Origin of the sequence: Nocardia abscessus, assembly GCF_015477775.1 — a bacterium.
In the GTDB taxonomy this organism is placed as follows: Bacteria; Actinomycetota; Actinomycetes; order Mycobacteriales; family Mycobacteriaceae; genus Nocardia; species Nocardia abscessus_A.
Genome location: NZ_JADLQO010000031.1, coordinates 1 through 41703 on the forward strand (window position 1 = coordinate 1; position 41703 = coordinate 41703).

Genomic DNA, 41703 nt, shown 5'->3' on the forward strand with positions numbered 1-41703 from the left:
CAACGCACCCACGCGCTCAGCGTCTGGAACATCCACTACAACTACCATCGACCACACTCCACCGCCGGAAACCAGCCACCAGCCAGCCGCCTCCACACCGGCGTCACCAACGTCCAGGCCTCATACATCTAGTGCTTACCCGACGCTTCAGTCGATTCGCGGAAAGTGGCGATCGAGGCGCCGTTTGCTCGCGCCCACGTCGTCAGGGCTTCGATCGGCCCCCGAAGCGTGTCCCCGAGTTCGGTCAAGCCGTACTCGACGCGTGGCGGCGCTTCTGCATACACTCGCCGCTCCACGAGGCCGTGTTCTTGAAGTCGGCGCAACGTCTGTGTCAGCACCTTGCGCGAGACCCCACCGATCAGTTCGACGAGCTCGCTGTGCCGCTGCGGGCCTTCGCTCAGCGCAAACAGTGTCACCACAGTCCATTTGCCGGAGATGAGCTCAATGGCCGACCTGGCGGGGCAGTCGGCAAGGAAGACGGTTCCGGCGCGGAGACTCATGGCCCGAAGGGTACCTTTTGGTACCTGACAGCTCCCTAGCGTCGACGGCATGCAGTGCACCGCACTGCCCGTCAACCAGTGGAGGATCGCAATGTTCATCACCTACGTCGTCATCACCATGGTCATGTCGGTAGTGCTCGTGGTCTCGGCCGGCGCAAAATTCACACGGCCACCACGGATGGTCCAGCAGATGTCGACTCTCGAATTGTCGTTCACCCTGCTGCCATTTTTGGGCGTCGCTCAGATCGCCGGAGCGGGTGGCCTCATCATCGGAGTTTGGTGGGGACCGTTGGGTATCGCTGCTGCCATATGCTTGACGCTCTACTTCATCGGCGCGGTTGCCGCGCATGTGCGCGTCGGCGACATCAAGGGCGCTCCCCCCGCCGCAGCCCTCGCGATCGTGGCCGCTGTTCTCATCGGCTTGCGTGTCGGTGCCCTTTGACCACCTGTCTGCTCAGGGCGTCGACGTAACTGACGGGCCTTCGGCGCGCCGTAGATACCCGCGGCATCGCTGTGAACGGCGGAACCCGTGGTCGGCGCATCTGGTGGCGGCTATTGCGGGCGCTTTGCCGGGTGATATCGACGTCGCGCACGATCTCGGCGATCGTGCGACGGCGTCCCGCTCGGTGCCGAGTTCGGTTGTCGAGTTCGGTTGTCGCAGCGCGACGCTCAGCTGTTTGCTGGCAGCTTCGGTCAGAACTTGCCAGTGTGGTGTTCGATTCGGTGCCCGAGTCGGGCGGCGAATTCGATGATGAAGTCCTCGGTGAGAGGCGGCCAACCCCAGAAGTCGAACGCGAGGGCGCCGAGGGCGAAGCCGTCTGCCCATTCCCAGCTGGTGATGGGGCTCGGTGCTGTGCAGGAGGGGCAGATTGCTGCGCCGGTGCCTGTTTGTTTCCAAGCGTCGATCGCGTCCGAGAACGGCTGCCATACGTCGAGATCGGCTTCCCATTGTTGCGGGTAGTCGATGATCACGGTGGTGGCCCGGCAGCGTGGGCATACGGCGGAGGCCGGTTCTATGCCGCCCTGTCCGGGATAGTGGTCGTGGCGGCCGACGATGACGGCGACGGGACCCGGGATCCAGTCGGCGCCCCATTCCTGGGTGATCTGCGGCCAGTCCGGGCCTGGCACATAACCTTCGTCGACCTGGAGGCTGTACATCGCGTCGCGCGAAGTCTCCCGAAGCAGCCATCGCCGCGACACCATCCAGTCCACCATGCGCTCGGCCGGCATGCTCGCGTCGGCCGAGGCTACATCGAGGTCGATGATTCGTTCGAAATAGTCACCCACACCCGCATCCTGCCACCAAGGACCGACGCCCGTACCCGAGCCAGCGGGACGCCGAGTGGCCCTCATCTGATCGGCAATCAAAAACGTTCCACGGCAAAAGGATTGGAATGACGTCGCCGCTGCCGCAAGGAGTGGTGGCGAGATCCGCGGAGCTGAACTCAGCGGTCCAGCAGCGCCGACAGCGTTGCGGCGACTGCCGGAATCGAAGGGCGAAAGGGACGATTACTGCTTGCGTACGACCAATTCCAGCGCGATGTTGTCCGGGTCGCGGAATTCCAGAATGTACATGGGACCGAGGTCTTTCACCCCCGCGTGCGCGATGCCGAGTTCGTCGAGCAAGGCAGCCGCCGAATCGAGATCCGACCGAGTGGCGAGGGCGAAGGCGAGGTGGTCGAGTCCTACTCGATCTTCGTCGAACTCGTCACTGGCGACAGGTCGAAGTCCGAGCAGCGCGTCCCCCATCTGGTAGATCACACCGCCGAAGAGGAACCCGAATCGCGCACGGGTGGCTTCGTCCGCGTCCGCGGGACACTCCCAAGCGATCGGCCATCCGAAGACGGCGTCATAGAAAGCCCGGGATCTGGCGATATCGGTCACTGTCAAGCGGGCATGGTCGAACGAACTGGTGGAGATCGGCATGATCGAGATCCTGTCATGATCACCCGGCTTCGTTGAGGTGACCCGGTCACTCGGCCGCGGGGAATCTCGCGCATCTACTGCGACGCTGGAGCGCCGATGCCCATGCCAGGACCGCGCCGATGCGTAGGCGAGTCGTCCGAGTTCGCCGGTGGTCAGGTCGCGGCGTGGCGATCGCGTCTTGTATCCGACCAGTTCGCGGAGGTGCGGAGTCCCGTGGACCAACTGCGCCACGGATGGAAGGGCTCGGACAGCGGAGTCGGAATCGCGGTGGCCTGCGCAGTGTTCAGCTGTCGTGGTGCACAATCCTCCTCATGGCACGGTCTCTGCCCGAGGGCGAATCACTTCTGCTGCGTACCGACTTCACCGACGACGCGGCGTGGGCCCAGACCCTCGCGGCGGTATTCGCGTCCTACGGCGAAGACACAATGACGGAACTGACGCCCATCGATGATGCGGCCTTCGACAGGCTGACACTCGATGAACTGGTCGAGCTGGTCGACGGCCAGACCTACGTGTTCCTCGCCGACGCCACCACGATGACCGACTCCGAGCACCCGATCCTGGCGGTCGACACCAGCGACGAGGACGGCCGCGGCGGCTACCCGGTGTTCCGGATCGCGCCGAGCGCGATAGCCGAGGTCGAGGTCAACTTCCTCCTCTCCAACATGGACTTCGGCGACTTCGCTGACAACGTCGACGATGACGGGGTATTCCGCGGCTTCAACCGGTAGGCACGGACACCACTCTCGATAGCGCCCTGACCACCGAATCCGGCTCGGATGACGGGGTAGCCGACCGGCGGCGAAAGAAATGATCGCGGAAAATCAACCGGATATGGCTTTACGCCTGGTGAGGTCCGGTGAGCACCGATGAGTTTCGAGCGCGTGGGAGGTCTACACCGTCATGAGGAAACTGATCTACGGGTTCAGCGTGTCCCTGGACGGCTACATCAACGACCGCGACGGCGGCATCGACTGGACCAACCCGGACGATGAGCTGCACCAGTTCCACAACGACCGCTACCGCGAGATCGAGGTCTCGCTGCACGGCCGCCGGCTGTACGAGTTGATGGCCGAGTACTGGCCGCACGTGCCCGAGGACGCGCCGCGCATCGAGCGTGAGTTCGGCAGGCTCTGGACGGAGAAGCCCAAGGTCGTCTTCTCCCGGACGCTCACCGAGGTCCACTGGAACAGCACCCTGGTCAGTGAGAACGCGGTCGAGGAAGTCCGCAAGCTCAAGTCTGGAGGCGATGGCGTCATGGAGGTCGGTGGCGCGAACCTCGCGGCCTCGCTGATGCCGCACGGGCTTATCGATGAGTACCAGCTGTTCTTCTTGCCCGTGGTGCTCGGTGGCGGCACACCGCTCTTTCCGTCGCTGGACAAGCGCGTCCAGCTTCGATTGGCCGAGACGAGGCACTTCAACACCGCGGTGATGCTGCGCTATCGCGCCGACTGAGCGTCCGTTCAACCCCAGCAGCCTCGGCCGAGCGCGACCGTCGCGCGGCAGCCGAATCATGCCCCACCACCCGCCGAGTCGATCCACCCCGTGTACACGATCTCGGCTGCAGCGATGAATCTCGGGTGGATCCGTCGTCGGTACCTCTGGATACACCGAGGGACAGGAGTCCAGACATGACGAGACCGTTTCGATTCGGGGTCGTTGCCCCGCTCAGAACCGACCTGCCGACCTGGCGAGATCGCGTGCGCCGCATCGCCGACAGCGGCTACTCGACGCTGCTGGTGCCCGACTTCCCGCAGATGCAACCAGCGCCCGGTCCCATGCTGGCCACCGTCGCGGCCCTGACCGACCTGCGCGTGGGCACGTGGGTGTACGCCTCTCCGCTACGCCCGGCCTGGCTGACTGCGTGGGAAGCGCACTCGCTGTCGCTCCTGACCGACGGTCGCTTCGAGATGGGGATCGGCACCGGCAGACCGGGAATCGAGGACGAGATCCGTGACAAGGGACTGCCCGGCGTACCGCCGCCGAACGAGCGGCTGGCACAGGTACGCGAGACCGTCAGGACGCTGCGAGATCTCGACGGACCCGACCGTCACACGCCCGTGGCCATGGCCGTACTCGGTCCGAAGGCCCGGGCGTTGGCGGCCGAGGTCGCGGACACGGTCACCTTCGCGCTGGGGGATCAGCCTAGGGGCGAAGTCGAGCGGCTGGCACGCGACTTCCGCACCATCGGAAACGTCGAGCTCGCGCTCGCCGTGCCGGTTATCGGTGACACCGTCGCGCCGCACATGGCGCACCCCGCCACCGACCCTGCTGCGCTTCGCGCGGCGGACGCACTGACCGTACTTCCGGATGATCCGGCGGCCGCCGCCGAGGAAATCCAGCGGCGACGGGAAGAGATCGGCTTCTCCTATTTCGTCTTCGGCGCCGACTTCGCCGAAAGGTTCGCTCCGGTCGTCGCCGAGCTCGCCGGACGGTAGTAGACAGCGAGGATCCGTGAATGTTCCGGACGGGGCCGGTGCACGACCGCTACCGGCCGCTGATCACCCAGCGTGCGCCGTCGCGGGCGACCGACGCTGCCCGCAGCATTTCCGAACAGATCGCCGCTGCACCTACCGCCCCTTGTCCACACTTCGTGCGCTCGTGGTGCGCGTGATCGAAGGAGAACCTTCGGGTTCACCGGAGGTTGAAGCCGGGGCGGTCTGGGGTGCGTGGCCGCCATCTCCGAGTGGTCACAGCAGTCGGTATTCCGCAGCGGGGTTTGGCCCCCTCCGCGTATCGTTCCTCCCGCAGTGTGCACGTTCTCTCCTGAGGAACCACGCAGTTTCTACTCGCTACCACTCGGGCGGCTCGTCCGAGACGGTTACCGATTCAGACCGCACGGAACCAGGACAAGGAGATCGTCATGAAAGCCACACGCCTCGTACGTATGGGTCTTCCCCCGTTCTTCGCCGCCGCGGCGGCACTGTTGTTCTGTCCCCCGAGTGCCTCCGCGCAGGAGATGTGGACCTACAACTGCTCATCTCATTCACCAGTGTGGGAGGGCAGGGTGACCGCCATTGAATGCACCGCGGAGAATGGTGCACCGATGAGCGGAGAGATCACGCAGCCGTTTCGGGTGAACGGTGGCGAGATCGTGAGCTGCTCGTCGGGATGGGCTGACCTTCCCGACGTGATGGGCAGGGAGTGCGAAGCGGCGCCGATGTGATAGGTGATCGGCTGGTGGGCGAATGAGCCTTGTCGATTGCGGCGAGGCCCGCTCGCTCGCCCGAGGCTAGGGAAGTCTGGCCTTGCGAGATTGCCGCAGCATGCTCGTAGCGTCGCCCTGTCATGATTCGCGAATGGCGTGAATCGCCTGGGTTCGGGTTGTGTCGCGGGGCGGTGACCAGACATCAGTGCGGCCCCGCCAAGTGTGGCGGGGCCGCACGCCGGCACCGTGGTCATGAGACGGACCTACTAGTCGTTCAGCCTGGAGTGAGGCCGGTGGGGGCCGCCAGGGGTGAGGTTGGTCTGGCCACCCGGGGTCAAATTGGTCTGGCCACCGGGGGTCAGATTGGTCTGCGGACCGCACACCAGATTGGGCCAGCGACAAGTCGGCAGGTTGGGGTCCTGTTCGGCTTGGGCGACGCCGGCCGTTACCAGGCCCACGCCCAGCAGGGCGGGTGCCGCGGCGATCGCCACGGCGCGTGCGAACCGGTGGGCGCGGCGGGTCGAGCGCTGGTTGCTCGTCATGTGAAGTGCTCCTTCGTGTCGTGTGACGGGGCGGTCCCGCTGTCGTGGTGACGCGGTCAAGCCTCATCGACGCCGGACCACATCGAAAGGACACCCAGGGTGCGCGACAACCCACCCTCAACGTGGTTCGATCCCACCAAGGTGGGCTGCGGTTCCGGTCACCCCGACGGTTGGAAGCCATCGACAAATACGACCTCGCCGGTGCGTGGGCACGGCGAGTCCCGCTCGTGCGGTGTTTGCTGCCGGGTGACAAGACCGGAGTGGCGAGGATCGGTTATCGGCATGCAGGTGAAATCGGGCATTCAACTGATCGAACTGAGTGTCGCCGAGCTGCCATCGGCATAGATGTTGTTTCGTGGGCCGGTGACGGTTCCGCTCATGCGTCGGTGACGGTGAGGACGATCTTTCCGGTGGTTCGGTGTAGTTCGATCGAGCGGTGCGCGTCGGCTGCGCGTTCCAACGGAAATACCGTTTCGATGTGTGCCGCGAGTTCGTGCTTTGCGGCTAGGTCTGCGATCGCTTCCAAGTTCGCGCGGTCCGGTTCCACCAGGAATCCGCTGGCGCGTACGCCGAGCTGTGTTGCTCGCTTGTGCATGCCGGGTGTCCACGCGGCTTGGCTGTTGACGAGGATGCCGCCGGGCACCAAGGTTTCGAGGGTTCGCAGAGCGGGCTCGCCGCCGAACATTTGAATGACAATGTCGATGTCGCGGACCGTCGCCGGAACGTCGGTGGTGGTGTAATCGATGACCTCGTCGGCGCCCTGGGCGCGCACGAACTCGTGCTTGGACCGCTGGGCGGTGCCGATGACGTAGGCGCCGAACGATTTCGCGATCTGTACCGCGAGATGCCCGACGCCACCGGCGGCCGCCGAGACCAGCACTCGGTGACCGGCCCTCACCGCACCGACCTCGACCAGCATTTGCCACGCTGACAGGGCCGCTAGCGGAAGTGCGGCCGCATGGATGAAATCGATCCCGTCGGGGATTCGCGCGAACTGGCGCGACGGTGCCGTGACGTACTCTGCGTACGCTCCGGCCGCACGCGGGAAGTGCAGCATTCCGAAGACGCGGTCCCCCGGCCGGAAGCGGGTGACGCCATACCCCACCTGCTCGACTACGCCGGCCACGTCCCATCCGTTGATGAACGGGAGTGCGAGTACGCGGTTGTAGGCGTCGCCTCGGCGGGTGTAGGCGTCCACGGGATTGACGCCCGCGGCGACGACTCGCACAAGGACTTCGGTGAACTGGGGTTCTGGTTCAGCCGTGTCGACCAGTTCCATGACTTCCGGGCCGCCCCAGTGGCGCTGTTGGATAGCACGCATTGTCTTGCCTTCTCGATCGGATCAGCTGTCGGTGGATTCGGCAGCGGCCAAAAGCTCGCCTACGAGTTCTGTTGGGGCGGTGGTCATCACGTCGTGACCTGAAGCAATATGGGTTACTGGCCAACCGAATGCGCGCGCCCACTCGGTGAACGGCATGCCGTTGCCCGGTGTCATGGTGATCGCGTGGGTGTCGATGTGATCGACGCTTCCGGTGAGGCGGGTCGGTTCCACGAAGCTGCGCAGGGGCTGGGCAGACAGTCGGGCGCGCAGCCAGGCGACTTCGTCCGGATCATGGACGCCGAACTGTTCGGGAGCCGGCGGCGGGATGCGCCGGCCGTCGCGTCGCGCGAATGTCGACATGGCCTCGGTGAACCATTGCGGCGCACGATCGAACATCGATTCGCCGTCGGCGCCGACCCACGCGTCGACCAGGATCAGTTGTCGAATCCGTTGCGGCTCGGCATCGGCCGCGGCGCGAGCGACGAATCCGGCATAACTGTGTCCCACCAGAACCACCTCGGCGAGGTCGCGTTCGCGCAGCAGTTCGACGACGTCGGCCACATGGGTGGACAGCCCGACGTCGGGAGTGAGCTGTTCGGCGCGGTCACCGAGGCCGGTCAGTGTGGGGGCGTACACGGTATGCCCGGTGTGCCGCAGGGGCTCGGCGACCTTGTCCCAAGCCCATGCGCCGTACCAGGCACCGTGGGCCAAGACGAAGGTCAGTGATGTTCCGGTCATCGAATCCTCCATATAAGTGGACGACTGTACTATTACTTTGCTGGGGATTCAGTGTCAACACTCTTCCTATTCGCGAGAAGGTGCTGTTAGCAGCGTGGACTAAAATAGGACGCACGTCCATGTAGTATGCTTGCGCCTATCGAAAGGTGGTGCGCGTGGCGAGTGACGGAAGGGTCGACGGCCGGGTGCGTCGCGGTGAGCTTTCGCGCCGTGCGATCTTGGATCGGGCGATGGACATCGCCTCGGTCGAAGGACTGGAGAGCCTGTCGGTGCGGCGGCTGTCCACCGAGCTCGATCTGAGCAAGAGTGGGGTGTTCGCGCAGTTCGGCTCGAAAGAGGAACTGCAGGTCGCGACAGTGCGCGCTGCGGTGGAGGTGTTCACCTCGCATGTCGTGAAGCCCGCACGGCGCGCACCGGCCGGAATACGGCGAGTGCGGGCACTGGCGGAGTCGTGGCTCGATTATGCGGCGAAGCCGGTTTTCAGCGGCGGCTGCTTCTTCCTGTCGACGGTCTCGGAGTTCGATGCACGGCCAGGGCGGGTGCGCGATGCCATCGCCGCGGCCCGACGGGACTGGCTGCGGCTCTACCAGACCGCCGCCTCCGAAGCTGTCGCACTCGGAGAAATCGACGCCCGCGTCGATCCCGCAGACCTCGCGTTCGAGCTGGATGCCATCGCACGCACGGCCGGCCAGGACGCACTACTGTTCGACGATCCGTCTCACTACGAGCAGGCTCGCCGCATGATCGCAACGCGATTGGTCGCCATAGCAACCAGCCCGACCTTCTTGGAATAACCGAACATCGCAGGCGGCGAGCCGAATCGGTGCCGCCAGGGATCTCGACCTTTCCGGCCTCCTCGACGCGGAGGCGTGCAGACGATGTGTTCCACAACACAGTCACGCGGCGTCCTGCTGTCTCGTCTCCGATACGTAATCCGATCCCTACAAATGTGGTGAGCCAGGAGGCCGCTGTGTTCGAATTCCCGGAGCCGGTGTGGCCGGTTGTCATACTCGCTTTCATCCAGTTCGGCGACGCGCTGATGTGCATCAAGCCGGCGAAATTCATCGCCGAATGCTTCGAGGACGTCCAATGGCCACGGCGGTACTGGTGGATGATGTCCCCGATCAAGTTCAGTGCCGCAGCCGGACTGATCGGAGGACTATGGATCCCCTACCTGACGGCACTGACGTGCGCTGCCCTGATCGCCTACTTCGTGATCGCCATAGGCATGCATGTCGTAGCCGAAGACTTCGGACGTAATCTTTTTCTCAACGCCACCATCATGCTGCTCATCTGCATCGGCGCCGCAGTTCTGTCGTACGGTACCTGAGCGCGTCGACGCCGCAACGGGATTCACAGTCACTCAGCAGGCTATCGAACCGAGTGTCGTTGCAGTATCGCGCCGTCGCGCGTGCTCTGCACCCTCTGTACTGCCTGCTCGTCGATCATGAGTTCCCCTTGCCGGTGACAGCCGATGACGGGAGCAATGGCGATGGCTTTGTCGTCACGCGAGATAGAGAGGATCCGGCACTTCAACCCGTCAACTGTGCTCTAGATCATAGTTGTAGTTGACCTTAGGTCAGGGTGGAGGCTCGTCGCAGCGGCACGACGCCGACCGGACACAACAGATTCGATGGAGCGAAACCACCATGTCGATCACCCTTTCCGACCAGGACAAGAGCGCTCTGCGGACTGCCGCGTACGGCGCCGTGTCGCTGATCGCCGCCGCCGGTGCCGCCGGCAAGCCCCACAAGATCGCCACCGACGGCTCCACCGCCCTGTACACCGCGACCGGGCCCGTCGGGCACGTACTCGCCGCGAAATCAAGAGACATCGACCTGACAGGCAAGTCGGTGGCCGAACTCGCCGACCAGGTGCTGCCGGCCCTGGCCGCAGCCATGAGCCTGCTCGAGCAGCAGGATCCGGCCGAGGCCGGCCACTTCCGCAACACCGTCCTCGTCGCCATCGAAGCAGCCCAGGCCCAACCGGGTCAGTCCAGCCCCGCGACAGCCGAGATGGCCCGCAAGATCACCGCCGCCCTCGACGCCACCAGGGCGGGCACCTCAGGCGAGGCCGTTGTACCGAATGTCGCTGCCGGACAAGATCGACCGGAACTGCAGAAGGCGATCGATGAGATCGCCGATTCCGGTTTCGTCGGGGTGTCGCTGCGCGTGCGCGACGAGCGGGGCGAGTGGGTCGGCAGTGCCGGGGTGGCCGAGTTGGGCGGGACGGCGAAGCCGCCGATCGATGGGCACGTCCGGATCGCCAGCAATACCAAGACATTCACTGCGGCCCTGGTGCTGCAGCTGGTGGCCGAGGGCAAGATCGGGCTGGACACCCCGGCGGCCGAGTATCTGTCCGAGTTCGGGCTGGACGAGCGGATCACGGTGCGGATGCTGTTGCAGCACACGAGCGGGGTGTTCAACTTCACCGGCGAGCTTTACGAGGACGGGACGGTGGTGCCGGGGATCCCCGCGCCGGGTACCCCCTTGGGTAAGGAGTGGGTGGAGGACCGGTTCAAGACCTACCGGCCGCAGGAGTTGGTGGAGCTGGCGCTGTCCAAGCCGGCGCGGTTCGAGCCGGGGACGAAGTGGAGTTATTCCAACACCAACTATGTGCTGGCCCGGCTGCTGATCGAGAAGGTCACCGGCCGCTCGTTCGCCGAGGAGATGCAGCGACTGATCCTGGGACCGCTCGGGCTTTCGGGCACCGTGGTGCCGGAAACCTCGCCGGAGATCCCCGAGCCGCACGCCCACGCCTACTACCGGTACGAGGAGGACGGCGAGGAGAGGACCGTCGATGTGACCCGCCACAACCCATCCTGGAATCCCTGCGGCGGTGACATGATCTCGACCACCCGGGACCTGGCCACGTTCATCTCGGCGCTGCTGAGTGGCAAAGTCCTTCCGGCCGAGCTGCTGGCCGAGATGTGCACGCCGCATCCGACGGGCATCCCGACCATGGACTACGGCCTGGGGGTATTCGTGCGGGATCTGGGTTCGGACGGCGGCATCGTCATCACTCATAACGGCGGCCATGCGGGCTACGCGACGCTGATGTACAGCACCCCCGACGGCGGTAAGACCATGACCGCCTCGCTGACCTGCGTGGACGACTCCGCAATGTCTGTGGCGGTGCCATTCCAGAACGCCCAGCAACGGCTCCTCGCCGAGGTATTCGGCGGCGCGCAGGCCGATCCGCGTCAGTAGCAGGCGAATCGGGCCACGAGGAACACTTGTCATGCACGCCTTCGAAGACACACCACAGAACGGGATAGTCGAGCGGCTGCTGGGCAGGCACTCCCTGCCGCTGTCGGTCGTGTTACATCTTGTCCCCGGCGCTCTGATCGTCGTCGTCTACCTGTTGATCGGCGAACCAGTCGTCGAGGACATCGGTTATCCGGCCTTCGCGGGCTGGGCGATCGCTCTGTGCCTGGTTCTGATACCGGTCCTGTGGGGGCTGCTGTGGCTGGGCCGCAAGCACAACGGCTGCTTCTCGCTGCGCGGCGTGCTGCAATACACCGACAAGCCGGTCCCGCGCGGAAAGCTGGTGGCGATGGTCATCGCGCTCATCGTGTGGATGATGGTGCTGGGGTTCGCACTGGCACCGGTGAACAACTTCTCCTTCGAAAACTTCTTCACATGGCTCCCGTACGCGGACACCGGCGGCAGCGGCAACAACACCTATCTCGACCTCGATGAATACCCGCACTCGATCGTGCTCACCACGATGGTCGTCTGCCTGCCGCTGACCGGAATCTCCCTGCCGCTCATCGAGGAGCTGTACTTCCGCGGTTTCCTGCTGCCCCGCATCGACCACCTGGGCGGATGGGCGCCGGTGGTCAGCACGGTCTTGTTCGCGCTGTACCACTTCTGGTCGCCGTGGGTGTTCGTGTCGCGAGTGATCTTCACGTTCCCGGGGTACTGGTTCGCTTGGCGGAACAAGGACATTCGGCTGTCGATCGGGATGCACGTCGGCGTGACCTCGATCGTGGCGACGATCGGCACCATTGCCGTTGCGCTAGAACTCATCTAGTGGCGCGTGTTGGCTGCGGTGTGTGCGGCGCCGTCGTATCGGATGGCCGTTGAGGTGGGAGTCCCGTCAGGCCGGGGTGTGCACGGTCGCCGGGCTCGAGGACAAGGCAGGCTGAGCAGATGAGGAACGGAGTCACGATCGGGCAGGCGGCGGCATTCGTCGGCGTCACGGTGAAGACGGTGCGGCACTACCACAAGCTCGGCCTGGTCGCAGAGCCGGTACGTGACAGCTCCGGTTTCCGGCGGTACGGATCGGGCGATCTGTTGCGGCTGGTGCAGGTCCGGACACTGGCCGCCGCCGGGGTGCCGCTGGCCGAGATCGGGCCCCTGCTCGACGCCGACGCCACGCAGTTCGCTGCCGCGCTCGCCGACGTCGGACGGCAGCTCACCGAACGGATCGAGGATTTGATCGCGCGGCGTGACACGCTGGACCGGCTGGCCGATGGCGACCGCGCGCTCCTGGGCGACCGCGCGGTAGCACTGCTGGAGCGGATGGCCGGCCTCGGCTTCCCCGCGGACGAGGTGGCGACCGCCCGGGAGGGCTGGGTGCTGGCCAAGGCCTTGGTCCCGGAAGGCTTCGACGACTACATCACTCATGTCGAGCACGCACTCGACGACTCCCGGTACGTCGCCTTGATCAAACGCGCCGCCGAGGCTGCGGCCTGGGAACCGGACGACCCGCGCATCGCCGAGCTCGCCACCGCCATGGCCGACCACTACCTCGCCAACCCCGCCCACCTGAAAATCGTGACCGCCCTACAAGCCCGCACCGAGGCCGCGACCCGGTACACACTGATCGCCCACCACGGCGAAGAGCAGACATCGGCCACGACGCGGGCGGCCGCGGTTCTCGAGACCAAGCTCCGCGCTGCCGGCATTCATATCCCCAGACCGGACTCCCACTGACCGCGCCGTGCTCCGTTCCTTCGACTCGGCGACCGGTCGGGGCCTTGCACCTCGAGACACCGCTGGAGCGACTGCACGGCGTCACACCGGCGAGCCGTCCACGATCAGCACCATGTCCGGGTCGGGGCGCGGATCAGAACACTGTCTCGCGAACCCGCAGCGGCCGGTAACCGGTGGGACCGAGCTGGGTGAGTTCGGCGTCGATGTCGACCCGCGAATGTCCGGGAAGATCTCCTGATTCCCTTGGGCTGGAACGCCGAAGTTCAGGACTGCCTGCAGCGACTCGTCCGCTCCGTGCCCCGCCAACTGGACCCGGACGCGCGAGTGAGAGTGGTCGCCGCCGAAGGCGTGGGGGACGATCCAGCATCGACGAGCCGCTCCACATCCAACGAGGAGGCGGCCGACTCGACCGGTGACTTCGTGCGGCCCCTGCCGACATCCAACGCCGACGTGTGGCCGCGCCTGTTGGACCTCACCTTTCAGTTTCTGGGCAGCCAGGAAGCGCGCTACCGAACGGGGATTTACGAAGAGGAGGTCAACGACGCGCTGGCGGCGATTCGAAACATCGCAGAATAAGCAGCGGTAGGTTGATCGGCGCACGTCTCGGCGCCCTGCCGGATTTACCGGTCGTCCGCTGCTTCGTCGTTGGCTTCCTGCTCGTCTCGCCTACTCACTCGGGAGATCGGTATGCGTCGTACACGGTTTTTGTCGGCTTGTGTGGCTGTGCTGATGGCCGCCGCCCTCGGCGGGGCGGGTGAGGCCACCGCCGGAGTGGACTCCTCGTGTGGCGGGGCGTCGTTCGCCGGGGACATGCTCAACGCCCACAACCAGTACCGCGCAAAACACGGCTCGCCGAGAATGGTGCTCGATCCGGCGGTGTCGGCTTCGGCCCAGAAGTGGGCCGAAAACCTCGCCGCCACGCAGAATTTCGAGCATTCGAAGGGCTCGGGCAACGGCGAGAACCTCGCTGCCATGTGGGGTGGCCGGCACACCGGCTTCTCGGCGACGAAAGCGTGGTACGACGAGATCAAGGACTACAATTTCGACACACCGACCGGGTTCTCCATGCAGACAGGGCATTTCACGCAGGTGGTCTGGAAGGCCAGCACCAAGCTCGGGGTCGGGGTCGCCTGCAACACCGGCGGAAGAGGCGGGCAGTACGTCGTCGCCCAGTACAACCCGCCCGGCAACATGATGGGCAACAACAACCAGTACTTCCGGGAGAACGTGCAGCGCGGATAGCCGTCCGGCCCAGGGCGGGGCGCGGCAGCGTTTTCGGCCCAGCCGCCGGCGACGCCAGTTCTCGGCGGTCATGGCCTCGGACTACCGTGCCGCCGGGAGGGCCTGTCTCTGACCAACTCCCCGCGTCCAACTCGCCGCTGCCGGTGACCACCAGTGCAGCTGGTGCGCGCGCCGCCCCACGGCGCCGACGTCGATCGCGCGATCGCATCAAAATTAGCCGATACCAACATCTTCCGCGTGATTGTGGTGTCAAATTGCGGTTGTTCGTTGGTGTAGTAGGCGACCGGTGTAACAGTCAGGAGTGCGCGCGTGCAACGTGAAATTGATTCGGCTGTCTTCCCACATCTGGAGGGGGACCTGGACCGCGTCCGTGACGTTCTCGGACCCGTGCAGATGCAGGGCAGGCCCGAGCTGACCGCGCTCACCGACGACGGGGCCGACACCTCCCGTCGCCTGGTGCGCCCCACTTTGACGTTGTTGTCGTACTACCTGCTCACCGATCCCGCGGTCCCGGCCGACGACCGGGTTGTGCGCGCAGCCGCTGCCGTCGAGTTGCTGCATCTGGGCTCGCTTTACCACGACGACGTCGTCGATCACGCGTACGAGCGGCGAGGCCGTCCCAGTGCCAACGCGGTGTGGGGTTCCCATATGGCTGTATTGGGTGGTGACTCCGTGATACTCACGAGCGTGCGCACGCTGGCCGAACTCGGTCAGCGTGAAGTTCTCGCGGGGGCGATCGCGGGCGAGCAGATGTGCGCGGGGATGGTGATCGAGGCCGCCGACCTCTACGTAGCCTCTCGCAGCGAGCAGTCCTACCTGGACGCGATCGACGGCAAAACCGCGGCGGTGCTGTCGCTGGCCTGCCGGGTGGGGGCGATGCAGGCCGGCCGTTCCGAGGATGAGGAAGAGGCGTTGGCGTCGTTCGGCCGACACTTCGGGCTGGCATACCAGCTGTATGACGACATCCTCGATCTCACCTCGACCGCCGAGGAAACCGGCAAGCCCGTCAACACGGATCTGCCCGAGGGCATCTACACCCTTCCCGTGATCCGCGCCGTTGCCCGCGACGACGACCTCGCCCGCCTGCTGCGCAGAGCGATGACGCGTGAGCAAGCTGCACATGCGCGCGAGCTCGTCATCGCCTCCGGCGCCGTGGACGAAGCACGAGCGAAAGCCGATGAGTTCCTCGACCAGGCCGCCGGTCAGCTCGCCGCCCTGCCCGTGGACCCGCGCACCCGCGCCGCGATGACCGCCTACGCCGGGTCCGTACTCGACCGGCGAACTCCTGGCCCCGCGGTTCATCAGCAGTCGACACAGCCACCTGAGGCGCACAGCGATGCGCTCCCGCCGCAGGTCGCGCAATCATTGCGGAGCTGGATGGTGGACACCGGGTTCGTCGTCTCCCCGGACGAGGCCGACTACCACCGGTGGATAGGAGCGATCCGGATCCCGCGGCGCTGGGCCCCAGCAGTGAATCCGGCCGTTGAACAGACCGCCTACCGCATGGCCGTGCTGCTCCTCGCGTGGGACGACCTGTTCGAGGATCCGCAGCTGACCGATCCCGCGGCCATCACCGCACTGAGGCGGGGCATGGTGGCAACACTGCGCCAGGACCCGGAGAAACCGTGGAGGCCAGGTGCGATCCCGACGGCGTGGGCGAGTTTGTGGCCGCGCCTGCGCGAGGGCCGCAGCGCCCGCTGGCAGGAGCAGTTCCTCGACGGCCTCGAGGACTGGTGCGAAGCCTGCGAACGCGAAGCGCACCATCGCATCAACGGCTACATCCCGCCCACGGCCGACTACCTGCCGCTGCGGATGTCGACCAGTGGGATCGACACCGCCCTCGCCTGCATGGAGGTGCACCAAGGCCGGGAACTGCCGTCGCAGCTGCGCAACCACCCCGTGATCCGCCGTCTCGAGGAGCTCGCATTCTGGGTGACCTTCGTGGAGAACGACCTGGCGGGGTTGGATCAGGACGAGGCCGACCAAGTCCCCTACAACCTGGTACGGGCGGTCCATCACGAGACCGGCTGCACCCGCAGCGAAGCCGTGGAGCAGGTGCAGCGCCAGGTGGCGGATCAGCGCGCCCAGCTCGAGGCGCTGATCCGCTACGTCCCCGCCCTCCTGCGCGTGCTTCCAGGACTGTCGGGCAAGGGTAAGGACTACGCGGAGATATACATGAACATGACCCGCGTCGGGCTCTGGGCGCGGGAGAGCGAGCGGTACGAGCAGAATTCCGGTCCCGCGGTTTCCGCGGCGCCGGACTTGGAACACTTGCGACGTGAGGTCTACTACTACCCGGCTACCGAACCGGCTCCCGCCACGCCGTAAGTCGCGCAGTCGGCAAGGCGAGACGTGGCCCGCGCGATTCACCGTGGTGAACGCGCGGGACACTCCCTCAGTTCTTCGCCGACTGCCGGGGCCTCGTCGGTCCAGGGACGCGGATCCACATCATGGGTCGAAGAGACGAGCGGGTGCGCAGATGGAAAGCGACCAGTCCGACGAGCGCGCTCGCGGTGAACCAGGCTAGTTGCACGGCAAAGCCTCCGAGCGGCGTGGTGTCGGAGAAACCGGCCGCGGTCGAAGCCTGCATCGCCCCGTAGGAGGGCAGCCAGCGCACGAGTTCGCTGTCCGCCCCGGCGCTGGCGATGGGGTTCTGTACGGCCATGTCGAAGCAGCTGATCATCGCGATGGCGAACATCCCCTCCACCTCGCGGCGCAGCAGCGCGCCGAGGGCGACACCCAGGGCCCCGTAGGTCAGCGCCGCGCAGAAGAGCGCCGCAGCGAGCAGGACAGGCTGCCGCGGCGACCAGTAGCAGCAGATAACCGCGGTGGCGTACACGCAGACCACCATGGAGGCCACCACCAGGCAGGCGATCTTCGCCAGAGCCAGCGCAACTCGGGGAAAACCGGCCATCGACAGACGCCGGTCGAATGCTCCGCTGCTGAAAGTCGCCGCGAACATCATGAACCCGATGATCAGTGAGGCCGCCATCAGGGCGGCGCTGATCTGGGCCAGTTCATTGCCATTGGCGCGCAGAACCAGACCGGTGTCCCGGAGCCGGAACGGTACCTCGACGTCGGTGACGGCCACGCGCACCAGAGTGATCAATATGGGGACGAAGACAGCCACCAACAGCATGGCGAACCGGTTACGAGCATGCTCGATGAGGCCGTAACGGGTGGCGATCACGAACAGCCGCGCACCGCCGCTCATCGGGCCTTCTCCTGTCCGACTTGTAGGACGCCGTCGTGCAACCGCCACACCTGATCCAGCTTGTCGGTGTCGTGGGCCAGATGCGAGACGACCAGAACCGACCGACCGGTGTCACGGAACTCCGCGACCAGATCCCAGAAACGCAGATACGTCTCCCAGTCGAAACCCTGGTACGGCTCGTCCAGCAGCAGAACCTGCGGATCGTGCATCACCGCCAGCGTCAGGTTGAGCTTCTGCCGCGTGCCGCCGCTCAGCGTCGAGACCCGCTCACCGGCATACTCGGAAAAACGTAAGATTTCCATGGTCTCCTCGGCCTGCCGCAAGTCCGGGATCGCATAGGCCGCGGCGAAGAACTCCAGGTGCTGACGAACCGTGAACGCGTCGTTGAGGACCACCTGTTGCGGACAGTAGCCGAATCTCCCACGGTGGCGGACCACCCCCCGGTCCGGTCGCAGCCCTCCGGAAAGAACCTTCAACAACGTGGACTTGCCAACCCCGTTCTCACCGACGATTCCCACCAGCGCCCCCGCAGGCAACACGAAGTCGATGCCACGAAGCACCGACCGCCTGCCATACGAGTGGTGAACGTCCTCCACATCCATGCTCGCCCCTGCCTGCCTGCCGCCGACGTGATGGCCCGGCAGCCGTTCGCATGCTACCGATCAACGACGAAAACCCGTGCCGGGAAGGCCGATTCGACCACGCACTGACTCCGGCAGAGCCACCGAGGGCGCCTTCGCGCGCCACAGCGGCAGCGCACCACCGCCGGTCTGGTCGTCCAACCGCCTGTCGCGCAGCGGGAACGGGCCGCGGCGTCTTCATCGAAGCGTGCCCAGGTACAGGAACGGCACTCACTGACTGCCAGTGATGAAATGCTAAGGGTCCGACGCTTTCCGAGCCACGAACCCTGGCTATGGTTACCGGCGCCGACCAGCCTACGGGAGGGTGAACGTGGCCACCGACACTGCGCGCCTGCCGGCAATCGACGTCATGATCCCGGTAGCAGCTAAGGACCTACCCAGCCTCGACGCCTGTATCACCGGGCTGAGGGCACACTGCCGTAATCCGATCCGCTCGGTGAATATCGTCGGGTCCGCGCGACTGCTCGAACAGGTGCGCACCGAGCACGTGGTGCAGTGGATCGATGAGGAAGCGGTCTCGCCGACACCGGCCGCCATCGAGGCGACCCTGCGCACAGTGGGCGGCCATCACCACAATTCGTCCTGGTATTTCCAGCAGCTGGTCAAACTGAACTGCTTCCACATCCTGCCGAGTACGGTCCGCCACCTCCTGGTGCTCGATGCGGACTACGCGCTGGTCGATGACGTCGTGTTCGTCGAAAACGACGGTAGATCCTGTCTGGCACCCGGATACCCGCTGCAATGGCGCCTCGACACCCGCAAGCACGCGATCCCCGACCGCCACTCCGCGATCATCGCCGCGACCCGGCTACTTGCCGAGTGGCGGCCGGTCGACCCCTACAGCGGGATGCAGCATCACATGGTGTTCGACCGGCAAATCCTCGCGGATCTGAGGCGCCGAGTCGAGGAGCAGCACGAGCGACCGTTCTGGGAGGCGTTCCTGGCGACGATAGAACACGGGAAATGGACCGGCGCTTCGGAGTATGTGCTCTACCGCCACTTCGCAGCGAACTTCTTTGCTGAACAGATCCGGTCACGGCACCTCGATGCCATCGACATCATCCAGCCCGCCGAAAACGCTTTGTGGACACTGACCGACGCTGTCGCCGGCATCCGCCGACCGGGAGTAAAGGCGATCGGATGCCACAGTTTCCTCAATTACCGCGACCGAATCGCCACCATGGACTACATCCCCGACCAGCTACGTAGCAAGCTGCAAGCAATCCCTGGAGCGCTCATGCTCGACCTCAACCAAGGCGCCCTCCACATCACCCCCGCGACTCCATCCCTGGGCCGCGCCGAGCGTCTGGGGCGAACCCCAGGTCGTGGGTGAAGTGTGCCCCTCCCAGCACAGCGCAGCCCCGGGTTCGCGCCCGGGGCTGCCTGCGTATCTTGGAGAATCCTGCCAAGTCAGACCTTGTAGCCCAATTGCCGCAGAGCCGCCAGAAGGCCGCCATCCCGCTCGTTGGCATGGCCCCAGCAGAGGCCGAAGAGTCGGCCCAAAGTCCCCTTCCGGACCAGATCCATCAGAGCCGCCTGGACCTCCGGGTGGCCCTTCACGGCGGGATTGTTGGGAAACGGGCCGTCGTACCCTTCCGACCCCTCGGGCCCCTCGGACCCCTCCGCCGCCTGCGGCGAGAACGCGAAGGTCAAGATGTTCGTGGCGATCGCTTCCGCCTCGCGCCGTGCTGCCTGCTCAACTTCGGTGATCGCGCTGCTCTGCTCAGTCATTCGCGTCTCCCATGCGTTGTGCCAGTGGTTCCTTTCAGAGATCCAGTCTGCCCCACCACTCCTCTCGGCATGGCGAAATCGAGCTTGCTGCAACGGATTTGGCACGCAGTGCCAGTTGTGAACGGGCGTACCGGCGGTCAGTCGATCACGAGCTGGTGAGCTCGATGCCGGCACCTGTGGTGTCGTAGGACCGATCCTTTTTCGGCCCCACTGGCGGAGCAGCCGGGCAGTCCTTGGTGTCGGCCCGTCGGTGACGACTCGATCCGACGACGGGGGCACTCCATGGAGCCCGGCAAGGCCACGGTCTCGTCACCGTCGGCGCTGATCTCGATGATGCGAAACCCGCTCACCCCGCCGGACGGGCTACTTCTCTGAACTTGCGTGTGATGGTGTGGCGGACTCGAGGTTGCGCTCGGCGGTATCGCAGAATTTGTCCAGAACGAGTGAATCCACCGCCGGTAGGTGGTTTGCCGGACTGGTGTGGTCGGGATTCGACCTGCTGGACGCGTCTCGAACGGTTTGTTCGGGCAGGTGTCCGACTACGTCGTCCAGCTCGGGCGGGATCCTGTGGATCTCTGGCGCGAGTCTTTCTCCACATTCAGGGGTTTCTTCCAGCAGGTCGACGACGTCTCGGCCCACGGCAGGGGGTGGCTTCGCAGACCACCGCCGACCGCCTCAGGCGAACCCGGACCGATCGAGGATCGGTATCGGTTGTGCGGCGGATCGGTGGAGATGCTGGTCGTCAGTGTCTCGGCGGGGCGTAGCTGCCGCATGCTGACGGACGGAGGTCGGCCCAGCACCCGGGAGAAGGGAGATAGACGGTGGCATTGGGACGTCGTCGGCTGCTCGTCGGCTTCGCCGGTGCGGGTGGTCTCGCCCTGGCCGGATGGGGGTGGGCGCGAGAACCCGCGCCGCCACCCGCAGCCGCCACCATCCGATTCGATCCTTCACCCGGCGCCCACGATGTCGAAGCGCGCAGCCTCGGCACGATCACCGTCACCGACGGGACGCTGCGGTCGGTCGAATGGATCGATGAAACGGGCAGATCGCTGCCGGGCGCATCGGCGCCCGATCAGCGAAGCTGGACCAGCGCCGAACCACTCGGTTACGGGCACACCTACACCGCGAAAGCTGTGGCTCACGGCGAAACCGGCGATGTCACCGCGACGACAACCTGCACCACGCTGCGACCGCAACAGCTCATCGACGTCTCCCTGCGCTCCGCCAATCTCGTCGAGCTGGCCGAAAACGACACCTACGGAGTCGGTTTCGTGCTCGTCGCCCATTTCGACGAGCCCGTGGATCGAGCAGCCGTGGAACGCCACCTGAAGGTCACCACCCAGCCTGCCGTCGCCGGTGCCTGGTACTGGCTCGATGATCACAACGCACACTGGCGACCGGAGCACTATCACGCACCGGGAACCAAGATCACGATCGCGGCCGAACTCTTCGGCCGCGCGCTCGGCGGAGGCCGCTACGGCATGCGTGACCAACGGGTTTCGGTGATCATCGGTCCCGCGCACGTCGCGATCGCCGACGACGATTCCAAACAGATCGACGTCTTCGACAACGGAAATCTAGTGCGCACCATGCCTACATCAATGGGCATGGGCGGCACGGCGGTCGTCGGCGGCAGAGTCATGTCGTTCTGGACTCGGCCGGGAATCTACACCGTGCTGGACCGGCAAGACCCGGTGATCATGGACTCCGCCAGCTACGGCCTGCCCACCAACTCGGCGCTCGGCTACCGCACGAGCATCAACCATGCGGTCCGCATCAGCCACGACGGAATTTTCGTGCACGCATTGGCCGCAAGCATGTGGGCCCAAGGCAACACCAACGTCTCACACGGCTGCCTGAACCTCTCCCCCGCCGACGCCGCATGGTTCTACGACTTCGTCATCCCCGGTGACGTGGTCGAAGTCCGCAACACCGGCGGCGACACCCTCGATATCTGGCAGAACGGCGATTGGAGCATCCCGTGGACCGACTGGCTTCGCGGTGGCGCCCCCACATGACACGAACGGGGAGGAGAGGCTGATCTGATTCCAGAACCTGCCACTGCAATGACGATGGTGATGCGCATCCACTGGGCGTACCCGTCGCAATACTAGGCGAGCCCTGCGGTGGACAGGGCGGTCGCGAGGCCGGTGTTGTGGCAGCCGACCCAGGCCAAGTATCCGTCCGGTCGGACGAGCGCGGCTGTCGCTCCTGCCCACTCCGGCCGGTCCTGGATCGGTACTGCGCGCGCGAGCGGCAGATTCGCGACCGGCTGCAGGGCGCCGGTCAGATCGAGCAGTACGTGACGTGCGTCGGTGAGGGTGGTGAACAGCGTGCGACCGTCGGTGAGCGGCAGGTCGGGAGCATGGTGGCCGGTGAGGTGGTGCGTGCCGGGTGCGGACGGGTAGGCCACCGACAGTCCGGATAGTTGTTCGCCGAGCGCGCGCGCGAATTCCGGTCGGTCGGCGATCATCGCGGACATCAGGGCGCGCAACTGCCTGCCGTCCGGTGAGAAGGCGGTCATCAGTGCTGCCTGGGCTTGTGTGCTGAGCAGCGCTCGGGAACCGACGGGATGTCGCTCGCTGTGGTAGCTATCGAGCAAGCCTTCGGGCGCTCGCCCTGACGCGGTGGCGGCAAGCTTCCAGCCGAGGTTCATCGCGTCCGCGAGGCCGAGGTTCATTCCGACTCCACCGGCCGGCATGTGCTGGTGTGCCGCGTCACCGGCGAGCAACACCCTGCCGGTTCGGTAGCGTTCGGCTTGCCGGGCGGCATTGCCGAAGCGCGACAACCACTTCGGCGAGTGCATTGCCCAGTCCGTCCCGGCGAGTGCGATGGTCTTCGCGCGCAACTCGTCGAGTGTGAGGGCGCCGGGCCAGTCGGTCCGCAGATCCTGGGGAGTGATACCGATCAGCCGGTAAGAGCCGCTGGGTAGCCGCACGGTCATCAGCAGGCCCGACTCGGTCCATCCGGTGCGGACAGGCTCGGGCGGTGGGTCGGCGAGTTCGACGTCGCCGAGCCAACCCAGCATGGTCGACTCGTCGCCTGGATAGGCGATGCCCGCGGCCTGCCGGACGGTGCTGCGGACCCCGTCACATCCCACGACCCATTCGGCCTCGATGTCGGCCTTCTGATCGACATGCACGGTGATCGACTCGTCCCGCACGGTCAATCCGGATACGCGCTGCCCGCGCCTGATTTCGGCTCCGGCCGCACGCGCGTGCGCTTCCAAGAGTTGTTCGGTCCGTATCTGCGGCAGTGACAGCGTGAATTGGTACGAAGTGTCCAGTAGCCGGAAGTCCAGCCGAGTGTCCAACGCGGCGAAGTGTCCGCTCGGGATCCGGCTCCCTTCAGCGAGGAATCGGTGCACGAGGGCTCGGGACGCCAGCATCTCGAGGGTGCGCGGATGGATGGCCAGCGCTTTGGAATTCGGGTCCGGCTCTGTACGCGCCTCCAACACCAGCACTTCGACGCCGCCCAAGCGCAGTTCCGCGGCCAACCACAGCCCGACCGGGCCCGCGCCGACTACAACGACCTGGCGATGCCTCACGCCGGCCTCCTTCCTCACAAGTCAGCACAAGGTGGTAGAGGTTCAGGGCTCGTGGTGAAATCGGCTGCCGAGTTCGGTGCCGAGGCGTTCGGAATCGATGAGGTGGTGTATCGGTGCGACGAGCGCCGGGGCGATGCATCCGATCGTCGCCAGTAGGCGTGTTTCGATTGGGGCGACGACGATTTCGTCGATGTCGTCGCGAATTGCTCGGATGACAGCGTGGGAAACCTGCTGTGGTGTGGTCGTGCGCATTCCCGGTGGGACTCGGCTGCCGCTGTCGGCGAACATTCCGGCGTCACGGACGAATCCGGGTTCGACGATGGACACGCCGATCCCGGCGTCGCGAAGATCGTGCCGCAGGGCCAGCGCGAAGCCGCGCAGGCCGAATTTGGTCGCGTTGTACAAGCTGACCCGCGGTGCGGGCAGCAGGCCGGCGACCGACCCCATGAAGACGATGTGGCCTGCTCGCCGCGTAGTCATCTGCTCGGCCAGCGCGCGGGCGAGCAACATCGGCGCCCGCAGATTGACATCGAGGACACGGTCGAGATCAGCGGCGGAGAAATCGAGAATATGACCGCCTGCCGGTAGACCGGCGTTGGCGATGAGAACATCCACCGGTCCGGCCTGGCCCAGTAGTCGCGACACGTCCTCGGGATTCGAGAGATCGGCGGGAATCACGGCTGCGTCCAGTTCGGCGGCGAGCGCGCACAACGCATCGGCGCGGCGGCCGGTCAGCACGAGATCGGCACCGCGGGAGGCGAGCTCACGCGCCACCGCGTGGCCGAGACCACCGGTGGCGCCGGTGAGCAGCACTCTGGCGGAGGCCAGTTCCACAGGGGACATGATCGGTTCCTTTCGCACCGTCGGCGACGTCGACGATCGGCTCGATCGAGGTGGAAGGGACTTCGGCGCCACCCGGTGAGGGCATCCCGTCCTCGGCGCCTTGTGGGTGGTTCAGCTCGCGGGACCGGCTCGATAGGCGCGGAGGAAGGCACGGACGCCGGAGGTCACGCTGGCGTCTATGGCGCCGGGCTCGGCGTCGATAGCGCCCCAGAAGGTCCGATTGTTGGCCTCACCGGCGGCGAGGAGGACGAAGTGAGCGGCTGCACGTTCGGGGTCTTGGAGGTCGAGCAATCCCCGGACGGCGAGATCCGAAAACCTCTGCGCCAGAGCGGCGTGAACCGTGCGTGGGCCGGCGTCGAGCCATGCATCGAGTATCGCGCCCGGGATATGGTCTGCCTCGGCACGGATCTGGCGGACGAGGGTGAAGTGGTCCTCGTCGCCGCCGACGACGAAGGTGCGGCCCAGGGCAATGAGAGCGACCTCGATATCCACGACATCGCTCAAATGGTGTTCGATCGCAGCACATCGACTGGCCCGCGCACGCTCCGCGCTGTCGATGATCACCGCGGTGAACAGCTGCTTCTTATCTGTGAAGTGCTTGTAGATCGTGCGGGTCGACACCGCTGATTCGCGTGCGATGGCATCAATGGAGGCGCGGGTATAACCGTCGCGACAGAACACCGCGTGGGCGCCCCGCAAGATGGAAACCCGTTTCTCCGGCCGCAACTGGCGAACCACGGCCACGTCCGGACTCGTCATGATCGGTTCGCCGAACTGCACGAACATGCTGTCACGCCGATCGGCCATCGTTGTGCGAGCGGTTCTTCGGCGACGAACATCGGCATCCTCCTGCTGTCTGCGCCGCCGCATCAGCAGCAGAGCCGCCACAAAAGTACAACGATCACTTTACCCAACGGTCCGGTACACCGCCAGCCCTGCTGGATGGGAATTCTTGTTGGAGATGTCGATGACGCTCGGCGATGGCCCGCGCGGACTGCACCGAATGCCGCGCGCGCAGCGGCATGTTCCCCAGGCCCTCGAGCAACGTCCAGGCGTTGAACGCGCTCAGCGCCGGACCGGTGTGGCGCATCAGGGTCTTCACCGGACCGTCGGTGAAGTCGCGCGCGCCCAAGATCCCACCGCCGAGCACGCTGCCCTGGCGGTCGATGCTGCTCGATGTCACATCCGGGCGCGCTGCGTCGTCGTTGAGGTGAATCCATCCGGACCGTGACCCACCAGAGAGAAACCGAGAAGATACCCATGAACACTGCATATGTCGTCGTCAATATCGTCGCTGCCGCTTGGGTCGGCTTCTCGGCGTTCTCGCTGCTGCGCCGGGCCGCGTTCGTCGTGGACCCGTTGGTGGAATACGGCGTGCCGCAACCGTGGTGGACGCCACTGGGATTGGCCAAGGCTGCTGGAGCGCTCGGGCTGATCGTCGGTCTCTTTGTTCCCGCGATCGGAGTCGCCGCGGCCATCGGCCTGATCCTGTACTTCGCGGGCGCGGTGATCACCGTGCTGCGGGCCCGCTCGTACAAGACCGTGGCATTTCCGATGCTGTACCTGATTCCGGTCGCGGTCGCGCTGGGTCTGGGTCTCGCCGCGTAAGGAAGGCGACGGCCCCGCGAACCGGTCCTGGTGGACCCGCGCCGGGCCTGAGGTGTGACGTCCGCACGCAAGCCCGACCGGCTCAACCCGGTCACGCTGGGAGAACGCACCCGCGCTTCCCAAGGAGGAGTCACGCTCCGCCAGCCCCCGATTCGCGGACTACGGATCAGAAGTTCAGGAGCCCAGCCGAACAGCGTAAGGATGACGTGAAAGCCACTTCATCTTTACGCTGTTCTCGCCGTTCCCGAGCGTGGCGTTGGGGTTTTCCCCAACTCGACGGTTCCTCGAGCAGCCATGGAGGAGGTAGCTCGTCTCCCATACCGGGCGAGGTAGTGCCAGAGTTTCTTCCACTGCTGCGGGTCGGTCCGAGGGCGGGCAGCGCCGAGGAGGCGAGGGGTGAGCGGATGGTGGCCGTCGGCAACTGCTTCGCCCAGCTCGATCACCGACAGGCCGCGGTAGCCGGGGTTTGCCCGCAGCTGGTCGAGGTCGAGGGTGTAGCCGTCGTGCCAGCCGATGCGGCACGGCAGGCCGACGGCGATCTCGTGGATGAGGGTGTCGTGGTAGCTGGGGTCGAGGACCAATTCCTCGACATCGCGTTGCAGGGACAGCATGCCGTGCAGGTGCGCTTCGATGTAGTGGTCGAGCGGATCGGCCATGGTGGTCTGCTCTGCCAGGCCGATGAGGTTCATCCGCTCGGCCGTGCCGAAGCTGTGGGGTTCGAACACGCTGTCGGGGAAGCAGAACGTCGTGCGCTCCAGAGTGTGTTCGGCCAGACGCAGGTAGCAGGAGCCGAAGCGTGGTGATCCGCCGTAGCGGTCGCCGCGGTGGTTGAGCGACCCGTATTTCGGGCGGGCCGAGATCGGCGCGGAGTCGTAGTGGCGGCCGAACATCCGGCTTTCCCACAGCCGGCGTGCGCCGCCTGGATGCGCGGTCAGTCCTCCATTGCCCAGCCCGGTCTCGAACTGCGACCGGTACGTACCCTCGCGGGCGAGCGCGCCGAGTACCGTCTCCTGTCCGAACATCACATCGGGATGGAAGTGCACCGTCACCCGTAACGCACGGTCGAGCGGGACGCCGGTGGACAACGCGGCGACATGAGCGAGAGCGGCTTCACCGGCGCTGCCGACCTTCCCGGGCTCGCCGGGCAATGCCTCCTGCCCGCTGGCTGAGATGGCGTCCATGTCGACGTTCTACCGACGAGGCGCGGTGGCGTTGCGGGCGGATTCTCGCGGTCGGCGTCGTGCCGGGCGGTCGGCGAACGCCCTGCCGGTGAGCGTGGTCTCAGTCGGCGGCGAAGCGCGCGGCATTGTCGGCGGCCCACTGGGCGAAGGTCGTCGCGGGTCGGCCGGTGATGTCCTGGACGCTGGTGATCGGCAGGGCTGCAGGAGGCACGTCGGAACTGGTGAGAACGTTGTCGACGTACCAGGTTGCGGTGTCACCCATGGCGGGGGTCAGGGCGGTGATGGTGTCCTCGCGCGAGGACCGTTGGAAGGTGATGTCGCGGCCGAGTGCATCGGCGATGTGCCGGACGAGGTCGGTGCGGGTGAGGATCTCCGGCCCTGCCAGAGGGTAGGCCCGGCCGAGATGGGTGTCGGTCAAGAGGGCGGTGGCGGCGACCGCGGCGATGTCATCCATGGCGATCGGCGCGCTCGCGGCCTCGGGCCGCGGCTCCATGACGGTGCCGGTCTCGCGGATCTGGTGCGACCAGATCAGGGTGTTCTCCATGAAATCGCCGGGCCACAGATGGGTCCAGGCCAGGCCACTGTCCTCGACCGCCGTGCAGACGCTGCCCCACCAGCTCTCCGGTTCACCGGACAGGTCGACGACATGCCGTACACCGGCCGCGCGGGCCAGCGCGAGCACATCGGTGACGGTGTCGGGTGTGGGCGCCAGGTACATCCGCTCCACCCCCGCGAACGCCGCGGGCAGGCTGTCCGGTCGCCGCAAGTAACCCTCGGCCACCTGCACCGAGGAGGGAAGCGCGGCCTTGCGCGGGTTGTTGGTGAGCGCGCGAATATCGGTGGCTCCCAATGCAAGTAGGTGGTCGACAAGCTTGCGGCCGATGTTCGCGGTGGCCCCGGTTACCAGAATCGTCATCTGCACCCTCCCCGGTGTGGATCGCTGAACCACCCATCCTGCCAGACGGATTTCGAGCAACCCAGCCACCGGCCCGGATGACGCCGGAAGGTCAGCCCAGATATTGCTCGATCATCGAGAGCCATCGTCTGGGATCGTCGATGTGGGTCATATGGCCGGCCTCGTCGAGTATGGCGGCGTCCGCGTTGGCGATGAGTGCGGCTGCCTGTTCGGCCAGCGCTGCGGGAAAGATCATGTCTTGGCGGCCGTGTAGCAGCAGGATCGGTATGCCGGTCTCGGACAGGCGTCTCACCGGGTCCTCGATCCGGGCGCTGGGCAGGCAGCCGGTGTTGCGCGCTCGATCCCATTCCGCCGAGAACCGGATAGCAGCAAGGCGATTCAGGTATTCGGGCAAAGCGCCGGGTCGCCAGATGTTCATAGACGCGGCCGCAAAGGCCGCTTCGCGCACCCGCTGCGGTCCGGACAGTGTCGGGTCGGACCAGACTGCGAGTTCTCGCGCACGTCGTTGGGCCCTCAGCGGCCAGTGGGTGAAGGCATCGGCGGGCACGGGGATCACGCTGCTGGAGGCGAGGATCAATCGACGCACCCGGTGCGGGGCTGCGACAGCGAGGCGTTGGGCCAGCAGGGCGCCGTAGGAGAATCCGAGCACATCCGCGGCGTCGGCCCGGTAGGCGTCGAGGACGGCGAGCAGATCTGCGACTACAGCATCGGGATGGTAGGCCGTGACGGGCAGGCCACGAGCCGAGCGTCCGCATCCGCGCAGGTCAGGTAGCAGCAGGTGGTGTGTCCGGGCGAGCTGGGCGAGGGGCTCGCGCAGATAGCTGTGGTCCCAATCCGGGCCGCCGTGCACCACCAGCAGCACAGGACTGGCGGAGTGTCCGGCGCTGGCGACGAAGAGATCGACCTGCCCGCCCAGGATCTGTTCCTTCCACACGCAATCAGGATCACCCACCACACTTCCCGATCGTCGCCACACCTCCCGACATTTCGTATCGCCTTCACTATTCCCGCAATCCACGCACCGAGCTGATGCCCTCGCACCAAGGGCGCATCCGAGGGGGACGACACCGCCGTACCGCGCATGTTCACGCGGTGCGGTGTTGTCACGGGCGGCTGCGCAGTTGCCACGCGACGATGTGGTGACCATGGCGCTCTGTGCGGTCCGGCGGCTGGCGCCCATTGTCTTGCTGGTGAGGGTGGCGCTCAGAGCTCCCGGTCGACACAGACGCTCGGCCGGGTACCGCTGCGGTCAGAACAGCCTCAGGTTTCCGACATAGACCTTGCCACCGATCGCGACCGGTGTGTACTCGCTCGTGATCTCCCAGACCTCACCGTCGCTGCTCCACACTTCGAGTGAGTTGCCCGAACGGGCCGAGTCGGTACCGACGGCGATCCGCCTGCCGTCGGTACCGAGCTCGGTGCCTTCCGCTACGAGGCCTGGGATCACATACTCCCCGGTATAGGCGTCTACCACACGGCCCGATTCCGAGGTGAGGATCAGGGTGCCGATGCCGCGCAACAGGAGTCGCTCGGGACTGTCGTCTGCGCCGAATGACTTGTTCTGCCACAGGATGGTCCCGCTGCGCGGGCTGATCCCGGCGTAGGTCGTCCTATTACCCTGTGTCTGAATGGCGGTCGGCACCGAAGTCTCCGCCGGCCCCGGCCCGACCCGCGTCGTCGGGCGCTCGCTCGGCCGCCAGCCCTTCGGTAGATCCGCTGTCTTGGTGCCGTTCCGATCGTAGATCCCGGCCGGTGACCGGCCGTCGGCGACAACGAATCCGTCGATGAAGACGTTCCAGTCCTTGTCACCGATCTCTTCGACGGAATCGCGCCGGAACACCTCTTTGCCGTCTTCGAGCCGGATCACGCGGAACTCCCACTTGGACAACGGTTCCGACGGAACGGGTGCGGACTTGACCACGGCCAGCCGGACCGAGCCGAAGACTTCGATCGAGTGGCGCGGTGCCGTCGACCCCGACCGCGGGTTGGCATCGGTCCAGCGGATCGCCGGAAGTTCCCGGCCGTCCTCACCGATAGACCGCAGGGCCGGCAGTTGAGACTGGACCGTCCTGTCCACGAAGACGAAACGCCCACCCGCGGCGGTCAGGCTGTCGATCTGGCCTATGGCGGGAAAGGTGTCGATGATCCGGCTCGCCTCGAGGTCGACGACCACCACGGCATCGGAGGGCGCCGACGAGCTGTCGAGGTGACAGGCTGCTGCCGCATGACTTGCGCTGACGACACAGCGGCTGAGGCTTCGTTGGCTCGTGTCCACCGCGATTGGCTCGGTGCCCTCCCGAAGCCTGCCGGTGGTCGCATCGACTATGGCGAGGTAGTTGATGCGGTTCGCGTCGGCCAGGCGGACTCTGCGGCCGAAGATGACGACTTCGGAATCTCCGCCGAGCGCTGACGCGCCGTCCGACTGGGAGCCGGGAGGGCCGGGAATATCCTGCAACGTCCAGATCGCGGTGTCGGGCCGCTTGTCGAGCGAGGGCAGAATCGGCGTCACGGGTTGACGGGGCAGTCGCGCGGCTTCCTCCGCACCCGCGTCGTGCATGAATGCCCGGACACCCAGCAATCCGACGAGGACCAGCGCCACCGTGACCACCATTGCTCCGATAAGGCGAGGTACAGTGCGGCGCTGTACATTTCGTGGTCCTGCGCGCACAGGACTCGGCGGCATCGGCGGCGCGGGATGATGCGGTCCCCTGCCGATCGGGGCGGAGCGGACGACGGTGGCTGCGTAGCGGTCGGCCGCTGCCGCCGTTACGGCAGAGGATTGTCGGTGCGTCGCGGGCACAGCGAGGGCGTGACCGAGGGCGGTCGCGAAGTCCTTGCTGGTGGGAAAGCGATGCGCCGGGCTCTTTGCCATCGCCCGCTCGATCACCGAATCGACGTGCAACGCGAGATCGGGCCGATGGTCTCGCACACTGGGGACGGGCTGTTGGGCATGAGCCATGATCACCGCGACGGGATTGGCGCCGGGAAACGGCAGCGCACCGGTGAGGAGATGAAAGGCGGTGGCAGCCAGTGCGTACTGGTCGGACCGCGGCTCGACAGGCAGTCCCTGCATCTGTTCCGGGGAGGCGTATGCGATGGTGCCGATGGTCAGGCCGGTTCCGGTGAGGTCGGAGGTCTCCGGTCCCATTCGTGCGATCCCGAAGTCGGTGAGCAGGTAGTGGCCGGTTCTGGCGAGCAGGATGTTGGCGGGTTTCACATCTCGATGGACCAACCCGCGAGCACCCGCGTAGTCGAGCGCATCCGCTACCTCCATGATCGCACGCGCCACGTCGGTGGCGGGCAGCCCGCCCGGCGAGGAGGTGAGCGAAGCCGATAGATCGATGCCGTCGATCAGCTCCAACGCGATCCACAACCGTCCGTCGGATTCCCCACGATCGTGGACGCTGACGATGCCGGGATGCGACAGGGATGCGGCGAGGTCGGCCTCGCGCTCGAAACGACGTCGGTACGACTCGTCGCGGGTGAACTGCGCGGCAAGCACCTTCACCGCGTCGGACCGGGGTAGCCGTGGATGTCGGGCGACGTAGACCTCGCCCATGCCGCCGACACCGAGGAGGCGTTCGATGGTGTACCCGGCGAACACCGACCCCGGCTCCAATGCGGCCAATGTCCGATACCTCCGATACGCGACGGTGGGTCGATCACACCGCATCCCGAACTCATCGGCAACTCTGCGAACGGGTGGTGCTGCCCCCTCGGCGCCGAGGCGGGTCGCCCGAGCGGGGTGAGGTCGATCGCGCTTCACGTTGTTTTTCCGCGTCGCCTCCTACTTCCCCACGCCGGTCCTCCCCGTCGCGAACAACGCCGCCGACTCGCCCACACCAGCCGACAAGTGTGCGGGACATGGCATCGGGACCGCGGTCGCGGACGTCATGCTCGCCGGAACTCTCCACATAACAGGTCTCTCCCCTGCGCTGCCGGTGTACGGATTTCTGCGTGGCGCCCCGCGGTGGAGGCGGGGCACCATGACGCAGTCGAGTACATCGCTCGCATGTTGCTCGACGTCTCCCCGATTTACCTCCCGCTGGTCGCCCCGCCGCTCGCAGGGGGCTCCGGTGGCCGCTTTCGACGCAGAAGTGCCGCTGCCAGATTTAGGATGGCAGCGAGTACCCGCGCCGGTCCATCGAAGTTGGCCAAGTTGTCCACCCAGTTGTTCACCGTTGCTCCAGAATTCGAGATTCAGCGGTCGATGCGCCGCTCGACTGGAGACGCTTCCTGTCCGGCTGTCCGTCTTCCAGGGACCGGACAAAGTAGGCAGATATTGCCTGATCGCGCGTGTTGCTTATCTGTCCGACCGGACATCCGGACAAGTGCGCCAGGACATTTCGGCCGCCCGAACCGCGCAGATCCGCACGAGAGCAGGGGGTTGGAGTGACCACACCGGACAACGGACACACAATGCCGTGTGACCCCGACGCTATCACCACGCCAGCGGCATTCGGTGAGGCGCTCAAGCGCTTGCGCGAAGACGCCGACGTCTCGATGCGCAGGCTCGAAAGCGCGTCGCGGGTACGGACGGCCAGCGCGCGGCGAACCTCATCGCCGACGGTGACGAAGAACCGGATCGAAGCCATGGAGAAGGGCGAGCGGCTCGCGACACTGCGTGTGGAGCAGCTCGATCTGTACTTGGCGATCTGTCGGGTACCGGAGGTGCAGAAGCCATCCTGGAGGGCCGCATTGGTCCGTGTCCTGGAGAGCCAGTCGAACCGGATTACTCGCGCAGAGATAGCGCCGCCGCGGCAGGATCCGCCGGGAATCCTTACCCGATCGTGGTATCTCGATCGACTCGATGACGCCTTGCGGAGAGCTCGCAAACGAACGTGCTGGGGAACCTTCGTACTCTCGGGCGGGCCGGGCTACGGCAAGACAACGTTGGCTACCCACTGGGCGACTCGGAGCGGCTTGCCGACCTGCACGATCTGGCTTCGTGGCCAAGCCACAGGTAGAAAGACCGACCGTGCCACTGCGCAGGACGCGTTGTTCAAGCTTTGCGCTTTCCTGAAAGTGAGCACATCCGCATACGACAGCCTGACCAACGAAGATGCTGCGGACGAGTTCCGCCAACTGGCCGCGGCGCACGGCACTTTGATCGTGTTCGACGATGCAGCCAACGAATCCCACATCGAACGTCTGCTGCCAACGGAACGTGAATGCTACTACGCGATCGTCACGAGCCGCTCACCGCTGACCTTCCTCAGAACAAGCGGGCATCACCAGTTCATTCGATTACACCGCCTCGGCTTGCGAGAATCTATCGAACTGTTGACGCTCAACATCTCACCGGAGCGCCTCCAATCCGAAAGCGCCCTCGCGGCACTCGCCCCGATACTCGTGCGGAATACCTCTGGCGCTGCGAATCATGGCGGCTGATATCGAAGGCGGATACGTCACACCGGCCACTCTTGTCGAATCTCTCGCGAAGCGGGGAGCCGTCCTGGACGCCGTATCACCCGATGAGCCCGGCGACGAACCGTCAGAGGCACTCACGGCAAACTTCCGAACGATACTCTCGGCTTCGTACCAGCTGATGGGCACCGAAACCAGGCGGATCTATCGAATGCTGAGCCAACGACTGGGCAAGCGGATCGATCCCTACTCGGTATGCCTTGTGGCCGAAGCGTCGCTCGATTCGGCCCGGAAGATCGTGAGAAAGTTCGAGAGCGTCGGACTCATCGACCGCACCGACGGTTTCACCTTCGACGTTCACGACCTGCTTCGCGAGTTCGCCTCGGAGCAATGCAGCGACGAGGAAACGCGCACAGCCATCGACCGCTTGACCATTGGCTTCTACGGCGCAGTGAACGTTGCGTTCGATACAGTGAATCCAGGCAATCCTATGGTGGATCATCCATTCATATCAGGATGGAGCGGAAGGGCCGATGCCGAGGAATGGATCGAAACCAGCCACTCACATCGAACGACAGATTGGTTCATCGACCACCTGTCTGTGTTCGTCGACTCGGCGAAGCGGGCATGCGAACTGACGCCACCAGCACCCTTCGGCCCCAGACTCGCGGCATCCCTGTTCTACTTCCTGGAGATCACCAATCACTGGCACGACTTGGAGCAGGTCACGAACGTGGCGTTGGCGAACTCGGAGGAGAAGAGCGATCCGACCACCTTCGGCTACCTCCTCCGGAACAGTGCTCGTCTCATCATGATGCGGACCCGCGATTCGCTCGATCGGATACGGTCGGAGTCGCTACCACCGGTGGAGGTAGCGAGGCTGCAGAGCTCATGCCGATCCGCGATAATGATGTATGAACGCAGCATCACTCTTCTGGGCTCGAACACACGTTTCCCCGATGCCGGCAAGGTCACTGTCCGGGAAATAGCGGATACTCGTCTTCAATTGGCACGGATCGACCCCACTGCGTCCAACCTCGAAGCAGCCGAGGACGCATATAGATCCGCCGCACAGCAATTCGAGGGAGCTGAGAATCCCACAGCCAGCCTCAGCCTGTCCTACGGCGAAGTACTCAGAATGATGAACCGATTCGACGATGCCCTCCAACGGTTCGAGATCGCGTTGAACTACGCGCTCGCACCAGTCGCAGGCCGCCCTCTGCGCCACGGCCCTTTGGCCGGGCACGGACTGGCAAAGCAAGCATTCCTGTTCACACAGACCGGGAACCAGCAGGCTGCCGTCGACGCATTCGATCGATCGATCGGGATATTCCACTCGTATGGGAACTGGCTCGACGAAGCTCGGACACTGGCACGGAAGGGGCACCTGCTGGCCGAAGTGATCGGCACAGATGAAGCCAGATCAGCACTGGAACGGTCGGAGAAGCTTCTGCGAGACAATGGCCGCTCCGAAGCAGACGTCGCGTCGCGGTGGCTCAGTGAACTCGGCGCCGCAAGCGATTGACGAGTGCTGACCAGGCAGCGGCCTGCGGCACACGGCACTGGCTTCGTCGCGATTCCGTCGAGGGAGCGCTGCGCTGGAGGCCGGATGGAACGGCGCGGCGTACTCGATGGCCAAGGCGGCCGATAGCTTCGGAGGCCGGGTCCTATGCGGGACTTCCGTAGTCGGCGGACCGCCAGATGCCGCGTAGTGGGCGCATGCCGTCTTCGACGTAGTCGGCGAGGGGGCGGTTGCCGCCGTCGAGGTACCACTGTTCGAGGGCGGCGAAGTAGCCGAAGACCAGGGCGTTGGTGGCCACGCGAGCCTGTGTTTCGGTCAGCTGTCCGGTCGACGCGATCAGTGGTGCGAGCCGCTGGCTGGTGCGATCGGCCGAGGCGCAGGCGGCCATGCGCACCGATGGCTCGGTGAAGTGGTAACGGACCCGGCGCCACGGGCCTCTGTCGACCGGAGCGCTTTCGTCTGCGTCCTGGGAGTCGGAGGTCTGCGCCGGTGTGGATTCTTCGGCGCGGACGGAGCGAATCAGGCTGCCGATGGGGTCGCGGGGGTCCACGATGTCTTCGATCTCTTCCGCGCTCAGTGTGTCGAACTCGTCGGCGACGATGATCCCTTCTTTCGTGCCGAACAGACGGTAGACCGTCGACGGTGAGACCTCGGCCTCGGCCGCGATCTCCTCGATCGTGACGGCGCCGAACCCCTTCTCATCGAACAGGTCCAGTGCGCGTTCCTGGATGGTGTGCATGGCCTTGAGCCGCCAGCGCTCGCGAAGTCCGGTCATACGGACACCTTATCAGGAAGTCACTTTCTGAAGATTGTTGCTGTCGTTTAGACATTGACTGTCTGAAATCCGTCTCCTAAAGTCACTCTCTACAGACAGTGACTCTCTCAACGGGGTGCGTGGCTCGACTGGACTCATGGGCTCGGCGGCGCTTCGGCATCTCCGATCTGTCGCCAGCCCCGACCGAACTCATCTGGAAGGACTCGCGCTATGCATCGACCGAGCCACCACGACCGCCCTGGCAGACCACGTCGAGCCGAGCTGTCCGAGGCGGGAGCGCGATGACCACGACCGACCTTGCCGAGGCGAGGGAGCAATCCGCCCCGCCACACACCGTCCGCGGCGAGGAACAGAGCTTCGCAGCGCTTCTACGCCCCCACGCCTGGGGTTTCTCCACGGTGGTCGTCCTGCAGGTCATCGGTGCTGTCGCAGGTTTGGCGCCGCTGTTGGCGGTGGTCGAGTTGGGGCGCGCGTTGCTGTCGCCCGGCCCGATCGATCACGGTCGTGTCTGGCTCGTGGTGACCGCGGGTGTCCTCGGGCTGTTCGTCCGGCTACTGTTCACGGCCGCTTCGTCCGGGCTCGGGCACATGCTCGACGGCCGGGTGCAGCTGTCGTTCCGTCGGCAGTTGGCCGCGCATCTGGGGCGTGTGCCGATCGGCTGGTTCTCGCAGCGCCGGACGGGTGAGCTGGCCAAGGTGGTGGGCGAGGATGTGAGTGCACTGCATCCGTTCATCGCCCACGCTCCCGGCGAACTGGTGTCAGCGTTCGTGGTGCCGCTGGTGTCGCTGGTCTACTTGTTCACCGTCGACTGGCGGCTCACGCTGATCACGCTGGTTCCGGTGTTGCTGGCGGTGGCGTTGGTCCCGTTGATGATGGCCCCGACTCGGCAGCGCGAGCAGAGCGAGTTCGATGCGGCGATGGGCCGGATCGCCGATTCGGTCGTGGAGTTCGTGCAGGGCATCGCGGTGGTCAAGGCGTTCGGCGGAGGCGACCGTGCGCACCGCCGGTTCCGGACGGCGGTGGACGATTTCGCCGACACGTTCCTGCGCTGGGCGCGGGGCCTTTCCCCGATCGCCGCCGGGATGCAGCTGGCGCTGTCGCCGCCGTTCGTGCTGCTGGTCGTGCTGCTCGGCGGCACGGTCCTGCTGACCAGTGGCACGATGGCCGCCGCCGACCTGCTGCCGTTCCTGCTGCTCGGGCTGGGGCTGACCGCTCCGGTCGCGGCGCTCGGTCACGGTTTCGACGACATGCAGGCCGCCGGGCGCGCGGTCGGCAGGATCCGGGACGTGCTCGACGTCGAGCCGTTGCCAGAACCCGCCCACCCGGCCACGCCGCGAGGACACCGGGTGGAGCTGCGCGATGTCCGGTTCGCCTACGACGCCGACCGCGAGGTGTTGCGCGGGATCGATCTGGTGCTCGAACCGGGCACGGTCACCGCGCTCGTCGGACCGTCCGGTAGCGGCAAATCCACACTCGTCCAACTACTTCCCCGGTTCTTCGACCCGACGCACGGCACGATCACCCTCGGCGGAATCGACCTGCGCGAGATCGGCAGCCGCCAGCTCTACCGAGCGGTCGCCTTCGTCTTCCAGGACGTGCGTCTGCTGCGTGCTTCGGTGGCCGACAACATCGCGCTGGCCGTCCCGCACGCCGACCGCGAGCAGGTGGTGCACGCCGCCGAGCTGGCGGGCATTCACAACCGGATCCTGGAACTGCCGCACGGCTACGACACGATGCTCGGCGACGAGGCCGGACTGTCGGGCGGTGAGGCACAGCGCCTCGCGCTCGCCCGCGCGCTGCTGGCCGACACCCCCGTTCTGGTGCTGGACGAGGCGACCGCGTTCGCCGACCCGCAGACCGAACAGGCGGTGCGCCACGCGCTGGCGAGCCTGCAGGGCGACCGGACGATCCTGGTCATCGCCCACCGGCTGGAGACCATCGCTGATGCCGACACCGTCGTCATGGTGGAGGACGGGGTGATCGTGGAGCGCGGCGCACCCGCGCAGTTGCTGGCCGGCCAGGGCAAGTTCGCCGCGTTCTGGCGGTCCCATCGAGGAGACGAGTTGTCATGATCCGAATGCTGTTGCGCGTACTGGGCGATCAGTACGCCGGTCCGGTGCGTCGCACCGTGGCCCTGATGACCGCCACCGCGGTATTGGAGGGTCTGTCCTACTCCCTGCTGGTCCCGGTGCTCCGGGAACTGTTCGGGAGCAATCCCGGGGACGCCTGGCCGTGGCTGATCGCGTTCGGGACCGCGGTCGCGGTTTACGCGATACTGCGCTACATCAGCGACCTGGCCGGTTTCCGCGCCGGAACCACGCTGCTGCGCGGCACCTATCACCGGCTCGGCGACCACCTGGCCCGGCTACCGATCGGCTGGTACGGCCCCGGCCGCGTCGGCGAGGTGTCGGTGCTCGCCAGCCGGGGCGTCCTGGAAGCGATGAGCGTGATCGCGCACCTGCTCGCCCCATTCGTCGCCGCCGCGGTGACCCCGCTGACGATTGTCGTTGTGCTGCTGGCCTTCAACTGGAAGCTGGGGCTGGCCGCCCTGGTCGCGGTCCCGCTCGTGGCGGCGATCCAGGCCTGGACGGGACGCGCGATGGCCACCGCCGACGCCGAACGCCACGAACGCGACCAGGACGCCAGCGGCCGGGTCATCGAATACCTGCAGGCCCAGCCGGTGCTGCGGGCCGGCGGCCGCACCACCGAACGTTTCGACCTGCTGGACGACTCGTTACGCGGAATCCAGCGCGCCTCGCGCCGATCGGCGCTATCGGCGCTGCCCGGCATCGTCGGCTTGACGCTCGCCGTGCAGGCGATGTTCACGGTGCTGCTGGCCCTGGGCGCCTACCTCGCGCTGGATGGGAACGTCGGCGCGGCCGAGGTCCTGGCGATCTTGGTGCTGGCGGCCCGCTGCGCCGAACCCCTTCTGTCGCTGGCCGACATCGGTGGCCGACTCCGCAGCGCGCGCGCCCAACTGACCCGATTGGACGCGCTGCTGCGCACGGCGCCTCTGCCGGAGCCGGGTGACCCGATCCAGCCGCACCACCACGACCTGGAGTTCGACGCAGTCACCTTCCTGCACGGTGACCGCACGGTGGTCGACAATCTGACGCTGACGGTGCCGCAAGGCCGGCGGTTGGCGATCGTCGGCCCCTCCGGAGCAGGAAAGAGCACCCTGCTCCAACTACTTGCGCGGTTCCATGACGTGAGCAAGGGCGCGGTTCGCGTGGGCGGCGTCGACGTACGCGACATCGGTACGAGCACACTGATGGCGCGGATCGCCATCGTCTTCCAGGACGTCTACCTCTTCGACGGCACGATCGAGGACAACATCCGCCTCGGCCGCCCCGAAGCCACCGACGCCGAAGTGCGCGCCGCGGCGACAGCGGCACGCCTGGACGAGGTGATCGAACGACTCCCCGGCGGCTGGACCGCCGACGTCGGCGAAGGCGGCGCACTGCTGTCGGGCGGCGAACGTCAACGCGTCTCCATCGCCCGCGCCCTGCTGAAGAACGCTCCCATCGTCCTACTCGACGAGGTCACCTCCGCCCTGGACCCGGTCAACGAAGCCGCTGTCCACCAGGGCATCGAACGCCTGATGGCGGGCCGCACGGTGGTGATGGTGGCCCACCGCATGCACACCGTCCAGACCGCCGACCGCGTCGTCTTCCTCGACAACGGCCGAATCGTGGAAGAAGGCACCCACCATGACCTGTTGGGTAGAGGCGGCCGCTACGCCGACTTCTGGAACATTTCCACGGCTCGCCCTCGTGCCGTCAGCAGCGGGCAGGCTGATCGAGCCTGACCACGCCCGCTGCACGACTGCGGCCTGGATTCATGTCATTTCAGCTGCTGTTCCCCCGACTCGAAAGTGCACTGTGTTCACTACCCCACTCCTGTTGATCATCCCTACTTTGAGTTTCCGTATGCTCGGCGCCTTCGGCGTCCGCCGGTTCGCCACCTGGCGAGTGGCTTTCGCGCACGGACTGGCCGTGATGCTCCTCTCCACGGGTATCGCCCACTTCATCCCCGACACCGTCGACGCCATGCCGAGCCACGCCGATCTGGCAGCCATGGTTCCCTCGTTCGTTCCATTTCCGGACGTCATGGTCTATCTGACCGGTGTGCTGGAGCTGCTCGGCGCTGCCGGTTTGGTCTGGAGCCGTACCCGGCGTCACGCCGGACTCGGCCTCGCCGTGCTGTTCGTCCTGATGCTTCCGGCGAATGTTCACGCGGCGGTCTCGGATATTCCGTTGAACGGCGATCCGGCCACCCCTCTGTGGTTCCGGATTCCCGAGCAGATCGTGTTCATCGCGATTGCCCTGTGGGCGTCAGGCGTGCCTGTCGCGAACCTGCGCGTGCCGACCGGCCGTCGTCGTGACGCTGCCGTCGAGGTGTAGTGACCGGAGATGCGGTGCAGCAGGTTCCGGCGTCAGCGGATGCGTTCGTCCGGCCGCGGTTGGATCAACGGCTGGATCCTTCGCGGCCGCACACAGCCGGTGTGCTGAACGCTGCGGCCATGACGTCCGCTGCATCATCATGCTGTGCACCGGATGTTTCGCTGCGCAGCGAATCGCGGCAGTCGCCGCATTCGGCGCTAGCCGATCGGCAGCACGCTCAGGATCGGGTCGTAGGCCCAGTTCAACATGCGCTCGGCGTCGTCCCTGGCGGCGACATCGCTGTGGGGTGAGCTGTGCAGGACCACACCGATCAGCGGAATTCCTGCCCGGACCGTCTCGAACAGCAGGCAGGTTCCCGCAGCGTCGGTGTAGCCGGTTTTGATGCCGACAGTGCCGGGATAGTCGTGCAGCAGCATGTTCGTGGTCTGCCAGAGGTGAGCGCGGTTGCCCGGGCCGGCGGGCAGGTGATAGCTCTTCGACCTGGCGATGTCGCGGAACACTGGCAGGCTCATCGCGCGCAGGCCGAGGGCCACCAGGTCCGCCGGTGTGGAGTAGGTGGAGTGGTCGGTGGGGGCGGGAAGCCCGCTGGGGTCGGTGAAATGTGTTCCCGTCAGGCCCATTCGATGGGCGGTATCGTTCATTTTGATGATGAAGCCGTCCTGTCCGGGCCCGTAGGCCTCGGCGAGGGTGTAGGCAGCATCGCAGCCGGACGGCAGCATCATCGCGTACAGGAGTTGTCGCGCGGTGAGCACCTCGCCGGGGACCAGGCCTGCGTTGCTTCCGTCGTACTTGGTGCAGTAGGCGATGCTTTCCTGTGGCACGGTAATGGTTCGGTCGAGGTCGCCGGAGGTGATCACGACCAGGGCCGTCATCACCTTCGTGATGCTGGCTATCGGGACCGAGGTGTTCGGCTGTCGCGACCACAGCACCGTACCGGTGATTCCGTCTGCCAGCGCTGCGCCCGACGCCTGCACCGCGCTCGGCTCCGGGATCGGCCAGGGCAACTGAATATGGACGTCGCTCGCGGCGGGGGCGACCGCCACTCCATGACCGGCTACCACGACCAGCGTCCCGACAACAGCCGACTGCAACAATCTGGCAAATGTTCGCATGGCCACATTCTGCTGTGCGAAACCCGCAATCAGCGGGATTTAACCGAGCGAATTACGTGCCACTCCGGCATCAGCATACGATTGGCTAATCGAACTTGCTCTGACCCCGGCGCTCGCCTGCGACCGCTCGTTCAGCGGTACAGTCGCGCCGCTTCACAGACAAAATCGGCGGATCCGCGCTGCGGCGAGCGCCGGGGTGAGGCGACTCGCGCGGGCGGGTCGCCATGGTCTCCGCGGTCAGATCGGGCCGGCGCCCGTCGTAGCGCCTTGCTGTTGCGCGGACCGCTTCCCGTCCGTTCACTACTCCCGGCCGCGCCACGGCACTCCTGCATGTGACCGGGCGATACTCGTCCGACGTCGCGGGGGGTGTCCCTATCGTGTTCGTCAAGCTGCTGAGGTTGCGGGTGTCCGGTAGGGCTGTTTGTTGCGGAGCATGGCGAACAGGACGTCGCAGCGTCGTCGCGCCAGGCAGATGAGGGCGGCGTT

The 41703-nt window shown here is 65.8% G+C and carries 39 protein-coding genes and 2 pseudogenes; 22 read left to right on the forward strand and 19 right to left on the reverse strand.

The window, feature by feature from the left end:
- A pseudogene (locus tag IU450_RS38150) lies at nucleotides 1-132 on the forward strand (IS481 family transposase); the annotation flags it as partial.
- Here the strand turns inward: IU450_RS38150 and IU450_RS38155 are convergent.
- Nucleotides 129-500 (reverse strand): winged helix-turn-helix transcriptional regulator, encoded by a 372-nt coding sequence (locus tag IU450_RS38155; RefSeq protein WP_195154579.1) that lies wholly within the window; start codon nucleotides 498-500, stop codon nucleotides 129-131. The pseudogene IU450_RS38150 and the gene IU450_RS38155 sit on opposite strands and share 4 nt — an antisense overlap.
- A gap of 91 nt (nucleotides 501-591) precedes the next feature.
- Here IU450_RS38155 and IU450_RS38160 point away from each other — a divergent pair, with 91 nt between their 5' ends.
- Nucleotides 592-942: a DoxX family protein gene (locus IU450_RS38160; RefSeq protein ID WP_195154580.1), complete on the forward strand. Its 351-nt coding sequence runs from the start codon at nucleotides 592-594 to the stop codon at nucleotides 940-942.
- Between the two features lie 251 nt (nucleotides 943-1193).
- Here the strand turns inward: IU450_RS38160 and IU450_RS38165 are convergent, their stop codons facing one another.
- Entirely contained in the window at nucleotides 1194-1868 is a 675-nt protein-coding gene (locus tag IU450_RS38165; protein WP_228835713.1) for a hypothetical protein, read from the reverse strand.
- A 141-nt stretch (nucleotides 1869-2009) separates the two neighbouring features.
- A complete protein-coding gene (locus tag IU450_RS38170; RefSeq protein ID WP_195154581.1) occupies nucleotides 2010-2426 on the reverse strand; it encodes a VOC family protein in 417 nt (138 codons plus the stop codon).
- Nucleotides 2427-2737: 311 nt separating this feature from the next.
- Between IU450_RS38170 and IU450_RS38175 the strand changes: the two genes are divergently transcribed.
- The 4 genes from IU450_RS38175 (at nucleotide 2738) to IU450_RS38190 (ending at nucleotide 5592) form a co-directional block, all read left to right on the forward strand.
- Entirely contained in the window at nucleotides 2738-3157 is a 420-nt protein-coding gene (locus tag IU450_RS38175) for a DUF6924 domain-containing protein (protein WP_195154582.1), read from the forward strand.
- 172 nt (nucleotides 3158-3329) lie between these two features.
- A complete protein-coding gene (locus IU450_RS38180) occupies nucleotides 3330-3881 on the forward strand; it encodes a dihydrofolate reductase family protein (protein ID WP_195154583.1) in 552 nt (183 codons plus the stop codon).
- A gap of 176 nt (nucleotides 3882-4057) precedes the next feature.
- Nucleotides 4058-4864 carry an LLM class flavin-dependent oxidoreductase gene (locus tag IU450_RS38185; RefSeq protein WP_195154584.1) on the forward strand — a complete coding sequence of 269 codons (807 nt, stop codon included), beginning with the start codon at nucleotides 4058-4060 and terminating at the stop codon, nucleotides 4862-4864.
- 425 nt (nucleotides 4865-5289) lie between these two features.
- Nucleotides 5290-5592 carry a hypothetical protein gene (locus IU450_RS38190; protein ID WP_195154585.1) on the forward strand — a complete coding sequence of 101 codons (303 nt, stop codon included), beginning with the start codon at nucleotides 5290-5292 and terminating at the stop codon, nucleotides 5590-5592.
- Between the two features lie 248 nt (nucleotides 5593-5840).
- Here IU450_RS38190 and IU450_RS38195 read toward each other — a convergent pair whose 3' ends face one another.
- The 3 genes from IU450_RS38195 to IU450_RS38205 all read right to left on the reverse strand — a co-directional run bounded on the left by IU450_RS38195 (nucleotide 5841) and on the right by IU450_RS38205 (nucleotide 8175).
- Complete coding sequence (locus tag IU450_RS38195) at nucleotides 5841-6116, reverse strand: hypothetical protein (protein WP_195154586.1); 276 nt, start codon at nucleotides 6114-6116, stop codon at nucleotides 5841-5843.
- A 376-nt stretch (nucleotides 6117-6492) separates the two neighbouring features.
- Entirely contained in the window at nucleotides 6493-7437 is a 945-nt protein-coding gene (locus IU450_RS38200; RefSeq protein ID WP_195154587.1) for an NADP-dependent oxidoreductase, read from the reverse strand.
- Between the two features lie 21 nt (nucleotides 7438-7458).
- The gene (locus IU450_RS38205) at nucleotides 7459-8175 is read right to left on the reverse strand and encodes an alpha/beta fold hydrolase (RefSeq protein WP_195154588.1); all 717 of its coding nucleotides are present in this window, start codon (nucleotides 8173-8175) and stop codon (nucleotides 7459-7461) included.
- Nucleotides 8176-8330: 155 nt separating this feature from the next.
- Between IU450_RS38205 and IU450_RS41170 the strand changes: the two genes are divergently transcribed.
- The 8 genes from IU450_RS41170 (at nucleotide 8331) to IU450_RS38245 (ending at nucleotide 16685) form a co-directional block, all read left to right on the forward strand.
- Entirely contained in the window at nucleotides 8331-8969 is a 639-nt protein-coding gene (locus IU450_RS41170) for a TetR/AcrR family transcriptional regulator (RefSeq protein WP_324197975.1), read from the forward strand.
- 176 nt (nucleotides 8970-9145) lie between these two features.
- On the forward strand, nucleotides 9146-9505 hold the full coding sequence (locus tag IU450_RS41175) for a DoxX family protein (RefSeq protein ID WP_195154589.1): 360 nt from the start codon (nucleotides 9146-9148) through the stop codon (nucleotides 9503-9505).
- A gap of 319 nt (nucleotides 9506-9824) precedes the next feature.
- Nucleotides 9825-11384: a serine hydrolase domain-containing protein gene (locus IU450_RS38220; RefSeq protein WP_228835714.1), complete on the forward strand. Its 1560-nt coding sequence runs from the start codon at nucleotides 9825-9827 to the stop codon at nucleotides 11382-11384.
- A gap of 31 nt (nucleotides 11385-11415) precedes the next feature.
- Nucleotides 11416-12210 (forward strand): CPBP family intramembrane glutamic endopeptidase, encoded by a 795-nt coding sequence (locus IU450_RS38225; RefSeq protein ID WP_195154590.1) that lies wholly within the window; start codon nucleotides 11416-11418, stop codon nucleotides 12208-12210.
- 119 nt (nucleotides 12211-12329) lie between these two features.
- Nucleotides 12330-13115: a MerR family transcriptional regulator gene (locus tag IU450_RS38230; RefSeq protein ID WP_195154591.1), complete on the forward strand. Its 786-nt coding sequence runs from the start codon at nucleotides 12330-12332 to the stop codon at nucleotides 13113-13115.
- Between the two features lie 243 nt (nucleotides 13116-13358).
- On the forward strand, nucleotides 13359-13691 hold the full coding sequence (locus IU450_RS38235; RefSeq protein WP_195154592.1) for a hypothetical protein: 333 nt from the start codon (nucleotides 13359-13361) through the stop codon (nucleotides 13689-13691).
- Nucleotides 13692-13832: 141 nt separating this feature from the next.
- On the forward strand, nucleotides 13833-14357 hold the full coding sequence (locus IU450_RS38240; RefSeq protein ID WP_195154593.1) for a CAP family protein: 525 nt from the start codon (nucleotides 13833-13835) through the stop codon (nucleotides 14355-14357).
- Nucleotides 14358-14666: 309 nt separating this feature from the next.
- Complete coding sequence (locus IU450_RS38245) at nucleotides 14667-16685, forward strand: polyprenyl synthetase family protein (RefSeq protein ID WP_324197976.1); 2019 nt, start codon at nucleotides 14667-14669, stop codon at nucleotides 16683-16685.
- A gap of 67 nt (nucleotides 16686-16752) precedes the next feature.
- Here IU450_RS38245 and IU450_RS38250 read toward each other — a convergent pair whose 3' ends face one another.
- Both IU450_RS38250 and IU450_RS38255 read right to left on the reverse strand, forming a co-directional pair.
- On the reverse strand, nucleotides 16753-17571 hold the full coding sequence (locus IU450_RS38250; RefSeq protein ID WP_195154594.1) for an ABC transporter permease: 819 nt from the start codon (nucleotides 17569-17571) through the stop codon (nucleotides 16753-16755).
- Entirely contained in the window at nucleotides 17568-18173 is a 606-nt protein-coding gene (locus tag IU450_RS38255; protein WP_195154595.1) for an ABC transporter ATP-binding protein, read from the reverse strand. Before IU450_RS38255 ends, IU450_RS38250 begins: the two co-directional genes overlap by 4 nt.
- Before the next feature lie 475 nt (nucleotides 18174-18648).
- Between IU450_RS38255 and IU450_RS38260 the strand changes: the two genes are divergently transcribed.
- A complete protein-coding gene (locus IU450_RS38260) occupies nucleotides 18649-19545 on the forward strand; it encodes a DUF6492 family protein (protein ID WP_195154596.1) in 897 nt (298 codons plus the stop codon).
- 77 nt (nucleotides 19546-19622) lie between these two features.
- Here the strand turns inward: IU450_RS38260 and IU450_RS38265 are convergent, their stop codons facing one another.
- Nucleotides 19623-19943, reverse strand: a complete 321-nt coding sequence (locus tag IU450_RS38265) for a hypothetical protein (protein WP_195154597.1) — start codon at nucleotides 19941-19943, stop codon at nucleotides 19623-19625.
- A gap of 821 nt (nucleotides 19944-20764) precedes the next feature.
- Here IU450_RS38265 and IU450_RS38270 point away from each other — a divergent pair.
- Nucleotides 20765-21961 carry a L,D-transpeptidase gene (locus IU450_RS38270; RefSeq protein ID WP_195154598.1) on the forward strand — a complete coding sequence of 399 codons (1197 nt, stop codon included), beginning with the start codon at nucleotides 20765-20767 and terminating at the stop codon, nucleotides 21959-21961.
- Between the two features lie 92 nt (nucleotides 21962-22053).
- Here IU450_RS38270 and IU450_RS38275 read toward each other — a convergent pair whose 3' ends face one another.
- The 4 genes and pseudogenes from IU450_RS38275 to IU450_RS40465 form a co-directional block, all read right to left on the reverse strand.
- Entirely contained in the window at nucleotides 22054-23490 is a 1437-nt protein-coding gene (locus tag IU450_RS38275; protein ID WP_195154599.1) for an FAD-dependent monooxygenase, read from the reverse strand.
- 42 nt (nucleotides 23491-23532) lie between these two features.
- Complete coding sequence (locus IU450_RS38280; RefSeq protein WP_195154600.1) at nucleotides 23533-24333, reverse strand: SDR family NAD(P)-dependent oxidoreductase; 801 nt, start codon at nucleotides 24331-24333, stop codon at nucleotides 23533-23535.
- A 111-nt stretch (nucleotides 24334-24444) separates the two neighbouring features.
- The gene (locus tag IU450_RS38285; RefSeq protein WP_195154601.1) at nucleotides 24445-25221 is read right to left on the reverse strand and encodes a TetR/AcrR family transcriptional regulator; all 777 of its coding nucleotides are present in this window, start codon (nucleotides 25219-25221) and stop codon (nucleotides 24445-24447) included.
- An 85-nt stretch (nucleotides 25222-25306) separates the two neighbouring features.
- Nucleotides 25307-25501 (reverse strand): annotated as a pseudogene (locus IU450_RS40465) (PLP-dependent transferase); the annotation flags it as partial.
- A 92-nt stretch (nucleotides 25502-25593) separates the two neighbouring features.
- On the opposite strand from IU450_RS40465, the gene IU450_RS38295 reads away from it, so the two are divergent.
- Complete coding sequence (locus IU450_RS38295; RefSeq protein WP_195154603.1) at nucleotides 25594-25941, forward strand: DoxX family protein; 348 nt, start codon at nucleotides 25594-25596, stop codon at nucleotides 25939-25941.
- Between the two features lie 224 nt (nucleotides 25942-26165).
- Here the strand turns inward: IU450_RS38295 and IU450_RS38300 are convergent, their stop codons facing one another.
- From IU450_RS38300 to IU450_RS38315, 4 genes are all read right to left on the reverse strand, one after another.
- The gene (locus tag IU450_RS38300) at nucleotides 26166-27122 is read right to left on the reverse strand and encodes a DUF3626 domain-containing protein (RefSeq protein WP_195154604.1); all 957 of its coding nucleotides are present in this window, start codon (nucleotides 27120-27122) and stop codon (nucleotides 26166-26168) included.
- A gap of 100 nt (nucleotides 27123-27222) precedes the next feature.
- Nucleotides 27223-28038: an NAD(P)H-binding protein gene (locus tag IU450_RS38305; protein ID WP_195154605.1), complete on the reverse strand. Its 816-nt coding sequence runs from the start codon at nucleotides 28036-28038 to the stop codon at nucleotides 27223-27225.
- Between the two features lie 91 nt (nucleotides 28039-28129).
- Complete coding sequence (locus tag IU450_RS38310; protein WP_195154606.1) at nucleotides 28130-28972, reverse strand: alpha/beta fold hydrolase; 843 nt, start codon at nucleotides 28970-28972, stop codon at nucleotides 28130-28132.
- 315 nt (nucleotides 28973-29287) lie between these two features.
- On the reverse strand, nucleotides 29288-31666 hold the full coding sequence (locus IU450_RS38315; protein WP_195154607.1) for a serine/threonine-protein kinase: 2379 nt from the start codon (nucleotides 31664-31666) through the stop codon (nucleotides 29288-29290).
- 764 nt (nucleotides 31667-32430) lie between these two features.
- Here IU450_RS38315 and IU450_RS38320 point away from each other — a divergent pair.
- Both IU450_RS38320 and IU450_RS38325 read left to right on the forward strand, forming a co-directional pair.
- Nucleotides 32431-33429: an NB-ARC domain-containing protein gene (locus IU450_RS38320; RefSeq protein WP_195154608.1), complete on the forward strand. Its 999-nt coding sequence runs from the start codon at nucleotides 32431-32433 to the stop codon at nucleotides 33427-33429.
- On the forward strand, nucleotides 33419-34930 hold the full coding sequence (locus IU450_RS38325) for a hypothetical protein (RefSeq protein WP_195154609.1): 1512 nt from the start codon (nucleotides 33419-33421) through the stop codon (nucleotides 34928-34930). Before IU450_RS38320 ends, IU450_RS38325 begins: the two co-directional genes overlap by 11 nt.
- 142 nt (nucleotides 34931-35072) lie before the next feature.
- On the opposite strand, the gene IU450_RS38330 is transcribed toward IU450_RS38325, so the two are convergent.
- Nucleotides 35073-35702, reverse strand: a complete 630-nt coding sequence (locus IU450_RS38330; protein ID WP_195154610.1) for a TetR/AcrR family transcriptional regulator — start codon at nucleotides 35700-35702, stop codon at nucleotides 35073-35075.
- A gap of 281 nt (nucleotides 35703-35983) precedes the next feature.
- Between IU450_RS38330 and IU450_RS38335 the strand changes: the two genes are divergently transcribed.
- The 3 genes from IU450_RS38335 (at nucleotide 35984) to IU450_RS38345 (ending at nucleotide 40105) form a co-directional block, all read left to right on the forward strand.
- Nucleotides 35984-37774 carry an ABC transporter ATP-binding protein gene (locus IU450_RS38335; RefSeq protein WP_195154611.1) on the forward strand — a complete coding sequence of 597 codons (1791 nt, stop codon included), beginning with the start codon at nucleotides 35984-35986 and terminating at the stop codon, nucleotides 37772-37774.
- The gene (locus tag IU450_RS38340; RefSeq protein ID WP_195154612.1) at nucleotides 37771-39510 is read left to right on the forward strand and encodes an ABC transporter ATP-binding protein; all 1740 of its coding nucleotides are present in this window, start codon (nucleotides 37771-37773) and stop codon (nucleotides 39508-39510) included. Before IU450_RS38335 ends, IU450_RS38340 begins: the two co-directional genes overlap by 4 nt.
- Nucleotides 39511-39619: 109 nt before the next feature.
- On the forward strand, nucleotides 39620-40105 hold the full coding sequence (locus tag IU450_RS38345) for a DoxX family protein (protein WP_228835716.1): 486 nt from the start codon (nucleotides 39620-39622) through the stop codon (nucleotides 40103-40105).
- 197 nt (nucleotides 40106-40302) lie between these two features.
- Here the strand turns inward: IU450_RS38345 and IU450_RS38350 are convergent, their stop codons facing one another.
- On the reverse strand, nucleotides 40303-41217 hold the full coding sequence (locus IU450_RS38350) for a D-alanyl-D-alanine carboxypeptidase family protein (protein ID WP_195154614.1): 915 nt from the start codon (nucleotides 41215-41217) through the stop codon (nucleotides 40303-40305).
- Between the last annotated feature and the right edge of the window lie 486 nt (nucleotides 41218-41703).

Excerpts from the sequence above, each read along its gene's own strand:
- IU450_RS38155 (WP_195154579.1), bottom strand. The coding sequence starts at position 500 with ATGAGTCTCCGCGCCGGAACCGTCTTCCTTGCCGACTGCCCCGCCAGG.
- IU450_RS38195 (WP_195154586.1), bottom strand. The coding sequence starts at position 6,116 with ATGACGAGCAACCAGCGCTCGACCCGCCGCGCCCACCGGTTCGCACGC.
- IU450_RS38305 (WP_195154605.1), bottom strand. The coding sequence starts at position 28,038 with ATGACGATTCTGGTAACCGGGGCCACCGCGAACATCGGCCGCAAGCTT.
- IU450_RS38250 (WP_195154594.1), bottom strand. The coding sequence starts at position 17,571 with ATGAGCGGCGGTGCGCGGCTGTTCGTGATCGCCACCCGTTACGGCCTC.
- IU450_RS38330 (WP_195154610.1), bottom strand. The coding sequence starts at position 35,702 with ATGACCGGACTTCGCGAGCGCTGGCGGCTCAAGGCCATGCACACCATC.
- IU450_RS38200 (WP_195154587.1), bottom strand. The coding sequence starts at position 7,437 with ATGCGTGCTATCCAACAGCGCCACTGGGGCGGCCCGGAAGTCATGGAA.
- IU450_RS38230 (WP_195154591.1), top strand. The coding sequence starts at position 12,330 with ATGAGGAACGGAGTCACGATCGGGCAGGCGGCGGCATTCGTCGGCGTC.
- IU450_RS38220 (WP_228835714.1), top strand. The coding sequence starts at position 9,825 with ATGTCGATCACCCTTTCCGACCAGGACAAGAGCGCTCTGCGGACTGCC.
- IU450_RS38295 (WP_195154603.1), top strand. The coding sequence starts at position 25,594 with ATGAACACTGCATATGTCGTCGTCAATATCGTCGCTGCCGCTTGGGTC.
- IU450_RS38325 (WP_195154609.1), top strand. The coding sequence starts at position 33,419 with ATGGCGGCTGATATCGAAGGCGGATACGTCACACCGGCCACTCTTGTC.
- IU450_RS38280 (WP_195154600.1), bottom strand. The coding sequence starts at position 24,333 with ATGTCCCCTGTGGAACTGGCCTCCGCCAGAGTGCTGCTCACCGGCGCC.
- IU450_RS38170 (WP_195154581.1), bottom strand. The coding sequence starts at position 2,426 with ATGCCGATCTCCACCAGTTCGTTCGACCATGCCCGCTTGACAGTGACC.
- IU450_RS38265 (WP_195154597.1), bottom strand. The coding sequence starts at position 19,943 with ATGACTGAGCAGAGCAGCGCGATCACCGAAGTTGAGCAGGCAGCACGG.
- IU450_RS38350 (WP_195154614.1), bottom strand. The coding sequence starts at position 41,217 with ATGCGAACATTTGCCAGATTGTTGCAGTCGGCTGTTGTCGGGACGCTG.
- IU450_RS38255 (WP_195154595.1), bottom strand. The coding sequence starts at position 18,173 with ATGGATGTGGAGGACGTTCACCACTCGTATGGCAGGCGGTCGGTGCTT.
- IU450_RS38175 (WP_195154582.1), top strand. The coding sequence starts at position 2,738 with ATGGCACGGTCTCTGCCCGAGGGCGAATCACTTCTGCTGCGTACCGAC.
- IU450_RS38335 (WP_195154611.1), top strand. The coding sequence starts at position 35,984 with ATGACCACGACCGACCTTGCCGAGGCGAGGGAGCAATCCGCCCCGCCA.
- IU450_RS38160 (WP_195154580.1), top strand. The coding sequence starts at position 592 with ATGTTCATCACCTACGTCGTCATCACCATGGTCATGTCGGTAGTGCTC.
- IU450_RS38190 (WP_195154585.1), top strand. The coding sequence starts at position 5,290 with ATGAAAGCCACACGCCTCGTACGTATGGGTCTTCCCCCGTTCTTCGCC.
- IU450_RS38225 (WP_195154590.1), top strand. The coding sequence starts at position 11,416 with ATGCACGCCTTCGAAGACACACCACAGAACGGGATAGTCGAGCGGCTG.
- IU450_RS38185 (WP_195154584.1), top strand. The coding sequence starts at position 4,058 with ATGACGAGACCGTTTCGATTCGGGGTCGTTGCCCCGCTCAGAACCGAC.
- IU450_RS38340 (WP_195154612.1), top strand. The coding sequence starts at position 37,771 with ATGATCCGAATGCTGTTGCGCGTACTGGGCGATCAGTACGCCGGTCCG.
- IU450_RS38205 (WP_195154588.1), bottom strand. The coding sequence starts at position 8,175 with ATGACCGGAACATCACTGACCTTCGTCTTGGCCCACGGTGCCTGGTAC.
- IU450_RS38300 (WP_195154604.1), bottom strand. The coding sequence starts at position 27,122 with ATGGACGCCATCTCAGCCAGCGGGCAGGAGGCATTGCCCGGCGAGCCC.
- IU450_RS38180 (WP_195154583.1), top strand. The coding sequence starts at position 3,330 with ATGAGGAAACTGATCTACGGGTTCAGCGTGTCCCTGGACGGCTACATC.